The following is a 57342-nucleotide window of genomic DNA, read 5'->3' on the forward strand; positions in this document are numbered from 1 at the left end:
ACCTGACGATGGCGGCAGCGCAGGTCCATGCGTCCCAGCCGACGCTGTCGCGGTTCATCGCCCGCCTCGAGCGCGAACTCGGCGTGCCGCTGTTCGATCGTGACGGTCGACGGATCGTCCTCAATCGATTCGGGAAGGTCTACCTGGAGCGGGTCCGGCGGGCCGTCGCACAGTTGGACGCGGGCAGACGAGAGATCGATCAGCTGCGGTTGCCGGCCCGAGGGGCCGTACGCCTGGCCTTTCTGCATTCGTTCGGGATCAGCCTTGTGCCCGATCTCATCCGTCGGTTTCGTGACGACAATCCGCAAACGCGCTTCGTCCTCACGCAGGATGCAGCCGCCACGGTGGTGGCGCACGTCGTTGCCGGCGACGCCGAGCTGGCGATCGTGTCCCCTCGCCCGATGCGCACCGACATGGCCTGGGCGCCGATCGCGGCGCAGAAGTTGGCGCTGGTGGTCCCGCGCGACCACCGGTTCGCCGGGCGCAGTCGGATCGGGCTTGCCGAGGCGGCCGACGAGGAGTTCATCGTCATGGAACGCGGCTTCGGGATGCGGCGGATCTTCGATGAACTCTGCGCGGCAAGCGATGTCACCCCGACCATCACCTTCGAGTCGTCCGAGTTGGCGACGATCACGGGTCTGGTCGGGGCCGGCCTCGGCGTCGGCGTGGTCCCGGTGGAGGACGACGATCGTCGCGGCGATGTGGAGATGATCCCGCTGTCGGGGGAGACGCGAGAGATCGGCCTGACCTGGTTCCGGGGCCGACCGCTCCCCGAGGTCGCGGCTCGGTTTCGCGACTTCGTGGTGGGAGAGGCGTCGGCGTGAAACCTCTGATGACGCTCCGGTTCCTCTGGCGGTCGGTGGTGTCATTCTCTCGCCGGGAGGCTGCGTCACGCGTCGTTGCCCTGGGGTGAGAGCTCGCGAGCGTCTCGAAGGTTGTCGGTGGTGGGTTGTAGGTTGGAGTCAACACAGGATGATTTGAGCGACGATAGTGTGTGAGACAAGGCCTTTCGGGCCGGATGACGAATGTCCGCAGTGAGCTGCGGGTCCTGTGAGTTGTCCGTGACCGGTCGAAAGGTGTGTCGTGTCCTCGCTGCTGGGTTCGCCCTCATCGTGGCCTGGGTTGCCGCTCGGGTTCCTCGGTGAGGTCGATCCGGTGTACCCGGATGAGGCGGAGTTGAACGACCTGCTCGCGGGGATGGTTGAGCTCGGGCGTGGGAAGTCGTTTTTGGCGTGGGCTGAATACCAGTCGGTGGCAGTGTTGTTCGACCGCTTGGTTGCCGCGCGTGAGTCTGCGGATGGGTTGGTCGTGGATGGGTTCGCCGACTGTGCGGCCCGGATTGCGCGGACCCAGGCGATCTCCCAGCATGCTGCTGAGGCGTTGCTGAATGAGGCGATCGCGTTGCGGGATCGGTTGCCGGAGGTGTTCGCCTGTTTGCGTGACGGGATGATCTCGCCGAAGCAGGCGTTGTTGGTCGTCTCGCGGACCGATCTGCTCGACGGGTTGTCGGCGGCGGTCGATGTGGACGCCGAGATCGCGCATCTTCTTCGCACGCGGCGGGGGTCGTGGTCGCGGAAGCGGTTGCGTGACATGTGTGATCGCATCGTGTTCCGCCACGACTCGGATGCGGTGCGCGAACGCCGTCAGGTGGCGCTCGATGAGCGTGGTGTGTGGACCGACCCGCGTGATGACGGTACGGCGACGATCACCGGCCTGATGGCCGCGGAAAACGTGCGGATCGCGGCCGCCGCGGTCACCGCGCTGGCCGATGCGGTGTGTGAGCATGATGGTCGCACGAAAGCTCAGCGTGCCTCGGATGCGATGTTCGCGTTGTTGTCGGGCACACGGTTCGAGTGCTTGTGTGGCCATGATGAGTGCACTGCGCAGATCCCGGAGCCGGGTACGATCCCGCCGGTCGACAGTACGGCGGTCATTCATGTCGTGTGTGATGAATCGACTCTGGCGGGTGCGGCGGATCATCCGGCGTACATGGATGGGCACGGTGTCATCTCCGCTGAGCACGTGCGCGATATTGCAGCGCGACCGGGCAGCGTGACGAAACTGCTCATCCCGTCGGGCATTCCAGCAAGCGCCGACGACACTTACACGCTCCCGGCGCATCTGCCGTCGAACCCGTACCGACCCTCCACAGCCCTGGATACTTTCCTGCGTATTCGTGACGGTGTGTGCGTCGAACCGGGTTGTGAGACCTCGGCGTGGATCTCGGATGCCGATCACGTCACCGAGTTCGACCACGACGATCCGGCACGGGGCGGCCGCACCTCCGCGGAGGGCATGAATATCAAGTGCCGGTTCGATCATGGTCGAAAGACGTTCGGTGACTGGCTCGATGACCAATATCGCGACCTGGACGGTCGCCTGCACACCGAGTTCACCACGCCCGAAGGCCTGGTCATCGTGGGTGAGGCCGAAACCAACGAGGACCTGTTCCCGGGCTTACGGCGTATCCGGTTTCAAGCGCCCACGCATGCACCGCCGCATCGGCCTCGCATCCTCGACACCGACCAGCCCACCCGGGCACGCACCCGGGTGGCGAACAAACATGCCCGACGACGGGCCGAGAGGAGCCGCAACCGCCGACGGCATCACATCGACGGAGCGCCACCGTTCTGAACGCAGGCCGATCGAGAGGGACCGGCCGACCGGGAAGCACCGGGCGGCTCAAGAGGGGCCGGCTCATGACGAAGGATCGATCAAGGCCCAGATCCGTTCAGCTGAACTGCTTCTCGACGATGTCGAGCATCGCGAGTGTCTCGTCGTAGTCCGCGCGGTGAGTCCAGTACGGCAGGTCGTAGGCGCGTGACTCGCGGAACGCGGGCAGACGGGCGTACACCGGCGAGGAGGCGAGTTCCTCGACACTCGTCGTGTCGGCATTGAATCCCATGACGAAAACCGTTGGACTGGAGACGATGTCACCAAGGACCTCGGGAGACAGCCGGGCGGCGTCCTGCCCCGGTTGATACGGCTGGAGACCGTGTTCGGCGGCGACCGGTGCCGGCGTCAAGCCCACTGCCGAGAGAGTCTGCGGCAGAGCACTGTTCTCGAGCAGTACGAAGGGCCTGCCGTCGGCGGCGATGTTCAGATACGTCACCGGCGTGGGCGGCACGGTGATGTTCTCCTTCACTTCGGCCACCCGGTCGTCGTAGTCGTCGAGGTATCCCTGGTAGCGGTCCTCCTGGCCGAAAACGTCTGCGGCGAGAAACCGGAACTGTTCCTTCCATGTGGGGAGCTTCTTGTCGACGATGACGGTCGGCGCGATCTCGGAGAGTTGGTCATAGACCTTGGTGGCGAGCACGCCGGGAAGTCCCCAGCCGCCGCCGATGATCAGGTCTGGCTCCTGCGCCAAGATGGCCTCGATGGAGAATCCGTCCGGGCCCCACGTCATGAACTCCGTGTTGTCGGCCTCGGCCTTGTCGCGCCACGCTGCGGCCGCGGTGCTCGGTCGCGACGAATCCTCGTTGGTGACCGACGTGACCGGGATGTCGAGGTCGTAGAGATACCCGGCCAGTGCGTAGTTCAGCACGACGACACGCTTGGGTTGCACCGGTACCGACACCTGCCCCTGGGTCGTCTCCACCACCCGGGTCGCCGAGGAATCGGCGGCATCATCGGTGTCCGAAGAGCAGCTCGTCACGAGAAGGATGGACGCGGCGACGAGTGTGAGTCTCGCAGCGAGGCGGCGGTACATGGGGGACATCTGTAGCCCTTCGGAATAACCTACGTCTGAATTGCCAGAATAGTAACAATTGTGGTCGGCAATGGAAGTCTTCCGTGGCGATCGGCACACTGCTACCTTGAGTCGGTGATCACCGGGACAGCCCAAGGGCGCACACGGAGAGGTCACCCGGCCGACGGGTGAGCGCGCGGTCGCCGCCGAGGCAGGTGAGTGAGAAGGGCCAAAACACTTACCAGCCAAGAGAGTTCAATGACCGCACATTTCAATCACACCATCATCGCCGCCACCGATCCAGCGCGCTCGGCTGCCTTTCACCGAGACATCCTCGAGGCGACGGACGCACCGTCGTGGGGAGTGTTCACCAACATCGTCATCGGCGACGACGTGCTCCTACAGTTTGCGGCGCCGCCCGTCGAGATCCAGATGCAGCACTACGCCTTCCTCGTCGACGACGACCATTTCGACCGGGCGTACCGCTACCTGACCGAGCACGGGATAGATCACTTCGCCGACCCGTTCCGGCAGCGCCCGGGGGAAATCAATCATGAACACGGCGGACGTGGCGTCTACTACTTCGATCCGGCAGGCCACGGCATCGAATTGCTGACCCGGCCCTACCTGTGATGCAGACGGGTGCGACGAATCGGCCGACCTGTCAGCTCAACGGCCCAGGATTCCGCCGAGGATGCTGCCCAGACCACCGGCCGCGCCGCCTCCGCCGCCGAGCACTCCGCCCAGGATGCTGCCGAGATCACCGAGCCCCCCGGACCTGGACTGTCCAGATGCGGCATCCCCGGCGTTGGCGTCGGCACCGGCCTTGCCGCCCAGGATCTTTGATGTGACGTAACTCAGCACGATCGGTGCCAGGATCGGCAGGAGTTTCTGGATGAGTCCGGGGGTCACCGCCGCCGCCGGCACCTGTTCACTCAGTTGATTCGACAGCTGGTCGGTCTGGCTGCCGAACATCTTGGTGACGATCTTCGAACCGTCGGCGGTGTCCACGTCCGACAGGTTGATGTCGCCTGCGGCGAGGTCGTTGTCGTGTTGCGACAACGCGTTGATCAGCCCCGATGCGGTGTCGTCGTCTTTCGTCTGCTCCTGGAGGCCGCCGACGAGGGCGGGCAGCGTCTGTGACACCGCAGAGCGTGCCGTTGCCTCGTCGACGCCGAGCTGCGAGGCGATGTCTCCGATGGGCAGACGGGACAGGAGTTCGTCGATGTCGGACACGGCCACTCACTTTCACGTCGAGGTTGTCGGCGTCTTCACGCTAACGTCTCGATCTGGCCGTTTCAGGCGAATCCGTCGATTGCGGCGCCCCGTCATGGCTCGCGATGGGTGAACCATCCGGCCGGAGTGGGCGACGTGTTGTGCCAGACGTGTTTGATCTCTTGATATTCGGCCAAGCCCGTGGGCCCGAGCTCCCTGCCGTTGCCGGACGCACCGAATCCTCCCCATTCGGCCCGCGGCGTGTAATGGCCGAAATCGTTGAGCCACACGGTGCCATGGCGCAACCTGCGGACCATTCGCTCGCCGCGCGCGATGTCTGCGGTCCGCACTCCCGCAGCCAGGCCGTACGACGTGTCGTTGCCCAGCGCGAGCGCCTGCGCCTCGCTGGTGAACCGTTCCACGGTCAGGATCGGACCAAAGGTCTCCTCACGCACGATCGGCATGGTCCGGGTGCAGTGGTCGAAGATGGTCGGCGCGAACCAGAATCCGCCGGGATGGAGGTCGTCGCGGTCGGGCGGACCGCCGCCGTGACGTAGTACGGCACCGGACTCGATGCCGGACCGCACGTAGGCGGCCATCTTGTCGAGCTGGGTGCGCGACACCAGCGGCCCGGTTTCGCTGGTGGGGTCCAGGCCGTCGCCCACGCGGATGTGACGGGCGCGCTCGACGAGGTCGTCGACGAAAGCGTCTGCGATGTCGTCCTGCACGATCAATCGGGTGCCCGCAGAACAGACCTGGCCGGAATGCAAGAACACGCCGGTGAGGACGTGGTCGACCGCGGATTCCCGATCGGCATCGGCGAAGACGATGTGGGGGTTCTTGCCGCCGAGTTCGAGCGCCACCTTGGTGACGTGCCGGGCGGCGGTCTGTGCGATCGACGTGCCGGTGGTGAGCCCGCCGGTGAACGAGATGAGATCGACGTCGGGGGAATCCGTGAGGACCGGGCCGATGTTCGGCCCGGCTCCCTGGACGAGGTTGAGCACACCGGGCGGCACCCCGGCCTCTTCACAGATCCGCACGAACGCGATGGTGGACAGCGGCGTGACCTCGCTCGGCTTGGCGACCACGGTGGCCCCCGCGGCCAACGCGGGTGCGATCTTCCATGACATCTGCAACAGCGGGTAGTTCCACGGCGCGATCAACACGCAGACACCGATCGGTTCGCGGATCACCCGACTGACGACCGCCGGGTCACCGACATCGACGAGCCGATCCGCAGACGTTTCGATCAACGCCGCGTGATACCGGAACACCGACTCGACGTCGTCGACGTCGATCACGCTCTCGGCCAACGTCTTTCCGGTGTCCAGGGTCTCCAGGCGGGCCAGTGTCGCCTTGTCACGCACCAACAGGTCGGCGATCGTGCGCAGCACCGCGGCGCGCTCGGTGACCGAGGTCGACGACCACTCGCCGTCGTCGAAGGTGGCTCGCGCCGCGGAGATCGCGGCGCGGGCGTCGTCGGCGGTGGCCTCGTCGACGGTCGCGAACACCTCGCCGGTGGCCGGGTTCGTCAGTTCACGAGTGCCACCGTCGCGGGCGCCTCGCCATTCACCGCCGATGTACAGATGGGCGTCGCCGATCAACCGCGAGTCCGATGGGCCGAGATGGTGCGAGATGTCGGGTTGCGCCATGACCCGATCCTCTCATCGGTGGCGGTCACCCGCGCTCGGACGAGATCGTCCCGGCCAGGAATGAGCTCACCTCAGCCAGCGCATGCCCGGACTCGGGGGAGAACAGCGGGAACATCTGGAAAACGTGGCCCTGATCGGGCCATACCTGCAGGCGCACATCGGCACCGGCGGCGGCGAGCATGCGATGGATGGCACGGGCGTCGTCGGCCATCACCTCCAGGCCGCCGACTTGGATCAGCGTGGGCGGCAGGCACATCCGATCGTCGAGCAGGATGCGCATGCGCGGGTGGTCGGCGGCGGTGTCCCGGGTGTAGAGCTGCAGGACCCGTTGTGCGGCAACGGCGTCGATGAATGGGTCCCGCACGCCGCGAAGCTGCCCTGCGACGGCCAGTGAGAACGACGGGTCATAGAGCGGTGAGAGGAGCACCATGGCACCCGGTTGCCCGATGCCGCGGCGCGCGTTGTCGGCCAGCAGGTCGAGGGCCATGTGTCCGCCCGCGGAGTCGCCGGCCACCACGATCTGCGCCGGATCGAACCCGTGGGACAGCAGCCAGTGATAGCCGCGGATGGCGTCGTCACCGGCGGCGGGAAAGGCGTACTCGGGTCCCAGCCGGTAATCGAGACTGAACGCCGACCACCCGGTCCCGGCGGACAACCTGGCCACCACGCCGCGATGGGTTCGCGGTGAACAGATGACGTAACCGCTGCCGTGTAGGTAGTAGATGATCCGCGCCGCGGTGTCGGGACGTGCTGGTCCCCCGTGTGCGCCGACCCACTCGCCGCGCACCTGGCCGTCGGGGACCGTGGCTCGCACCTGCTGCACCCGAGTACCGGCCGGGACCGGCGACAGAGCGGCCAGAGACCGGTTGAGGCCCGGGCGCATCGTGCTGATCATCCGGGCGGAGGCCTGCCTGCGTCCCATCCCCGCGGTCATCAGCGGGCGGGAGACGCGGCTGAGGTACCCGTTGATGGCGCGAGCCCGTAGCGAGCCACGCTCTTGTGCCCCCCGGGCGGGCTCTACAGCGGGCATCTGCACAGCCCCGACGCTAGACCATCGCGGCGGGCCCTCAAAGCATGCGAAACCGGCGTGTACGCTGCGGAATCGTCACGATTGTGGTAGCCGGATTTCGATACCAGGCACCCGTCGTGAGAAAATAACGAACAATGCTTTTGAGCAGGGTGGCGCCGGGCTGCACAGTCATGCCCGGGTGCGCCGTCAGCAACGACGCTGACACGGACATCGCTACACGGCCGGGAGCCGACCAGGTCAGCCCAACGAATCGGGCGGCTCCCACGGTGGCCGGCGAGTGATGTGACCAAGGGACACGGTGCTGTGTCCCCAGGACATATACGGGTGAATGCGTGCGCAGCGTCGCGCACTGAGTGAGGCGAACATATGAAGCATGCTCCGGGCCCCATCGGGCTCTATGACCCGGTCAACGAGCACGACTCCTGTGGTGTCGCGTTCGTCGTCGACATGCACGGACGACGCAGTCGGGACATCGTGGACAAGGCCATCACCGCGCTGGTGAACCTCGAGCACCGCGGCGCTGCCGGTGCTGAACCGAACACCGGCGACGGTGCCGGGATCATGATCCAGGTACCCGACCGCTTCCTGCGGGAATCGGTGGACTTCGAGCTGCCGGAAGAGGGCTCCTACGCCACCGGCATCGCCTTCCTGCCGCAGGGCTCCGAGGACGCACGCAACGCGTGCGAGGGCGTCGAGAAGATCGTCGAGGCCGAGGGGCTGAGTCTGCTCGGCTGGCGTGAGGTGCCCACCAACGAGAACTCCCTCGGTGCGTTGGCGCGCGACGCCATGCCGACGTTCCGCCAGGTCTTCCTGGCCGGCGCGACGGGGATGGATCTCGAGCGCAAGGCATTCATCGTGCGCAAGCGCGTGCAGGCCGAACTCGGCAACAAGGGCGCCGGTCAGGACGGCCCCGGCCGCGAGACCGTCTACTTCCCCAGCCTGTCCGGGCAGACCTTCGTCTACAAGGGCATGCTGACCACCCCGCAGCTGCGCGAGTTCTACCTCGACCTGCAGGATTCCCGGGTCGAGAGTGCGCTGGGGCTGGTGCATTCGCGCTTCTCCACCAACACGTTCCCGTCGTGGCCGCTGGCCCATCCGTTCCGGCGGATCGCCCACAACGGCGAGATCAACACCGTCACCGGCAACGAGAACTGGATGCGCGCCCGCGAGGCACTCATCGACAGCTCCGTCTTCGGCGACGACGACGTGGCATCCAAGATCTTCCCGACCTGCACACCGGGCGCATCGGACACCGCACGCTTCGACGAGGTGCTCGAGCTGCTGCATCTCGGTGGGCGCAGCCTGCCGCACGCCGTGCTGATGATGATCCCGGAGGCCTGGGAGCGGCACGAGTCGATGAAGCCCGCGCACCGGGCGTTCTACCAGTACCACTCGGCGCTCATGGAGCCCTGGGACGGACCGGCCTCGGTGTGCTTCACCGACGGCACCGTCGTCGGCGCAGTGCTGGACCGTAACGGACTGCGCCCCAGCCGCATCTGGGTCACCAAGGACGGGCTCGTGGTGATGGCGTCGGAGGTCGGCGTCCTCGACATCGACCATGCCGACGTGGTGCAGAAGCTCCGCCTGCAGCCGGGCCGGATGTTCCTGGTGGACACCGCTGCCGGCCGGATCGTCGACGACGAGGAGATCAAGGACGAACTCGCGGGCGAGCATCCGTACCAGGAATGGCTCGACAAGGGGCTCGTCCACATCGACGACGTCGAGGCGCTCCCGCACGAGCACATGCCGCACGAGCGGGTGGCGTTGCGCCAGCAGGTTTTCGGCTACACCGACGAGGAACTGAACCTCCTGGTGGCGCCGATGGCCAAGACCGGCGCCGAAGCCATCGGTTCGATGGGTACCGACACCCCGATCGCGGTGTTGTCGGCGCGGCCGCGGATGCTGTTCGACTACTTCCAACAGCTGTTCGCACAGGTCACCAACCCGCCGCTGGACGCGATCCGCGAAGAGGTCGTCACCAGCCTGGGCGGCACCATCGGCGCCGAAGCCGACCTGCTGCACCCGGGGCCGGAATCGTGCAGGCAGATCCTGCTGCCCGAGCCGGTCCTCGACAACGACGCGTTGGCCAAACTCGTCCGGATCAACGAGAACGACGCGCTGCCGGACTTCCGCAGCCGTCACATCCACGGCCTGTACCCGGTCGCCGACGGTGGGGACGGCCTGCGCAAGGCCCTCGACGAGGTGCGCACGAAGGTCAGCGCCGCCATCGCGGACGGTGTCAACCTGATCGTGCTCTCGGATCGCGAGTCCGACGAGACGTTGGCCCCGATCCCGTCGCTGCTGCTGACCGCCGCCGTGCACCATCACCTGGTGCGTGAGCGCAACCGCACCCGCGTGGGGTTGGTGGTGGAGTCCGGCGACTGCCGCGAGGTCCACCACGTGGCCGCGCTCGTCGGATTCGGTGCCGCAGCGGTCAACCCGTACATGGCGTTCGAGTCGATCGAGGACATGGTCGAGCGCGGTGCGCTCGGCGACATCGACTTCGCCACCGCCAAGAAGAACTACATCAAGGCGGCGGGCAAGGGTGTGCTCAAGGTGATGTCCAAGATGGGCATCTCCACACTCGCCTCCTACACCGGTGCCCAGCTCTTCCAGGTCATCGGTATCGGGCAGGACACCGTCGACGAGTTCTTCACCGGGCTGAACAGCCAGCTCGACGGCATCGGTCTCGACGAGATCGCCACCGACGTCGCCACCCGCCACGCGTTGGCGTTCACCGACCGGCCCACCGAGCGCGCGCACCGCGAACTCCAGGTCGGCGGTGAGTACCAGTGGCGTCGTGAGGGCGAGTACCACCTGTTCAACCCGGACACGGTGTTCAAGCTGCAGCACTCCACGCGGACCGGCCAGTACAAGGTCTTCAAGGAGTACACCAAGCTCGTCGACGACCAGTCGGCGAAGATGGCGTCGCTGCGCGGTCTGTTCGGCTTCAATTTCGGTGACCGCGACCCGATTCCGATCGACAAGGTCGAGCCGGCCAGCGAGATCGTCAAGCGTTTCTCCACCGGCGCGATGAGCTTCGGCTCGATCTCGGCGGAAGCACACGAGACCCTCGCCATCGCGATGAACCGTCTCGGCGGCCGGTCGAATTCCGGTGAGGGCGGCGAGGATCCGCGCCGGTTCCACCACGACGAGAACGGCGACTGGCGGCGCAGTGCGATCAAGCAGGTCGCGTCGGGTCGCTTCGGTGTCACGTCGCACTATCTGAGCAACTGCACCGACATCCAGATCAAGATGGCGCAGGGTGCCAAGCCGGGTGAGGGCGGCCAGCTCCCGCCGCACAAGGTCTACCCGTGGGTGGCCGAGGTGCGTGGTTCGACGCCGGGCGTGGGTCTCATCTCGCCGCCGCCGCACCACGACATCTACTCGATCGAGGATCTCGCTCAGCTGATCCACGATCTGAAGAACGCCAACCCGGCGGCGCGCATCCATGTGAAGCTCGTCTCCGAGGTCGGTGTGGGAACGGTCGCGGCGGGTGTGTCCAAGGCGCACGCCGACGTGGTGCTCATCTCCGGGCACGACGGCGGCACCGGTGCCACCCCGCTCACCTCGATGAAGCACGCGGGTGCACCGTGGGAGATAGGCCTGGCCGAGACACAGCAGACGTTGCTGCTCAACGGACTCCGCGACCGCATCGTGGTGCAGGTGGACGGCCAGCTCAAGACCGGTCGTGACGTCGTGGTGGCCGCTCTGCTCGGTGCCGAGGAGTTCGGTTTCGCGACCGCTCCGCTGGTGGTCTCGGGCTGCATCATGATGCGTGTCTGCCACCTCGACACCTGCCCGGTGGGCGTGGCGACCCAGAACCCGCTGCTGCGTGAACGATTCACCGGCAAGCCCGAGTTCGTCGAGAACTTCTTCATGTTCATCGCCGAAGAGGTGCGGGAGCTGCTGGCACGACTGGGCTTCCGGACGCTGCGCGAGGCCGTCGGGCACGTCGAGGCCCTCGACACCGCGAAGGCCGTGGCGCATTGGGGATCGTCGAAGGCGGGCAAGCTCGATCTGTCGTCGGTCCTGGCCACCCCGGAATCGCCGTTCATGAACCAGGACCTGTACTGCTCCGGCACCCAGGACCACGGGCTCGACAAGGCGCTCGATCAGCAGTTGATCGCCCAGAGCCGTGAGGCCATCGATCACGGGGTGCGGGTGAACTTCGCGTCGAAGATCACCAACGTGAACCGGACCGTCGGTACCATGCTCGGCCACGAGGTCACCAAGGCCTATGGCGCGCATGGACTCCCGGATGGTGCGATCAGCATCGACTTCACCGGTTCGGCAGGCAACAGCTTCGGTGCGTTCGTGCCCAAGGGCATCACGCTGCGGCTCGAGGGCGACGCCAACGACTTCGTCGGCAAGGGTCTGTCGGGCGGCCGGATCGTGGTGCGCCCGGCACGCAATGCGCCGGAAGGCTTTGTCGCCGAGGACAACATCATCGCCGGCAACGTCATCGGCTTCGGTGCCACCGCGGGCAAGATCTTCTTGCGCGGTGTGGTCGGGGAGCGGTTCTGCGTGCGTAACTCCGGTGTGACCGCCGTCGTCGAGGGCGTGGGTGACCACGGCTGCGAATACATGACGGGCGGACGCGTGGTGGTGCTCGGCGACACCGGGCGCAACTTCGCCGCGGGTATGTCCGGTGGCATCGCGTACGTCTACGACCCCGATCGTGAGCTCGCCGCCAACCTGAACACCGAGCTCGTCGAGATCGAGGAACTCGAACTCGAGGACATCGAGTTCCTGGCCGGGATCATCGAAGAGCACCGCGCCGAGACCGAATCTCCGGTCGCGGCGGCCATCATCAACGGCTGGGACGAGGCGCAGGGCCAGTTCGCCAAGGTCATGCCGCGCGATTACAAGCGCGTGCTGAAGGCGATCGAGGCAGCCGAGAACGCCGGACGAGACGTGAACGAAGCAATCATGGAGGCCGCACGTGGCTGACCCCAGAGGTTTTCTCAAGCACACCGAACGTGAGTTGCCCGACCGTCGCCCGGTCGATCTGCGTCTGCTGGACTGGAAAGAGGTCTACACAGACTTCGAACACTCCGAGCTGCAGACGCAGGCGAGCCGGTGCATGGACTGCGGCATCCCGTTCTGCCACAACGGTTGCCCCTTGGGCAACCTGATTCCCGAGTGGAACGACCTGGTCTACAAGGATCGGTGGCGAGACGGGATCGAACGACTGCACGCGACCAACAACTTCCCGGAGTTCACCGGTCGGTTGTGCCCGGCGCCGTGTGAGTCGTCGTGCGTGCTGGGCATCAACCAGCCGGCGGTCACCATCAAGCAGGTCGAGGTCGAGCTCATCGACAACGCCTGGGAGAACGACTGGATCTCGCCGGTCATGCCTGCGGCGAAGACCGGCAAGTCGGTTGCCGTCGTCGGGTCCGGTCCGGCCGGTCTCGCCGCCGCACAGCAGCTGACCCGCGCCGGTCACGACGTGACGCTCTTCGAGCGCGCCGACCGGATCGGCGGGCTGCTGCGCTACGGCATCCCCGAGTTCAAGATGGAGAAGCGCCACATCGACCGCCGTCTCGAGCAGATGGAGGCCGAGGGCACCGTCTTCAAGACCGGTGTCAACGTGGGCGTCGACGTCACGATCGAACAACTGCGTGCCGACTACGACGCGGTCATCCTGGCCAACGGCTCGACCATCGGCCGCGATCTGCCGATCCCGGGCCGCGAACTCGACGGCATCCACCAGGCGATGGAGTTCCTGCCGCAGGCCAACCGAGTTCAGCTCGGCGACACCGTCGAGGGTCAGATCACCGCCAAGGGCAAGAAGGTCGTGATCATCGGCGGCGGCGACACCGGCGCCGACTGCCTGGGCACGTCGTTGCGCCAGGGCGCCGAGATCGTGCACCAGTTCGAGATCATGCCGCGTCCGCCGCAGGAGCGCGCGGAGTCGACCCCGTGGCCGACCTACCCGCTGATGTACCGCGTGTCGTCGGCGCACGAAGAGGGTGGCGAGCGCGTCTTCTCGGTCAACACCGAAGCGTTCCTGGGCGAGAACGGCAAGGTCACGCACCTCAAGGCACATGAGGTGGTCATGCGTGACGGCCGCTTCGAAAAGGTCGAGGGTTCCGACTTCGAGCTCGAGTGTGACCTCGTCCTGTTGGCGATGGGATTCGTCGGACCGGAGCGCCCCGATCTGCTGGACAAGCTCGGTGTCGAGTACGACCAGCGCGGCAACATCAAGCGTGACGACAACTTCGGGGCCGTCGGAGCGCCGGGCGTGTTCGTCGCAGGCGATGCCGGCCGCGGACAGTCGCTGATCGTGTGGGCGATCGCCGAGGGCCGCTCGGCAGCTGCCGCTGCGGACGCATTCCTGGCCGGACATTCCGATCTCCCCGCGCCGATCTACCCGACCCAGGTGGCGCAGCGCTGAGGTAGCCAGAGTCACCAGTTCTGCCCCCGCGGAACCTCGCCCGACGAGGACCGCGGGGGCAGAACTGTCTGTGGGTGCCGTTCCGGGGCGAGCGAGAGTTGATGTGAGTTACGCCACGAAAAGGTTCGCGTCAATGCCGGGCGGGTAACACCAACCATGGCACGATCGATGTATCAGCAGTGTGGCGAAGGCAACGTTCTTTGCGCGGGCAAACGTGTTGGGTACCGCCAGCCGACCGACTACAGTAAGCACAATATTGAGTCCGTCGTAGTGAATCAGGAAGTGATTGGTCGTGAAGTTGACTAACTCGTCCTCGACTACTCGTCGTGGTGGGGTGTGGAGCTCGCTGACCGGGGGGCGTCTGACCCGCGTGCGTTCGGCACGCATGTTCCCGGCCGAGGCCGAGCGGTTGGCCACCCCTGCCGAGCTGAAACGTCTCCACACCTAGACCGCAGCACGCCTGCCGCCGCGGCGACGCAGGGGGGTGAGTACAGTCCGCGGGCCCCGCCGCTCAGCCCCTCGCGACCCGCGCCCTCTGACCCTCGAGTTCCACCACGTCGCCGGGTACCAACTGGCGACCGCGACGGATCTCCACCTCGCCGTTGACGAGAACCAACTCGTCGGCGATCACACCTTTGGCCTCGGCGCCGGAATCGATCAGATTGGCCAGCTTCAGGAATTGACCCAGGCGGATCGAGTCGTCGCGAATCGGTATGTCTTCCACCGGCATCATCTTGCCGAACTGATGGGCGTGAGGCGAGACCCGACGAGATAGCGTTTCGTCATGACGTCGCACGCGCCTCGTCCCACACCTCCCGCCATCTCCGACGACGAGTCGGTGCTCGGAAGCGGGTCGTCGGCGGATCGGCGTTCCCGAGACCTGATCGAGCACATCCGCACACCGCGGGGATTCGGTCGGGACGCGCCTCGTATCGCCGGAACCGTCGTCGGGGTGCTCGCCGCGATCGCGTTGTTGTCGAGCCTGTTCCCGGTGTTCCGGCATCTCGTTCACACGCCGCGGAATTGGGTCGACACCTTCGTGATCACCTTGCCCGACACCAGTTTTGCCTGGGCATTCGTACTGGCATTGGTCGCGTTCGCGTTGTCGATGCGCAAACGGATCGCGTGGTGGATCTGCGTCATCTTCGTGATCCTGTACATGATCGGCAACGCGATCTTCCTCGTTCCGGCATTCGCCGACGACTTCCTCGTCACCGACACCGATCGGATCAACCTCGGCATCGGTATCGCGATCGACCTGACGGTCCTGGTCTTCCTGTTCGCCACCCGTCGGCAATTCCACACCCGGGTCCGCAAAGGGGCCGTCGCGCGGGCGGCGGGCGTGCTGATCTGCGGGCTGCTCGTCGGAACGCTCGTCGGCTGGGGGCTGGTGTGGTTGTTCCCGCACACGCTGACCCGATCCGACAGCCTGCCGTACGCGTTCAACCGCGTCGCGGCGTTCGTGTCGGTCGATCAGGAGACGGTGTTCGGCGGGCGGCACACCTACGCCCCCATCAATGGGCTGCTCGGACTGTTCGGAGCCCTGGCGCTCATCGCTGCCGCGCTCGTCCTGTTCCGTTCGGTACGGCTCAACGCCCTCATCACCGCCGCCGACGAGCGGCTGATCCGCGCCTTGATCGCCACCTATGGCAGCGACGACTCGTTGGCGTACTTCTCTACGCGGCGCGACAAGGCGGTGGTCTTCTCGTCCGACGGTCGTGCCGCCATCACCTATCGGGTGGAACTCGGTGTCGGCCTTGCCGGCGGCGACCCGATCGGCGACCCGGATGCCTGGAACGACGCGATCGAGGAGTTCCTGGCGCTGTGCACCACTTATGGCTGGCATCCGGCGGCGATGGGGTCGAGCGCGCGCGGCGCCGCAGCCTATGACGCCGCCGGTTTCGTCTCGCTCACGATCGGCGACGAAGCGATCCTGCACACCCGTGGATTCACCACGAGCGGATCGGCCATGAAAGGGGTACGGCAGGCGGTCACCCGTACTCGACGGGCCGGGATCACGGTGCGCGTGCGACGACACAGCGAACTGTCGGAGCACGAGATGGCCGCGGTCGTCGCACGGGCGGACGCATGGCGCGACACCGACGAAGAGCGCGGCTTCGCGATGGCGCTCGGTCGCCTCGGCGACTCCGCCGACGGTCAGTGTCTGCTCGTCGAGGCCGTCGAGGTCGTCGAGAACGAAGGACGAGACGACGAGAAGGTCGTCGGCATGCTCTCGTTCGTCCCGTGGGGTCGCACAGGTGTGTCGCTGGACGTGATGCGCCGCGACCGGGAATCCGTCAACGGCGTCGTCGAGACCATGATCACGACACTCGCCACCGACTCCGAGATGTATGGCATCACCGAGATGTCGTTGAACTTCGCGACGTTCCGGGCGTTCTTCGAGCAGGGCGCCGAGATCGGGGCCGGGCCGGTCATGCGGGCCACCTACTCGGTGTTGATGTTCGGTTCCCGGTTCTTCCAGATGGAATCCCTCTACAAGTCGAACGCCAAGTACCGGCCGGATTGGCAGCCCCGGTACCTGTGCTTCGAGGACCATCGGGTGCTGCCGCGGGTCGGGCTCGCCGCCATCGTCACCGAGGGCTTCGTCCGGCTTCCGCGGATCGGTCGGGAGAGGCATTACGCCGCGGGCCGGCCGGCCATCCCCACGGGCGTCGACGTGGATGCGTTGATCGCCGAGCTCGAGGAACAGTCCGCTCGACCGGTGGTGGACGTGCGCAGGCCAGAGCAGGTCAGGGTACGTCTGGACAAGATGCAACGGCTCAACGACGCCGGGTTCGACCTGTATCCGACACCGGATCCACCCACGCACACGATCGCCGAGGCGGTGGCGCAACCACCCGGCACCCAGGTGATCGTCGCCGGCCGGGTCATCCGTCTGCGCGACTTCGGCAAGGTCGTCTTCGCCGACGTCCAGGACTGGTCGGGACAGGCGCAGGTCCTGATCGAGGAATCACGGCTGATCCCCGGTACCCCGGATTTCGGGACCGACGTGGACCTCGGCGATCTCATCCAGGCGAGAGGGGCCGTCGGCAGCAGCCGATCGGGGCAACTGTCGCTGCTCGTCGACGCCTGGCGGTTCAACGGCAAATGTCTGCGGCCGCTGCCGGACAAGTGGTCGGGCCTGACTGACCCCGAGGCCAGGGTGCGGCAGCGCTACGTGGACCTGATCGTCAATCCACGTAGCCGCGAACTGCTGGCCACCCGGAGTGCCGTGGTGCGTGCCCTCCGCGACTTCCTGTCGACCCGCGGCTTCCTCGAAGTGGAGACCCCCATCCTGCAGCGGTTGCACGGTGGGGCCAACGCAACTCCGTTCCGGACCCACATCAACGCATACGACCTCGATCTCTATCTGCGCATCGCGCCCGAGTTGTACCTCAAACGCCTGTGTGTCGGCGGTGTGGAGAAGGTGTTCGAGATCGGTCGGAACTTTCGGAACGAAGGCGTCGACTTCAGCCACAATCCCGAGTTCACGAGCCTGGAAGCCTATGCGGCCCATGGTGATTACCGGACGATGCTGGATCTCACGCGCGAGATGATCCAGTACGCGGCGGTGGCCGCGCACGGAGAACCGGTGGTGGTGCGGACCGGCGCCGACGGTCACGAGCAACGAATCGACATCTCGGGAGAGTGGCCGATCCGCACCGTGCACGACGTCGTGTCGGCCGCCGCCGGACAAGAGATCACCCCGTCGGCCAGCGTCGAGGAGTTGCGCATCGTCTGCGACCGTCTGGACATCGCGTACCGTCCGGATTGGGACGCCGGACAGGTGGTGCTCGAACTGTACGAACACCTCGGCGAGGCCCGCACCACGTCGCCCACGTTCTACACCGATTTCCCGACGTCGACCTCGCCGCTCACTCGGGCCCACCGAACCATGCCCGGCGTTGCCGAACGATGGGACCTGGTGGCCTGGGGTGTGGAGCTGGGTACCGCGTACACCGAACTGACCGACCCGGTCGAACAGCGCAGGCGATTGACCGCCCAATCGATCCGCGCGGCCGGTGGCGACGCGGAGGCGATGGAACTCGACGAGGACTTCTTACAGGCGCTCGAATACGGGATGCCGCCGACGGGTGGTCTCGGTATCGGTGTCGATCGGTTGGTCATGCTGATCACGGGCCGGTCCATCCGCGAATCTCTACCGTTTCCGCTGGCCAGGCCGTCGGAGAGTTGATCGGCGAGCGTGCTGTGGCAAATAGCTGTGCCTCCCGGTCACAGCAACACCTGAGCCCTGCCTAGACTGGGCTTATGAGCGAGCTGACCTTCACACCGACTGCCGATCTCGTGGACGAGATCGGTGACACCGTGCGCAGCTGTGACACCCAGTTCACGCAGTACGGGGGCCGTCGTGAGTTCGTGGGACCCGTCACCACCGTCAAATGCTTCCAGGACAATGCGTTGCTCAAGTCCGTCCTCGGTGAGGACAACCCGGGCGGTGTCCTGGTCATCGACGGGGCGGAGTCGGTGCATACCGCACTGGTCGGCGACATCATCGCCGAGCTCGGCCGCTCGAACGGCTGGGTCGGCATCATCGTCAACGGCGCGATCCGTGACTCCGCAGCGATCGGGGGGATGGAGATCGGTGTGAAGGCGCTGGGCACCAACCCGCGCAAGTCCTCCAAGTCGGGGGTCGGCGACCGGGACGTCGCGCTGACCATCGGCGGCGAGACCTTCAACCCCGGCGACATCGTCTATTCCGACGACGACGGCATCGTGATCGTCGCCCCCGAGACCGCCGACGACGTTGCCGCGAATGGCTCCGATGCCGACGAGGCCCCGACCGCCGAGACGACTGCCGACGAGACGACCCCCGAGTCCGCCGAGAACTGAGGACCAGATCATGCCCAAGCCCACTGCCGACTACTTCCGCCGTCTGTCCGCGCTCGTGGCCGTCGACGATGCGGCAGCCCGGCCGACCAGGCCCGTCCTCGAGGCCTTCAGCGGTGTCGAGATGGCGACCATCCCGGTCGCCACCGCCGACGATCTCGAGGCGGCGGTCGCTCGCGCGCGCAGCGCCCAGGAAGGGTGGGCCGCCCGCACCGTGGCACAGCGCGCCGAGGTACTGGACCGGTTCTCCGAGCTGGTGCACCGCAACGCAGGCGCGCTGATGGACATCGCGCAGGCCGAGACCGGCAAGGCACGCAGCTACGCGCAGGAAGAAGTCCTCGACGTCGCGCTGACCGCGCGCTACTACGCGACCAACGGTCCCAAGGTGCTGGCCGAGCACAAGGTCAAGGGCATGCTGCCCGGCGCAACGAGTGTGCGGGTGCGGTACCAGCCCAAGGGCGTCGTCGGCGTGATCAGCCCATGGAACTATCCGCTGACCCTGGCTGTGTCGGACGCGGTTGCCGCACTGGTCGCGGGCAACGCGGTGGTGATCAAACCCGACAGTCAGACGCCGTACTGTGCACTCGCGTTGGCCGAACTCCTGTACGAGGCAGGCCTGCCCGCCGAGCTCTTCGCAGTGGTTCCGGGTCCGGGAAGTGTTGTCGGACAAGCGATCATGGCCACCGCCGACTATGTGATGTTCACCGGGTCGTCCGAGACGGGCGCATCGTTGGCCGAGCAGGCCGGGCGCCGGTTGATCGGTTTCTCCGCCGAGCTCGGTGGCAAGAACCCGATGATCGTGACCGCAGGCGCCGACATCGACAACGCCGTCGAGGGCGCTGCCCGCGCATGCTTCTCCAACTCCGGGCAGCTGTGCATCTCGATCGAACGGCTCTACGTCGACAAGGCGATCGCCGACGAGTTCAGCACCAAGTTCGCGGCGTTCGTGTCGTCGATGCGGCTGGCCGCGAGCTACGACTTCAACGCCGACATGGGTTCGCTCGCCTCGGCCGCACAGGTCGACACCGCCGAGGCCCATGTGCAGGACGCGGTGGCCAAGGGCGCCAAGGTGTTGGCGGGCGGACGACGCCGTGCCGATCTCGGCCCGTTCTTCTTCGAGCCGACGGTGCTCACCGACGTCACCGACGAGATGACCTGCTACGCCGACGAGACCTTCGGTCCGGTCGTCTCGATCTACCCGGTGGACTCCACCGACGAGGCCATCAAGCTGGCCAACGCCACCCGCTACGGGCTCAATGCGAGTGTGTTCGCCGGTAGCAGCGCCGAGGCCAACGCGATCGCCGATCAGTTGCGTGCGGGCACGGTCAACATCAACGAGGGCTACGCGGCCGCGTGGGCGTCGACGGCCGCGCCGATGGGCGGCATGGGGATCTCGGGTGTGGGACGCCGGCACGGTGACGAGGGCCTGATCAAGTACACCGAGCCGCAGACCATCGCCGAGCAGCGGTTCATCGGTATCGACCGCGCACCGGTGATCCCGAAGAACGTGTATCGGGCCGTGACTCCGTACGCGGTGCGCGCGCTCAAGTACCTGCCCGGTCGCTGAGCCGGCTCGGACGGTCGGAGAGGGCTGCGAGCCGACGCTCACAGCCTTCTCCCAGCCACCGTCCAGCCGGGGGTGAGTACGGGGGCCCACTGTGGATTCAGACATCCGACAGGAGGACCCACCATGACCACAGTGCTGGCACGCTCGAGCACGCACACCCCCGGCGAACTGCCGCCCCCGGACGGTGACGCCGGCGGGCGCGTGGCCGAGAAGGCGAAGCCGCGCCGCGCGGTGCGCTGGAGTCCCTTCGCGCTGGCCGGACTGCTGACGGCAACCGCGTTTCTCTATCTCTGGAATCTCGCCGCGAGCGGCTACGCCAACACGTTCTACGCCGCCGCCGCACAGGCAGGTTCGCAGAGTTGGACGGCCTGGCTGTTCGGCTCGCTGGACTCGGCCAACTTCATCACGGTGGACAAGCCACCGGCCTCCCTGTGGGTGACCGGGCTCTCCGTGCGGATCTTCGGCATGAACAGCTGGGCGGTCCTGGCGCCGCAGGCGCTCATGGGGGTGGCCTCGGTCGCGTTGATGTACTGCGCGATGCGTCGCACCTTCAGAAACCCGGTGCATGGCACCGCCGCGGGCCTCATCGCGGGCGCGGTCCTCGCCTTCACTCCCGCCGCGGCCCTGATGTTCCGGTTCAACAACCCGGATGCACTGTTGGTCCTGTTGATGGTCGCCGCCGGCTACTGCCTCATCCGCGCGATCGGCACCAACTCCGGGCGTTGGCTGGCGCTGGTCGGTGTGGCACTCGGGTTCGCGTTCCTGACCAAGATGCTGCAGGGACTGCTCGTGCTGCCCGCCTTCGGTCTGGCGTACCTGTTGTTCGCGAACACCGGATGGCTCAAGCGGATCGGGCACCTGGTGGGTGCGACGGTCGCGCTCGTCGTGTCGGCGGGTTGGTTCGTCCTGGTGACGATGTTGGTGCCGGCATCGTCGCGGCCCTACATCGGTGGCTCGACGAACAACACGTTCATGGACCTCGTCTGGGGCTACAACGGTGTCGGGCGCATCAGCGGTGGTTCCGGTCCCGGCGGGGGTGGCGGACCGGGCGGCGGTCAGGCAGGCGGATCCTTTGGTGGTGCAACCGGACTCAACCGACTGTTCGGATCGGAGATGGGTAACGAGATCTCCTGGCTGCTGCCGGTGGCGCTGCTCGCCCTGGTGTTCGCCGTCTACCTGGGACTGCGCAGTTTCCCGATCTTCCGGTTCGCCGACGGACTCGACCGGGTCGAGGGCGGCGCTGTGATGGCCTGGGGCGGTTGGCTTGTCGTGACCGGATTGATCTTCAGCTTCATGAGCGGAACCATCCATCCGTACTACACGGTGGCATTGGCCCCCGCGATCGGCGCGCTGATCGGCATGGGCGCGGTGTTCGCCTGGCGCAGGCGCGCCCGGTGGGATGGCCGGATCGCGATGGCGGGCATGATCGGGCTCGCCGGATGGTGGTCGATCGTGTTGTTGAACCGCAACGACTGGGGCCCGCTGTGGTGCCGCTGGGCGATCGGAGTGGTGGTCGCGCTCAGCGTGATCGCGCTTCTGGTCGGCAGTGTGCTGGGCTGGCGAAAGGTGGTGGCAGGAGCCGTGATCGCCGGTGCGATCGCCGGATTCGGTGGTACCGCGGCATTCTCCGTGGCAACCGCGGCGACACCTCACTCGGGCTCGATCCCGACGGCGGTGCAGACGTCGATGGACGGTGGCGGCATGGGCTTCCCCGGCGGCGGGGCCGGTGGCATGCGACCGACCCAGAACGGGCAGGGCGCCGACGGTACGGCCGGGTCGTCCCAGGGCGGCAAGACGGGAACACCGCCGAGCGGCTCGGCCCCGAGTGGTGCTGCCCCGAGTGGTGCGGCCCAGAACGGTTCGTCCCAGAGCGGTTCGGCCCAGAGCGGTTCGGCCCAGAACGGTGCCGGCCAGAACGGTGGACACCGTGGTGGCGGACCGGGCGGGATGGGCGACATCTCGTCGAACTCGGAACTGGTGAGCCTGCTGGAGAACACCGACTCCACGTGGGCGGCCGCCACCAACGGTTCGCAGTCCGCAGCGGGTATCGAGATCGCCACGGGCAAGGCCGTCATGGCCATCGGGGGATGGAGCGGCGATCCCGCTCCGACACTCGAACAGTTCATCCAGTATGTGAAGGACGGCAAGATCGCCTACTACATCGGTGGCGGGATGGGCGGCCCCGGCGGCAATTCGGAGATCTCCGAGTGGGTGGCCGAGCACTACACCGCGACCACGGTCGGTGGCACCACGGTGTACAAACTGATCTGATCATCTCGACACCGTGAACCACCGCCCGCGAGGACAGCACCTCGCGGGCGGTGGCACGTCTGAACCGAACCGGGCACCGCGACAGGTAGTGTCGAGGGCGACTGGGGGAAGGATGTCGACCATGACCGCACGCCTCACCGAGTACTCCAACGGCGTTCACACCTTCGACGTGATCGATGCCGGGCCGATCGACGGTACTCCGATCGTCTTGCTGCACGGATTCCCGCAACGCGCGACCGCGTGGGACCTGGTGGTTCCGCTGTTGCACGACAAGGGTTTCCGGACGATTGCGCCGGATATGCGCGGCTATTCACCGCGTGCGCGCCCGCCCCGCCGACGCGACTATCGACTGGGCCTGATCGTCGAGGACGTGGTCGCGCTGATCGACGCCCTCGGCGTCGAGAAGGTCGATCTCGTGGGCCACGACTGGGGTGGGATCGCGGCGTGGGCCGCCGCCGCGCTTCATCCCGATCGTGTGCGCAGTCTCACCGCGTTCTCGACGCCGCACCCGATGGCATTCCTGCGGGCCATGCCGCGGGGACAGCTGCTGCGGTCGTGGTACATGGGGTTCTTCAACCTGCCGGTGATCCCGGAGTTCGCGCTGACCAAGATCTTTCGGCCAGGCACTCGCACACTGCCGCGGGTGGGTCTGCCCGAACCGTTCATGAGCCGGTTGTACGACGACATGGTCACCTCGGGAGCCCTGCCCGGTGCGTTGAATTGGTATCGGGGCCTACCGTTTTCGTTCTCCGACTCGCGGGTTCCCGACGTGGTGGTGCCGACCACGTACGTGTGGAGCGACGGGGACGTGTACCTGGGTCGCGCCGCCGCACGGATGACCGCGCGATGCGTCGACGCCCCGTACGAGTTCCGGGTGATCACCGGAGCCGATCACTGGCTGCCGGAGCGGCACCCGGACGACGTCGCCGCAGCGATCCTCGCCCGCGTCGGGGGCGCCTGAACGCTCAGCGCCGCCGACGCAGAACAGCGACCAGGATCAGCAACAGTGCCGCGAGGCCTGCGGCGATGATCGGCAGCCGTCGATCGGGAGTCGGGAGTTCGGTCGGCGCACCGGCCCGCAGCTGAGCGAAAGTTGCTCGCTGAGCATCGGATTCGGCAACGGCGTCGACGACGGCAGGCGACGGCCGAGACGGTGGTGCGCTGGGTCCGGTGGACGCCGGACCGGACGGCCCGGTCGAACCATCCTTGCGCACGCCCGGTTTCGACGGCGCGGTCGGCGGCTTGACCCGTCCGACGTCGGTCTGTGACCCGCACCCCGCGGCCGGCGGGATGGCGTCACTCTGTGGTCGCGTCGACGTGTCGTCGGCGACGCGCGCGGGTTCTGCGGACTCTGCGGCGTCGTCGGCGGGTGCCGACTTGTCGGTGGGCGCATCGGCGGAGGGCGGTGGCGCGGCCGCCGTGTGGTCCGAGGAGGAGGCAGGCTGGTCCGAGGAGGGCTGAGTCTGGTCCGCGACGGCGTCCTTCTGAGCACCACTGACCTGGGTGCCGCCGTCGTGCGCGTGGCCGGTCTGAGCGCCGGTGTCGCGGGTCTGGGCGCCGGTGTCGCGGGTCTGGGCATCGGCGGTTGGCGCATCGGTGTTCAGGGCGTCGGTGTTCAGGCCATCGTCGAGCTGGTGGGCCGTATCGGTCTTCGGTGGCGCCTTCTTGGGCGCGGCCTTTGTGCCGGGGGCCTTCTTGGCTGCGGCCTTCTTCGCCGGCGCTTTCTTCGCAGGTGCTTTCTTGGCGGGTGCCTTCTTCGCTGCCGCCTTCTTCGCTGCTGCCTTGGTGGCGGGTGCCTTCTTGGCCGGCGCCTTCTTGGCAGGGGCTTTCTTTGCCGGGGGCTGTGGCCCGGCCGTCGGCTCTGACGGGGGAGTCCGGTCCGGATCGGGTTCGGTCATGCTCACGCTCCCTTGCGTGCTGTCTCGGGGTGGTTCATCGCCGACGGGGTCACTCTGCCGTTCGAGGAGAGGCGGCCGCTCAGGCTCGGACGCCGAGGCGGGCGAGCACGTCGGCGTCGATGGCTGCGAGTTCGCTCTCGATCGACTGATGTGCGGCCCGTCGCTGTGCCGGGGGCATGGCTTCGGCGGCATCGACGGCGACCGAGAGGTTGTCCAGGCGGCCGGTCATCGCCGTCACGAATTCCTGCGCATCCGCGGACGAATCCTTGCCTGCGACTCGTGCCACTGCTGCCCGCGTCGTGCTGAGCCGCGCAGACAGGGTCGCCCCGTGGCCCGAGAACTGTCGCAACACCTCGGGTGCGACCCCGGCGCGGCGGGCCTGCAGGTTGGTGATCTGGCCACGCGCCGCGACCGCGCCTCGGTAGGCGATCGGCACGACCACCGGCGCCACCAGACGCGCCACCGTCAGATAACGCCGCACGCTGACCGGGCTGAACGGTTTCGCATCCGAGGCGGCCTTGGCCTTCGCGGCGGTCGCCTTCGCGTCAGCCTTGGCCGCTTTGCTCTGAGCCTTGCCTGCGACCTTGGCCGTCTTGCGCTGGTCCTTGAGCTCCTTCGCCCGGAACTTGCGCTCGTCTCGACGCCGAGCCCGTTCGGACTTCCGGTGCCTCTTGGCCTCGAGTTTGGCCTCCATCCTGGCCTTCGCCTTGAGGGCCTTCGCCTCGGCTTTGCGCTGGGCGCGGGTCTTCGGATCGGACGAGAACAATGCCATCGCCGGACCGACCTCCTTCTGTGGTGACTCGGTGTACGAACGACCACTCGGACCGAAACGCCGAGCGAGCGATGCCTGCGTTGGTACAAGCATTACATAGGCTCGAAAGGCACCGGTCCCGCGCAGAGCTCCTCCGGTGCGGTCGGAGACCCGAGCGCGGGCCGGGTCGGGGAAAGGAACAGGACAGTGGACACAGTGGTGCTGCACCCGCGCGACCTCAGCGGATGTGAGCATCGACTGCACCTCGACCACGAGCATCCGGATCTCGTCCGGTCTCGACCCGACACCCCTGAGGCCCAGCGTCGCAAGGAGGCCGCACAGGAACACCGGTCGGGAGTCCGGGACATGGTGCGCGGTCTGCACAGCGATCAGCCCGAGGGCACGGTGGTCGTCGTCGACGCACCCGATCACGCATCCCGCGTGCAGGCCACGCTGGCCGCATGCGCCGACAAGGCCGATTGGATCTGGAACGCCACCCTTCCGGTCGACCGCGAACGCGGACGACGTGCCCACGCCGAGTTGCTGGTCCGCGAGGGTGACGGTTATCTGCCCGTCATCGTCGTCAATCACCGGGTCAGCTACCCGGCCAAATCGAACGGCAATGGCAACGGCAATGGCGCGTCGTCGACGACGAGCCCGGTGTGGGCCTGGGCACCCGCGCCCGACCCGACCCGCAACGCGCGTAATCACCGCCGAGACCAGCTACGCCTCGCCCAACTGACCACCATGCTGATGGACCTCGGCCTCACCGCCTCCACCGATCCGGACGACCTCCGCGGTGGCGCCATCGGCCTCGATGCCGACTGCATCGTCGTGTACGAGATGGGCCCCCTGCTCGCGGAGTACGCCGAGACCTTTCCGCGCCGGATGGCCATTGCCCGGGGAGAGGTGCCGACGGTGCCGCGCCGCGTCGGCGAATGCCGAAGCTGTCCCTGGTGGGTGCGATGCGGCCCGGAACTCGAGGAGCGACGAGATGTCAGCCTCGTGGTCGGTGGCAACCAGAGCCTGGTGCTGGCCGAGGCCGGGATCACCACCATCGATCAGTTGGCCCATTTCCGCGGCCCGGCACCCGAGGACTGGCCGGGTAATGCCCGTTTCGAGGACGCCGTGGTGAACGCCGTCGCCTGGCTCGCCGACATCCCACTGGTGCGCCGCTTGACCGAACCCGAGGTCGCGCGCGCGGACGTCGAGGTCGACGTCGATATGGAGAGCTACGGCGAGCACGGCGCCTACCTGTGGGGGACGCTGCTGACCGACAACGTCGATCCGACTCGGCCGGTCCGGTACCGCGCGTTCGCCACCTGGCGGCCGCTACCCACCCGTGACGAGGCGCGCTCGTTCGCGGAGTTCTGGGCATGGCTGAGCGCGGAACGGACCGCGGCTCGCGACGCCGGGAAAACCTTTGCCGCCTACTGCTATTCGCAGCAGGCCGAGAACCGGTGGCTGTTGGGATCGGCGAGGCGGTTCGTGGGAGAGCCGGGGATACCGCCGTTGACCGAGGTCGAGGAGTTCATCGCCTCCGAGCAATGGGTGGACATCTACGAGGCCGTGGGTCGCAACTTCATCTGTCCGAACGGCAAGGGACTCAAACGTGTGGCACCGGTGGCAGGTTTCTCCTGGCGTGATGCCGAGGCCAGCGGTGAGGCATCGATGGACTGGTACCGCGAGGCGGTCGGACTCGGCGGGACCACACCGGATCCGACCCAGGTCCGTCGTCTGCTCGAGTACAACGAAGACGACGTCCAGGCCACCAAGGTGCTCCGCGAGTGGATCACGGATGGCGCGAGATCAGCCGTCCCCCACGAGGATCAGTTGCTCGCCGGCCATCGGCCCGGCTGATCGGCGTCGATCAGGACCGATACGTCCGCAATGCCTCGAGGAACGACCCGCTGCCGAGCAGTGCGACCGCGCCGAGTAACAGCAGGCCGCCGGGTGCCAGTCCGATGACGATCCTCTTCGTCGCGGTCAGCACACTCTCGGGGTTCGATGTGGGGGCACCGCCCGGAACCGACGCTTGTTGCGGGGCCTTCGGCGCATCGCCCGCCGGGCCTGGTGCGGCGCCGGGTCGCTGGGCGCCGGCGACCGCGGAACCGCCGTCACCCTGAGCCTGTCCGGCGGTGCCGGGGCTCGAGGAGCCCTGGTCCTGTTGTCCTGCAGCCGATCCCGCGCCGGGAACGGCAGGGGGGCCGCCGTGCGAGGGTGTCCGCGGGGCAGGTGAATCGCGGCGCGGTGCCGCGGGTGCGGTGGGGGCCGAATCGGAATCCGACGATCCGCCCGGGGTGACGATGTTCGTGGACGGCTTGGTCGGCTTGGACGGGGACGTTTGCGGCTCGCTCGCCCCGGAGCCCGACGACGTGTCGCCACCCTCGGTCGGTCCGGATGATTCCGGAGCTGTCTCGCTCGGCGGATCGGGCGTCTCCGACGGACCGTCGGGATCATCGGTCTCGTCATTGCCGGGGAGGCCGTGATCGCCGCCCGGTACGCCGTAATCCCCGCCGGGTACGCCGTAATCCCCGCCGGGTACGCCGTAGTCCTTGTTCGGTACGCCGTGGTTGCCGCCGGGGACGCCGTAATCCCCGCCGGGAATGCCGTGGTTGCCGCCGGGTACGCCGTAGTCGCCTCCGGGCACCCCGTACTCTCCGTCCGAACTCTCGCCGCCGTCGCTCTCGCTCGTCGAGTCGCTGTCGGTCGACGAGGTGCTGCGGCTCCGGCCGGTGTCCCCGCCGTTCATTGATTTGCCGGAATCCTTCGAATCCTCACCGCCACCGGAGAATCCATACCCGCCCGAAGGGTCGGACTCCGAGTCCGACGTGTCGCTCGAGCCGTCCGAGCCCGAGCCCGATGAACTGCTCGAGCCCTCGGAACCCGAACCCGACGTACTGCTCGAGCTGTCAGTGTCCGAGTTCGATGCGTTGCTGGAGTCCTCGGAGCCGGAGCCCGATGAGTTGCTGGAGCCCTCGGAGCCGGACCCCGACGTATTGCTCGAGCCCTCGGAGCCGGAGCCTGATGAGCTGCTCGAGTCCTCGGAGCCCAAACCTGAGCCCGAACCCGACGAACCGCCCGGCGTGGACACCGCCACACCGGTCCCGATAGCCAGTACTGCAGCAGCGATGACCAGGGCCAATGCGGCCATCAAGCCGGCACGGCCACGTGGGCGGTGGTGTTTCGGTAGGCGGTGTTTCATCGGGTCCTTCTGCTGGTCGCCTGTGTGTCAGATCATGCTTCGATTCTTCGTCCGGAGTTCATCTTCCGGTAAGGTCGAGTTCGCGCGACTACACGAACTTTGCGATCGAGTGTGAACAATGCCACACCGAGCGATCGTTACAGTATCGGCACAGGTGATACGCATGGAACGGCACAGTCGGGTACGTTACTGATCGTATTGAGCGTTGCAATGACGATGCACGTCGGTCTTTAATGTTTGCAAGTTCAAGTTTTTGTTTGCCGGGGAGAATAATGACTTCACAACGGACGGAGAGGCCGGTGGGGGACGCCGAACGTCGTATTGACGTCGAGACGCCAGATCCAATGCAGACCGTAGACCCAGGATTGTTCGCGCGACGGTTGGAAGAACTCTTCCGTACCGTTCCGGGTCCGAACGGTCGAGCCTACAGCGCAAAGGCGATCGCAGCCCGATCGACCGAGCGTGGATTCCGATTGGGGGAGTCGTACCTGAGCCAGTTGCGTTCGGGTAAGGCGAAGTCGCCGTCGTTCCGCACCGTGGAGGGCATCGCTGCCGCCTTCGGTGTCGACGTGCACTACTTCCTGGAAGACCGAGCAGCGCAGCGAACGCGTGACGAGATCGACCTGATGCGGTTGCAGGCGGACACCAATGTCCAGCTCGCTGCTTTCCGCCTCGCGGGTCTGTCCAGCGATTCGGTGACCGTGGTCAACGAGCTGATCAAGGTACTGCGTGAGCAGCAGGGCCTGCCCAAGGATCCGCCGGACGTCATCGCCGCGGGGATCACCGACAGCTCGGTCGACGACGGACACCTGCGTGTCGTCGGCGGTCACTCCGCGAACGACTGACCGTATTCGAGAAGCGGACTGTTGTTGCGTGATGCGTGATCGACGTGCGTTGCGTGCGTTGTGCCGCGACACCCTCAAGGGCCTGGAACTCGATCTCCCGCTCGACGTGACGCAACTCTGTGACCGTCACGGCGAACGCCGCGGACGTCCGATCCGTTTGCTCCCGCATCCGCTACCTGCGGGCATGCCCAACGGCATCTGGCTCGCGGCCGAGGACGCGGACTATTTCTTCTACCAGGCCAACACGTCGAAACTCCATCAGGATCAGATCGTGATCCACGAGTTCGGTCACCTCATCGCGGGCCATCAGATGCTCGGCGCGGTCTCCGCCGCCGCATTGACCGCACCCTCCGACGACGACTCCGACGCCGCGCTGCAGCGCACCTGCTACTCCGACGAGCGCGAGTGGGAGGCGGAGATGCTGGCGTCGATGATCCTCAGCTGGGCCGGTGACGCCACCGACACGGTCGGCCAGACCCCCGATCACACCGAACTCCGGGGCATCCAGCGTCTACTCGGCGGGCACAAGGGCTGGTTGTAATGGTCACCGTCGGCATCGTCAATGTCATTGCCGCAGTGGTGTTCGCGGCAGCACTGTGCTGGCGTCTCGAACAGATCCGTCGCGAGGGCGGTGGCCTGCAGCCGCTGGCCATGACCATGGCGATCGCCACATTGACCCTTGCCTTCATCGCCTCCGGCGACGACGTCGCGGACGCGATCGACACTGTGTTGTTCACCGGCGCCGACCGGGTGATCTTCTATGCACTGCTCGCCATCGGTGTCGCCGCCCTGATCATCGTGTTCTTCTTTCCCGGCCGGTCGACGACCCGCGAGCGGCGTGCCGGACTCGAGGCCATCCCGTTGGTCGCGGCGATCGTCGGCCTGCAGGTGACGATGCTGGTCATCCCGCCCGGACTGCGGACGGCGCAACTGTCGGATTGGACGGTGCGCAACGTCGCCTATGCGGTGTTCGTGCTCATCGCCAGCGGATATCTGGCGTATGGATTCATCGCCTGTGTGCGTAGCATCCGACGGTTCTTCGAGCTGGCCGACGGTTACTTGAGACTGTCCCTCGGGTTGCTGCTGTTCGGTCTCGGTTTGTTGGCCGTCAGCTCGTTGTCGCAGATCGTCTACGTGCTCGGGACATCGATGGACCTCTTCCAGATCGGCTGGCTGCTCACCGTCAGCCAGGTGCTGTCCATCGTCGGCGTCGTGGCCTTCCTGCTCGGCGTCAGCTACCCGATGTTGCACGCCCGGTGGCACTCCTTGAAGGCCGGGCGCCGTCGTCGTCGAGATGCCGCCGATCTGCTGCCCCTGTGGGAACTCGTCACGTCGGGCGTGCCGGAGGTGGTGCTGACCTCCACGGGCCCGGTGTCGGTGACGATGCGCCTGCATCGCCGTGTCGTCGAGATCCGGGACGCACTGACACAGTTGAGTCCGTGCCTGCCCGCGGACTTCGATTCCGCACCGGATGCCGATCGGGTGGAGATGGTCCGCGACGCGGTCGCCGAATACGTGGCAGGCCGACGATCGGGCGGAGGGGTACGCGACGTGTTGCCCGGCGACGGCGCGGACCTCGACGCCGACGCCAAGCCGCTTCTCGAACTCTCGAAGGCTATGGCGGCACAGGATGTTCCGGCAGCGGCCTAGGTGATCGACGCTCAGCGTGGCGCCATGCGAATGGCGCCGTCCATGCGGATGGTCTCCCCATTGAGGTAGTTGTGCGTGGCGATGAACTCCGCGAGCTGTGCGTACTCCTCGGGTTCGCCGAGCCGCTGCGGAAACGGGATGGCCTCGGCGAGCGTCTGCTGGAACTCCGGGGTCACACCGGCGAGCATGGGTGTCTTGATCGTGCCGGGCGCGATCGTGCACACCCGGACCCCGGCACGGGCGAGATCGCGGGCCGCCGAGATGGTCATCGCGTGCACGCCGCCCTTCGACGCCGCATAGGCGATCTGACCGATCTGGCCCTCGAAGGCGGCGACCGACGCGGTGTTGATGATGACGCCGCGCTGACCGTCGGCGTCGACCGTCGGTTCCGTCGACATCTGGTGAGCGGCGAGGCGCATCACGTTGAACGTGCCCACCAGGTTGATGTTGATGATCTTCTGGAAGAGGTCGAGGTCGTGTGGCCCGTCCCGGCCGAGTATGCGTGCAGCCCAACCGACACCTGCGCAGTTGACCGTGACACGCAGCGGGGTCCCGGCATCGGAGATGGTGTCGATCGCGGCGCGCACGTCGATCTCACTGGTGACGTCGGCGGCCAGCAGCGTCACGCCGGGGGAGTGTTCGGCCTTGTCGATGCCGGTCTGTAGGTCGACGCCGTACACCTGGGCTCCGGCGTCGGCGAATCGGCGGGCGGTGGCGGCGCCGAGCCCCGACGCCGCGCCGGTCACGAGTACCGCTGAGCCGGATACGTCCATGAGTCGTCCTCGAGTTCGTCGGCGCCGGCCACCGGGGTGACGCGGCGGAAAGTGTCCTGTGTCACAGGATAGTCGGACGAATCCGGCGGGGATGCGGAGCTGTTGTGTGGATTGTGCCGCTCGGCCGGGCCGGTCAGTGCGACAGAGTGCTCGGCGAATCGTCGTCGGCGGGGTCGGTGTCGGCCGCGGGGGCGGTGCGCCGCAGATGCAGCAGGTACGCGGTGCCACCTCCGACGAGGACCACCACCGTGGTGAGCGTCGCGATGACGGTGACTGCACTCGCGCCCGAGAGCCCCTCCCACAGCAGCCACGCGGCGAAGCCGAAGAACAATGCGGCGGCGCCGCGGGCGATCGTCTTCTCGGGCAGGTGCTTGCCGAGGAGCGCGCCGACTCCGATAGCGAGCGCATCGGCCGCGACCATGCCGATCGTCGATCCGATCCAAACCCCGAACCAATCGGAGTGCGCGGCCAGGGTGATCGTCGCGAGCATCGTCTTGTCGCCGAGTTCGGCGAGGAAGAACGACGACATGACCGCGAAGAAGACGGACTTGCCGACCCGCTGTGCCTTGGCCGATTCGACGTCGTCGAGATGGTCGCCGCGGAGGGTCCACAGGCCGAACACCAGCATGGCCAACCCGGCCAGGATCGACATGAGGTCCGCCGGGATCGAGACACCCAGGAAGTGTCCGAAGAAGACCGAGACGGCATGCACCGCGGTGGTGGCCACGGTGATGGCCGTCAGCACGACCCACCAGCGGTACCGCAGGGCGTATGTCATGGCCATCAGCTGCGACTTGTCGCCGAGTTCGGCGACGAAGATCACGCCGAAGCTCAGGAACAGGGCAGCAATCATGTGAGCAACGTTAGGGTGCCCATCGGAGCTTGTGCAACAGATTGCATACCCTTATTTCCGCAGGTAGGGGGCACAAAATCAAAAGTTTGGGCACCCTAACTCGGTGGGCGTGCAGGTCACGCGGCCAGGAGCATGGCCAACACGGCGGTGTCGGGGTCGGCGTTCGGGTCGATGCCGACTTGGTTGCGCAGCGTCACCACGGTGCCGTCGGCTTCCGCCTCCGCCCACCCGGCGCGGTGCTCCAATCCGAGCTCCGGGAGTCCGGGCAGCAGCACACAGCCCGAGGCCACCTGGGAGCACTCGGGCAGCGATGGTCGGGTCTGCGACGGCGGGTGCAGCATCACCAGAGCGGGCGGGTTGCTCAGGAAACGTCCGGCCTCGACGAAGCTGTCGTCCACGACGTTGCCGACCGCGACCATCATCCCGACGGCCTCGTTGTCCTCGTCGTCGGGACGTTCCTCGACGACCCCGAAGATGGTCGTGGTGGGCAGGAATCCGGGCCGGCAGGCGATCCGCACCGAGGCGACCAATGTCTGGGTCCACTCGAGCGTCGACTCCGGCCAGCGCCCAGAGATCAGGATGCCGTTCAGATGACCTTCGTGCTGAAACGGCGTGAGGCCGATGGGAATGGCCGATGTCATCGCTGGGCTCCCCTCTGTGACCTCCGACGACCTGCCGGAGTCGCATCCACGTGTCGCGAATCCACGTGGGGCGAGTGTGAATCCCGTGAGAGAAGAATCCTCCCGTGATGAGGCGTACACAACTCGAACACGGGTGTTGTGACGCTTCTTTTACACGAAAGGACTCCTCGCGGCCTCGATGACGCCCGACAGGTCTGGGGCACCGCCGATCCACCGGGCACACTGGATGGGGTGAGAAGTTCTGTGCCGTTACGTCCGATGGAGATGGCGTCCATCGCCATCTTCGGCGGCCTGACCGTCGCGGCCATCGTCGTCGCGGCGGTCATTCCGCTGGCCACCGCGGTCGGCCTGCTGGCCCCAGTGCCGTTGGCGCTGGTCGCCGCCCGTACCCGACCCCGTGCATTGATCGCCGCCTCGGTGGCGGCGACCGGTGTGAGCTTTGCGATGGCCGGGACCGGCGCAGCCATGACGGTGCTGGGGTCGGCACTGGTGGGCGGCATCGTCGGCGACACCAAGCGCCGGGGTCGGGGCCTCGGCACCATCGTCCTGGCGGGCCTGGTCGCCGCGCCGGTCATCGGTGGTCTGTCGGTTCTTGTCCTGTGGATCCTGGTCCCGCTGCGCACGCTCGCGTTGGAAGCGCTGGGCAACACGATCGGTGGACTGGTCAAGCTCATCGACAAGGTGCCCGCGCTGGGCGGCCTCGCCGACACGGTGGAGACGTTGGGCGACAGCATGGTCGACCAGTGGTGGATCTGGATGTGGGTGTCCGGTGCACTGGGCACCGCGTTGTCGCTGGCGGTGGCGTGGTGGCTGCTCGGTGGGGTCATCAACCGACTTGCCGAGGTCCCCAGCGAGGACACTCTCGACGCAGGCGCGACCACCGGCCCCGACGAGACGATCGCACCCATCCCGTTGCAGTTGTCGGGCGTCGGCTTCCGCTATCGACCGAACGGACCTGCGGTGCTCTCCGGCATCGACCTGACGATCGGCCGTGGCGAGTTCGTCGCCGTGGTGGGCGCCAACGGGTCGGGCAAGTCGACGTTGGTCAAACTGATCGCCGGACGCACGCCCACCGAGGGCAGTGTGCAACGTCCGGGGGCGGCCGGGCTCGGACGGCGCGGTGGCACCGCGATGGTTTTGCAGCGCCCGGAGACACAGATGCTCGGCTCCCGTGCCGCCGACGACGTCGTCTGGGGCTTGCCGCCGGACGTCGAGGTGGACGTCGAAGCGTTGCTCGCCGAGGTGGGATTGGCGGGCCTCGGTGGCCGCGAGACGTCGGATCTGTCCGGCGGACAACAACAGCGTCTGGCCGTGGCCGCGGCATTGGCGCGCGACCCGGTTCTGCTGATCGCCGACGAGGTGACTTCGATGGTCGATCCCGTCGGGCGTGACGAACTGCTGGCGCTGCTGGCCGATCTGCCGCGTCGTCGTGGCATCACCGTCGTCCTGATCACCCATCGTGGGGCCGAGGCGGCTGCTGCCGATCGGGTCATCCATCTCGATCACGGGCGGGTCGTCGACCACCCGCCGCAATGGGTGCCCCAACCGGGTGCGGTCGACGAACCCGTCGTCGCGACGCGGGCGCTGCCGGTCGCGGTCGACCCGGCCTCGGTGGGGGAGCCGTTGCTCGTCCTCGATCGCATCGGCCACACCTATCTGCCGGGTTCCCCGTGGGCGGTCGATGCAGTGCACGACGTGAACCTCACCGTGAACCGCGGTGACGGACTGCTCATCGTCGGCGGCAACGGCTCCGGCAAGACCACCCTCGCGTGGATCATGGCCGGGCTGGTCAGTCCGTCGACCGGTACGGCGACGCTGGAGGGGCGGCCCGTCGACGATCAGGTGGGTCAGGTGGCCCTCGCGTTCCAGCATTCCCGCCTGCAGCTGCAGAAGCAGATCGTCGGCGACGAGATCATGGCCGCGGGTGGCACCGAGGTCGGCACCGGCGAGGTCGCCCGCGTGCTCGAACTCGTCGGGCTCCCGCGGGACATGGCGGCCCGCCAGATCGATTCGCTCAGCGGCGGTCAGATGCGCCGCGTGTTGTTGGCCGGACTGATCGCGCGCCGACCCAAGATCCTCGTGCTCGACGAACCACTGGCCGGGGTCGATCCGTACGCACGCGCCGACATCGTCGCGCTGCTCGCCCGGCTGCGGGCAGACGGGTTGACGATCGTGATCATCTCGCATGATCTCGGCGACCTCGATGCGGTGGTGAATCGTCGCGTCCAACTCACCGACGGCACGCTGCATGCGCTCGATCCGACCGCGCCGGAACCGCCGTCGGAGCCGCAGGGCTCGGAATCGGTTGCACCACAACCAGGTCACGTGGCATTCCGGGGGGTCGTCGAATGAGTATGAACACCGTTCCGCTGCGTCAGGTGCCCGGCGACTCGCTGGTGCATCGTCTCTGGGCGGGCAGCAAACTGCTTGTCGTCCTGGCGCTGAGCCTCATGACATGGGTGTTGCCGTCATGGCCTGCGCTCGCGGTGGTGGCCGTCGTGGTGGTGGTGACCGCGGTGACCGCCGGTATCCCGCTCGGCGCCATTCCCCGTCCGCCGTGGTGGTTCTGGGGACTGATCGTCGCCGGCGGTGCGCTCAACATGACCTTCGGTGCCGACGCGCTGATCATCTATCTGCGCGCGGTCACGCTGGGGCTGGTCCTGCTCGCGAGCTCGATCCTGGTGATCTGGACGACGCCGATGGCCGAGATCGCCCCGGCGATAGCGACTTTGATGCGGCCGTTGCGCGTCCTGCGGCTGCCGGTCGACGAGTGGGCGGTGGCGATCGCGTTGTGTCTGCGCGGATTGCCGCTGCTGATCGAGGAACTGCGGATGTTGCGGGCCGCGCATCGACTGCGGCCGTCGGCTCCCGCACGATCCGGACATCCCGCAGCCGAGATGGGTGTCGTCGACATGATCACGGCCGCGATGTCGAGTGCGCTGCGGCGAAGTTCGGAGATGGCCGAGGCGATCACCGCCCGCGGGGGCACAGGTCGGCTGACCGCCTACCCGTCGCGACCCGGGCGGATCGATGCCGTGGTGCTCGGCATCGTCGGCGCCGCATGCATTGTCGCGATCGTCCTGACCATCGTCCTCTGAGCTGTCGCCCGGCCCACCCGCCCGACAGCAACCGCCGCTCTCGCGACAGCAACCTCTTTTCTCGCGACAGCAACCGTTTCTGCGCCGACAGCACCCATTTCTGCGTCGACAGCAACCTCTTTTCTCGCGACGGCAACCGATTCTGCGCCGACAGCAACGTTCTCGCCGTGCGAGCGATCACCCTTGGACGACGAACGGCGGCCACCCGTGTCGGGTGGCCGCCGTCGGACGAGCGAGATCAGGCGGGGACGATGAGTCCTGCGCCCTGCTTGGTCGCGGTGGCGAAACGCTCGGCGGCGTCCGCCCAGTTGACCACGTTCCACCAGGCCTTGACGTAGTCCGGCTTGACGTTCTGGTAGTCGAGGTAGAAGGCGTGCTCCCACATGTCCAGCATCACGACGGGGATGATCGCCGCCGGGATGTTGCCGCTCTGATCCGTCAGCTGCAGGACAACCAGGTTCTTGCCGATGGTGTCGTAGCCGAGGATCGCCCAGCCGCTGCCCTGCAGGGTGGTGGCGGCTGCGGTGAAGTGCGCCTGGAACTTGTCGAAGCTGCCGAACTGGTCGTCGATCGCGGCGGCCAGGTCACCTTCGGGCTTGTCACCTCCGTTGGGGGACAGGTTCTTCCAGAAGATCGAGTGGTTGGTGTGACCGCCGAGGTGGAAGGACAGCGTCGCGGAGAGTCCGTAGACCTTGCCGGCGATGCTGCCGTCTTCGCGGGCCTCGGCCAGTTTCGCGAGGGTGTCGTTGGCACCCTTGACGTAGGTGGCGTGGTGCTTGTCGTGATGGAGCTCCATGATCCTGCCGGAGATGTGCGGCTCGAGTGCCGCGTAGTCGTACGGGAGATCCGGCAAGGTGTATTCAGCCACGATATTCCTCTCTGAGGTGCTGCTCGTTACTCACTTCACGCGACTACGAATGACATTCGCCCTCGGTCGCGCGGGTACTTCCACCCTTACGTAGAGCATGGGGGATTGCAACAAAGGGTGACGAATCTTGTTCAAGCGCGGTTGAACTATGGACGTACGTGGATCCGTCCGCTCAGATGATCGCCAAGACGACGAACACGGCCACCAGACCGACGATGCTGAGCGTGGTGGCGAAGCACTTCGATCCCACGTCGTAGGTGACACGCGGGGCGCTCGGCCGCGGGCTCACGGCCCGTCGCGGATCTGTGCTCGCCTGCGTTGCCATCGATCCCCTTCGTCGTCGCTGATGTGCGATTCCCCGCTCTGGCCGGACTGCGTTCCGGCGGGGAGTGATCACCGTCACATCCATGGCGTGTGGGCAATGATAAGCAGACCATCAGAAATCCATCAACCCGGTGATCCGCGCGGCGGGCGTAGGATTGGCCTCATGTCTTGGCTGGACCAGCTTCTTTCCGCGCAATCGCACAAGCGTCAATTGATCCCGGCCGACGAGGCTCTGCCGGGTCGCAGCGATGCGGTGCCGCTCGCGCCGGAGAACATCATCTTGCGCCACCCGATGCGGGGTGAGGCCGCCGACGCCGACGGCATCGGCGACTTCGGACCGGGACTGTCCGCGGTGGTGCTCGCAGGCGGGTGCTTCTGGGGCGTCGAGGAGATCTTCTGGCAGGTGCCCGGCGTGCACACGACCGCGGTCGGCTACGCGGGCGGCTACACGCCGAACCCCTCCTACGAGGAGGTGTGCACTGCGCGCACCGGGCACACCGAGTCGGTGCTCGTGGTGTTCGACCCCGAGGTGATCGATCTCGAGGGTGTGCTGAAGATCTTCTGGGAGACCCACGACCCGACGCAGGAGATGCAACAGGGCAACGACATCGGCACGCAGTACCGGTCGGCGATCTACACGTTGTCGCCAGACGACGCCCAGATCGCGCGGGCCACCGCAGAGAAATTCGGAAAGGTCCTCGCCGACGCCGGTCTGGGTCCGGTCGCAACCGAGATCAAGCCGTTGGCCGAGGCCGGTGACGGGCATTTCTACTATGCCGAGGACTATCACCAGCAGTACCTCGCCAAGAACCCGAACGGGTACCGCTGCCACGCCGCCACCGGCCTGCACTATCCGGCCGCGTGATCGGTGGCCGACCAGATCACCCTGGATCAGTGGAATAGGACGCTGCTGGCGCGCCAGCACCTACTCGAGCGAGTCGCCGAGGATGCGATCGAGGTCCTGGATCGGTGCGTCGGGTTGCAGGCGCAGGATCCCAAGGCGCCGTTCTACGGATTGTGGTCCCGCATCGAGGGTTTCGAGCCTGCTGAACTCGACGACCTGCTGACGAGCCGGGAGGTCGTTCGGATGGCGGTGCTCCGGTCGACGGTTTTCCTCATGGACTCCGAGGATGCGAGATGGATGCGGCCGGTGGTGCAGCCGGCGACGGACTCGGAGATGGCGCGCCACGTCCGCATGCTGTCGACGACGACCCGTGAAGCCGTCCTCGACGATGCGCGCGAGCTGTTGACCGCCGAGCCGCACTCGTCGGTCGCGCTGGGCCGCGCGCTGGCCGAGCGGCATCCCGGGGAGAATCCGGCGTCACTGACGCTCATCGCGCGCTGCGGTCTGGCCCTCGTGCAGGTGCCGCCCCGTGGCCTGTGGCGCGGCTCCGGCATGCCGACCTACCGACTGTTCGACGACTGGGCGGGTGAGGGAGAGCCTGCCGTCGTCGACGACGAGGCGAGGCGGGACCTGATCAGGCTCTACCTGCGGGGGTTCGGTCCCGCGTCGATCAAGGGCATCCAGACCTGGTGCGGGCTCACGCGACTACGGCCGTTGGTGCAGCAGATGGTCGACGATTGGGAGCTCATGGCGATGACGGGCCCCGACGGCGTCGAACTGTTCGACCTCGAGGGTCTCGACATCATCGACGGTGACATTCCTGCGCCCGTTCGGCTGCTCGCCCCGTACGACAATGTCCTTGTGGCACAAGCGGATCGTCGGCGGATCACCGGTGAGGAGCAATTCCGTCAGGTGTCCACGGTCAACGGTCAGGCGCCCGGATACGTCCTCGTCGACGGACGACTGGCCGGGTCGTGGCGTCGCGACGGCGAGCAGGTGCACGTCGAGTTGATGGGCGAGATCACTCGACGCGGGAAGCGTGAACTCGATGCGGAAGTCCAACGGTTGCAGGACTTCTGCGCCCTGCCCTGATGGGTGTCAGTGCTCCGCGGTGAAGGGCGTCAGCGGCCGGTGCGGGGATTGCGGTCGGTAATGCAGTAGCGTCGGCCGACGGGGTCGGACATCACGGTCCACCGCTCGAATCGTTCGACGACGCGCGCGCCCCAGTCCTCGTGTCTGGCGACCTCGTCCTCGACCGAGGTGCAGGCCAGATCGAGGTGGCCGCTGGTCGACGTGGCGGTATCGTCGTTACCGTTGCGCTGCAACAGGATTCCGATGGTCAGGTCCTGGTCACGGTGGAGATTGAGCAGTTCGGGTCGGCTCGACGGCTCGGTCGGCCAGCCGGTGAGGCGGGACCAGAACACCACCTCACGGTCGAACAGCCCGGCGGGGACATCGAGACAGACCTGGTCGATGATGCTGATCGTGTCGCCGGGCCAGCGCACCGGTCGTGATCGGCTGGCCTCGCCATGCCACGCGACGAGGCAGAAGGGGAACCCGCCGGGCGACTCGAGCGTGCAGTATCCGAGTTCGGGTACATCGCGAACGGTGGTGGCGCCCAGCGAGATCGCCTCGAGGGTGGCGGCGGAGAGATCGTCGACGTGGAGATCGAGATGGATGCCGCCGGGGCCGTGTTCGATGCGCTGCACACGCAGGTGCGGGTCGCCGTTGAACGGTACGAGCGAGGCGAACTCCCGATCGTTGCCGCGTGGTGGTGAGACGGTGCTACCCGCGATGGCGCGCCAGAACGTCACCTCGCCCCCGAACTGTTCGGCGGGAAAGTCGAGGAATGCGGTCAGCCACCGGATCTGCACTCCGAGAAGTCTAGGGCGCCGGGGCCGCGACGCAGACCATTACACTCGGCGTCATGAACGGTGCACCCTGGTCGAAGCTCGCCAAACGCGTGTCGAAGTCGCGAGCAGACCGAGTCGCCGTGGTCCGGCTCGACGGTGCGATCGGCGCGGTCGGGATGGGCCGTCCGGGTCTCACCACCGACTCGGTCGAGCCGATGCTCAAGCGAGCGTTCGACGTCGAACACCTCAAGGCTGTCGTCATCGTCGTCAACTCGCCCGGCGGCTCGCCTGCACAGTCGGAGTACATCGCCGAACGCATCCGCCAACTGTCCGCGGAGAAGGGCGTGCCGGTGCTCGCGTTCTGCGAGGACGTCGCAGCCTCCGGCGGCTACTGGATCGCGTGTGCGGCGGACGAGATCTATGCCGCACGTACGTCGATGGTGGGTTCGATCGGGGTGGTGTCGTCGGGGTTCGGATTCGCCGACGTGCTGACGCGGTTCGGTGTGGAACGCCGGCTCTACGCCGCGGGTGACCACAAGGCCCGCCTGGACACGTTCTCGCCTGCCCGGCCGGAGGACGTGGAGTGGTTGAAGGGCCTGCAGGGCGAGCTGCACCAGGCGTTCATCGCGTGGGTGCGTCAGCGGCGTGGGAAGAAGCTCAACGCTCCCGACGACGAGCTGTTCAGCGGTGACGTCTGGATCGGCGACCGGGCCGTCGATGTCGGGCTGGTGGACGCGGTCGGTGTCATGCGGTCGGTCATCGCCGAGCGCTACCCGGACGCGGAGATCACCCGGATCGAGGCCCCCAAACCCTTGCTCGCACGTCTCACGGGTGGGCAGTTGAGTACCGGGGCGGTCGTCGAGGATGCGGTCTCGGCGGCCGTCGGCGCGCTCGACCGCGGAATCGTCACACACCTGCGCTGATCGACGCTCTCAGCGTCCGAATCCGGGTTCCTGTGTACCCGTTCTGGGGACTTCTCCCCAAGTTATCCACAGGGAGTGGCACGATCGGAAACATCCTTTGGCTGTGACGTCGGTCTGCACTCTGGTGAAGAGTCTGTCTCGGTGCGCAACCAGATCGGTGACGGTCATCACAGATGGTGTGAGTGCGATCACAGTGAATGTGCAGTTCGCGCGGGGGTTCTCCACAGTTTCCACAGTCTCATCCACAAGTTGATGGTCCACAAAGCACACCGCACGGCGTATTCGCAAACCGGCATGTGGATAGTTATATGTAGGTCGTCATAGGCGGTGTTCGGTGCGTACGCACGTGTCAATTCGGCCGCCGTCGATCCCCGGTTGTGCACAGGACACTGCTGCCGAGAGGCCCGGCGCTGTGCCACCATGGTTTGGTGAGTATGGGTGACATCCGACAGGTGCCGGTGACGGAACTCCCGGACGATTTCACCGCCGAGACGGACAGGGTGCTGCTCGACGTCCGGGAGGACGACGAGTGGGCCGCCGGCCACGTCCGGGGTGCGGTGCACATTCCGCTCGGTGACGTCCCGGCCCGTCTCGAGGAGATCGATCTCGACGCCGAGCTCCTCGTCGTCTGCCATTCGAGTGGCCGTTCGATGCGAGTGCTGCAGTACCTCGATCAACTGGGCTTCGAAGGCAACTGTGTCCGCGGAGGAATGTTGGCCTGGATCGAGAATGGCAAGCCGGTCGAGACCGGCGGCGTCGAGACACGATGATCGACCTCTGCCCACGATGCCGGATTCAGGCCCCGCATCGTCCCGGACGCGAACGCTGCCCACGCTGTGGTGGGCCGCTGCAGGTCGTCGACTCCGGACTCATCGGTGGCCCTGCCCAGTCGAACCCTGCCCAGTCGAACCCTGCCCAGTCGAATCCCGCCGGGTCGAATCCCGCCGGGTCGAATCCCGCCGGGCCGAATCCCGCCAGCCAGAATCCGATGCCCGCCCCGGCCCGGCCTTCGGGTGCGGTGCGGCCGGTCCCGGCGCCGACCACCGGCCCGCGCAGTGCGCGCGTCTACCGCAGCAGGCACGTCCGGTGGGTGGCCCGCCGCCCACCTGAGGCGATTCCGGCACGCCGCTTCGCGCCGCCGGCCGGGCCCCGGCCGATCCCGCGCTATCACTACCTTCCGCGATGGGGGCTCTGGGACGTCCCGGTGCAGGCCGAGGCCGACAACCGTCCGCGACTGGCGGTACAGACCGATGCCCTCGGCTACGCGCTGCGATTGCTGGCGATGGTCCTCGGGGTCGCCGCGGTCATGCATCTGTTCCGCTACGTTCTCCTGGTGATCAACCGGTCGACGCCTATCCCGGGACTCCTCGACCGCGTCACCGCCTTCCTGGTCATCTTTGCCGGACTGGCCGCCTTGGTCGTATTCGTCTACGCCACCGTCGTTTTCACCCGCTGGGTGATCGAGGTCCGAGCCGACGCCTACCGGTGGCACGATCGACGCGATCCGCGGCCGAGGTGGCGGGTCGCCGTGCTCGCCGCCACTCCGCTCGTCAACGTCGTCGGGGCCGCCCTGCTGTTGCACGAGGCGGCCCGCATGCGTGACGACCTCGATCCGGCGCTCACCGGCCGTCGACTGCAGCGTCTGTGGGTTGCCTGGGTGATCGTCAACGTCCTGGCTCTCGCCGCGATCATCACCCAGATCGTCGCCACGGCATCAGGGTCGATCCAGACCGGCGCCAACGGACTGGCCGCCGTGGTGATCAGTTCCGCGGTGTCTGCGGTGTTCGCCTGGTGGCTGGCCGGCCGATTGCGCGTCAGTTTCGGCGAGGCACACGACGAGCCGGTGCCCGCCCGACGATGGGTTGCGGTGGCATGACGGCCGGCGGCCCCATCTCCCGATCCGGCAAACCCGCCGTGGTGGCCCACCGAGGCGCCTCCGAGGAACTACCCGAACACACGCTGGCGGCCTACGAGCGCGCGCTTGCCGACGGTGCCGACGGGCTCGAATGCGACGTGCGCCTGACGAGCGATCACGAACTGGTCTGCATCCACGACCGCACCGTGGATCGGACGTCCGACGGGACCGGACTGGTCAGCGAGATGTCGGTGCCACAACTGCGTGAACTCGATTTCGGCAGTTGGCATCCGCATGGTTCGTCGGCCTCGGTGCTGACGCTGCGTGAACTCCTCACCCTGACCCTGGACTGGCGACGGCCGGTGCGGCTGTTCGTGGAGACAAAGCATCCGGTGCGCTACGGCAGCCTGGTGGAACAGAAGCTGCTCGCGCTGCTGCACGAGTTCGGGGTTGCGACCCCGCCGTCGGCTGACCACAGCCGCGCCGTGGTGATCTCGTTCTCGTCGGCGGGTGTCTGGCGGGTTCGGCGGCATGCGCCGATGCTGCCGACGATCCTGCTCGGCGACACCGCGCGACTGCTCGGCGGCAGTGCGGCGACCGCCGTCGGTGCGACCGGGATCGGGCCGTCGGTGAACACCCTTCGCCAGAACCCGGATCTCGTCGACCGGGCAGCAGCCGCCGGTCGGGTCACCTACTGCTGGACGGTCGACGATCGCGTGGACGTGCAGCTCTGCGCCGATCTCGGGGTGCGCTGGGTGGCCACCAACCGTCCCGCCAAGGTGCGGGATTGGCTGGTCACCGTCGACTGAACGCCCTCGACGCCGGCGCCCCCGGCCGGCGCGCGCCGGGCGCGCCGACCATACGCATTGCCACGCTGCGTCCGTGAGAAGGTAGTGCCATGGCGAAGAAGAGCAAGCGGGGCAGCGGGCCGCGCCCGGGCAGCAACCGTGCCGAGCGGGTGGCCGCGCGCAAGGAACGACAGAGGGCCGCGATGGCACCTCCGCCGCGACCGTTCGCCGGGTTGGCCGCCGAGTGTGATCTGGTGGCGCTGCGTGCCTTTGTCGCGTCGGCGACCGCGAAACTCGACCTCGTCGAACCCGGCCCGCCGCAGCCCGAGATCACCTCGGTAGTCCCCGACGACGACGCGCCGGCACCGAAGGCCGAGCGTCCCGAAGGGGTACGCAACGAAGTTCTGATCGCGACGATCCTGCCCGGCGCCGCCCCGGCACTCGTCCGCGAGGAGCGCACCGGGCCGCATGGTCTCGTCGCACTGCAAACCGACCCCGAACCCGACGATCTGGCCGCTGCGTTGGCCGACGCCATCGACTGGGCCGCACACGCCGAACCCGATGCGGAGTATGCGCCCGAGGGCACCGAGGCGGCGTTGACCGACCTCATCACGGCCGACTCGGAACTCGAACTCATCGTCTACGACGACTTCTCCTGGTGGTTCCCCCCGGGTACCTCGGTCCCGCCGGAGATCGCGGACATGCTTCAACGCGCCAACGACACGATCATGCCGACCGCCCGGTTGACGCCCAAGAGTGGCGTCGGTGCGCCGTGGTGGGTGGATGCCGGTGAGCGGGCTCATTTGCGCTGGGTGCGGCCGGAACCCGAAGACGAGCTGATGAACGCGCTGGCCCGTCTGCATGCGGCCGGACGCCTGACTCTCGGCGACGGGTCACGATTCGCCGGGTCGTTCCGCACGCACGGGCTTCTGGTGCCGGTGTTCGATCTCGACAACGAGCGACACCACGAAGAGTGGTACGCGGGCCTGGATCAATTCGACGAATGGTTGTCGGAGGCACTGGCCGAGTCCGGTGATCTGAGCACTGCGGAGCTGCGGTCGCGTGACGGGATCCGCGGCCGTCAGGTCACCCTGCGCTGATCGCCTGCCGGACCGGGGATGTCGGGTGACCGCCGGGCGGCGCACGACCGGCCGTCAGGCCGCGGCTGCGCTGCCACCGGCGGTCGGGCGGTAGATGCCCATGTACCCCATGCCGATGTTGTCGGTGCGCATCGGTGAGATTCCCACCGGATCGCCTGCCTCGATGAGCGTGCCGTCGCCGAGCGCCATCGCGACGTGGCCATCCCAGACGACGAGGTCGCCGGCCATCGCCTGGCCCTCGGGTACCCGCTGACCGATGGCTTGCTGATCGGCGGTGCGCGGAAGCTCCACGCCCGCTTGCCGATACGAGTACTGGGTGAGCCCCGAGCAGTCGAGGCCCTTGCCCGGCGACGTGCCGCCCCACACGTAGGGGACACCCTGTTGGGTCAGCGCGGCGCGTACCGCGTTGGCGGCCTTCTCATTCGGAGCGGTCACGACCTTGCCGTTCGGCAGGGTGAGTCGCACCCCGCCACCCGGCAGATTCTCCGACGTGATGCCCTTGGCCGCGGCATCCTCTGCGCTACCGGATCCCGCAGACGCGGTGGCCATCGACTGTTGCATCTTGGCCAGCTGCTTGTCGCGGTCGGAGAACTTCTGCTGATCCGACAACTGGAGCTCGGCCAGTTTCTGCAACTTCCGCGTCTCGCCGCCGAGGTCGTGCCGGACGCGGTCGATCACCTGGACGGCTCGTTCCAGGTGCTGCTCGGCCAGCTGCGTCAGAGCGGGCCAGCCGACCGGACTGAGCAGAACGGGACCCGCCGCGGTGGTGGTCTCGACGAAGGAGTCGAGGATGGCGGCGAGATCGGTGTAGCCGCCGTTGACGATCTCGCTCGCCGTGTCGGTCACGGCAGCGATGTCGACGCCGCGATCGGACACACGGTCGGAGTCGACGTGCAGTGCCTCCATCGACTCGACCGCCTGCGAAGCCGCCGCACTCTGCCACTGGTGGTCGAGTTCCAGAGTCGCTGTGGCCGACTGCTTGCGCACTCCCTCCATGACTTCGCTGGCCTGCCGAAGCTGCGTCGACGGCCCGCCCACCGGCATGACGCCGGTGCCGAAGGAATGCAACAGCGCCTGCAGCGGCGCGATCAGCAGTGCGAGCACTATGCCGTCACCCCCGGAGGCGTCGTGGTGGGGGTGGCGGTCGTCGTCGTGGTGGTCACCGGTGCGGCCGTCGCGAGAGAGCTGTACAAGGAGCTCGCCTCGGCCATCCGCTCGTTGTACCTGTCCGGGAACGCCGATCGCTGCACGGCCTGGGCGCGGTCGCCCGGCGCCCCGGAGGTGCCCTTGAGCTGTTCGTAGTACGACGTGGCGGCCTGGTCGACGTTCATCCGGTTACGGCCTCCGGATGTCCACGGTTCGAAGTTGCGCTGCTGGAACACTCCGACACTGTCGCGGTCGCCGTAGTCCAGGTTCTGCAGATTCGACTCCACGAGCCCGGTCGCGAGCGCCGACTTGATCTCGTCGTCGGACATGCCCATCTTCTTGCCGCGGTCGATGATGATCTTGGCGACCTGCTCCTTGGTGAGCTTCTGGCTGGCCGGGTCGAGGCCGCTCGCCAGGTTCGACGCCGCGCCGGATGCCGTCGCCCCGGAGCCGTTCCCGAACTGGCCCGCGTTGTCGGCGTCGGCGGAGGTGTAGGCATTGGCGGCGGCGGCCACGGCACGTCCGATCTTGGTGTAGCGCTCCCCGATCGCGGTGACCTGGCGATTGTGGTTGTTGGTGACCAGGGAGGCGACCGCCATGAAGTCGGCGCCGATCAGTCCGAACACGGCACCCATGGCTGCGGTGTTGAACTCGCCCCGGTGTCCCTCGACCGCGACCGACGTACCGCGGCTCTCGGTGTGTACGCCGAAACTGCGCACCGACTCTGTGTCGACATTCAGTTCCGTCATCCGATTGCCCCCCCTTGTCGCCGGGCCATACAGAATGCAGCGACGTCGAAGACGTCACGCGGTACCCGCCGCAATGTAGGTTATCAATTCGAGAGTTCGCTGCGCAGTCATGCGGGTGACCGACCTGACCCGGTCTGTGATCGTCCGAACGCGCAGGGCACAGTGGATGGTCGAAACGACCGTGCACCGACGACGGTGGACATCATCGGGGGTGATCGAGGAGTGTCGATGCGCAAGGCGTTGATCGCGGCCGTCGTTGGGGTGGCGTGCCTGATCGTGGTGATCGCGGTGACGGTGAGCGGGGTGATCCCGCGGACCACCGACGGGCAGGCGGTGGCGTCGGCCCCGACCCGCGCGCAACAGCAACTCGACGATGCCACCACGGCGATGGCCGATGCCCCGGGCGTCTCCTATGAAGGTGAGCTCAGCGTCGGTGGTCAGACGATGCAGGTGCAGGATCTGGCCGTCACCGCTGCGGGTGACGTGCACGGCAAGGTCGCGGTCGACGGCCGGGGGGCCGAGGTGGTCCAGATCGCGGGCGGTACCTACGTCAAGGCGGACGCGGCGTTCTGGGATTCGTACAACGCCGGCGGTGACGCCTCGGTTCGTCACGATTCGTCTGGCGCGGCAGGCAATTGGGCCCTCGTCCCGCCCGGGTTCTTCGGCATCGATTTCGGTCAGGCGTTGCGGCCGTCGACCTATGGTCTCGGCGCCGACGACCAGGATCAGCGGATCGACCAGTCCGACAACACGATCCCCGTCTCGACGGCGGACCAGACGCCGGACCGTCGGGGATTCTCCACCGCTGATCCGCAGGGCCTGCAGGTGGGGCCGACCGAGGACGACGGCCAGACGATCGTCGCCGGCGAGAACCCGGTCCGACTGAACCCCGACGGCAGCCTCTACGGCATCGCGGGACCCCTGCGGTCTGCACCCGCGGATCGGCCCACCACAACCAAACTCAAGGTCACGCTGCTGACCAATGACGGTGTGAAGTCGTTCTATTCGACAGTGCAGGGTTACAGTGACCCGCTGTCCAAGGTGCCGGCACCCACCGTCGACGTGCCCAAACCGACCGGCAATCTCGACAACTGCACCAACACTTTCTGCATCCTCGTCTACGACTTCACCAACTCCATGCCCGGAGCCGACCGCGGCACGGTGACCGTGCGCCAGACGTCGTCGCTCACGGTCAACGGTGCGGCGGCCGGTACCTGTGCGCGGACGGTGACGATGCCGATGAACGGTAAAGAGCAGTCCACCTGCAGTTTCCGGTTCCCGGATCCGCGGACCCGGACGATCAACTACCACGCGGACAGCAACTTCGACATCGCCGCAACCGCAGAGAAAGACGTCACCGTGATCGTCCAGTCGGCGGAAAAGGGGCGCGACGTTGCGACCCGACAGCCCGGACGCTGGTATCCCGGTGGTTTCAAGGTCGCCCCGCAAGCCCGCAGCTTCAATCAGCAGATCACCGGTGTGCCTTCGGGTTTCGCCTACATGGTGAACGACGTGCCGTTCGACGGACGGGCCGCCGACGGAACGCTGCTGATGACCGCGGCACCAGGATACGGTGAGCATCTGGTCGCGGGTGGTGGTTTCGATCCCGCCTGGGCGGGCACACAGCAGCTCGTCGATCAGGCCGAGAAGGCTGCACGCGCCGCCGACGACCAGCCGGTGCGCTGGGTGTTCGCCGAGCAGAACGCGGCCGATGCGATGACGAAACTGTTGGCCGACAACCGGATCGACGGAATCGACGTCGCCACCGTCCCGGCCGCGGGCTGAGGCCCTCGGCACGGGGCGGGGAGGCCCGCTATCGCTGCAGCATCCCCAGCACGGTGTCGAGCGCGGCGTTCACGTCGGTCGCCTCGATACGCATGAGTGCCTCCTCGTCGAGGTCCTCGATGCCGACGTCGCCACTGCTGAGCCGGAACTCGCGCTCCTCCTCGGCCGCCTCGACGACGTTACGGATGAAGCGACCGTTACCGGCGAGGTCTATGCTGCGGCGGGTTTCCCCGCTCTGGTCGACCTGCATGCTCTCGTAGAGCGGGGCGAGACGCTGGACCAGGACTTCGAAGGCGTCGTCGGAGATCACCGAATCCCGTTTGCGCGCCATCAGTTTGCCGATCTCGCCGAGCTCGGACGGTGAGTACGAGTCGAAGCGGATACGACGGGCGAATCGGGACGCCAGGCCGTCGTTGGCGGCCAGGAACCGGTCGATCTCTCCGTCGTAGCCCGCGATGATCACCACCAGGCGGTCACGATCGTTCTCCATCCGGGCCAGCAGGGTGTCGACGGCCTCACGCCCGAATGCGTCGCCGCCGGACAGGCCGGTCTGGATCAACGTGTACGCCTCGTCGATGAACAGCACACCGTCGAGAGCTCGATCGATGAGCTCGCCCGTCTTGATGGCGGTCGAACCGAGATGCTGACCGACGAAGTCCCGTCGGCTGGCCTCGATGACCTCGTCGGTCTTGAGGATGCCGAGGGCGCAATAGATCTTGGCCACGACACGCGCGATGGTCGTCTTACCGGTACCGGGCGGACCGGTGAACGCCAGGTGCTGGCTCCGGGTCGCACTGGCCAGGCCACGGTCGGCGCGCACCTTGGAGAGTTGTGCCGCCGACTCGAGCTTGGCGACCTGCGCCTTCACCGAGTCCAGGCCGATCTGCTCGTTCAGCTCGTCTTGTGCCTGCTTGAGCAGATCCGGCTTCGCCTCGGCAGCTTCGGCGACCGGTTCGGGCACCGAGTCGGGATCCCAACGGTCGGTGCGGGAATCGATCGTTTCCTTGGTGGTGACCTTGATGCGGAACTTGGGGTCGTTCAGCGCCTTGGCGTTGTCCTCCATGCCGGGATCGCGCGAGTAGACCGTCTCGAAGATGCCACGGGCCTCGGCCTCGTTGCCCATCTCGCGCAGGCAGAGTCCCCGGGTGAACATCGATCCGTTCTGCACGACCGGGAGCGGACCCGCCTCGGCTGATTCGAGTCGCCGCACCGCTTCACCGAACAGCCCGAGCTGCGCGCACGAGGTGCCGACCATCAGATCGCCGACGGCCTTGAGGTACTCGTCGGACCAGTTCGGTGACTGCGCAAGCGAGGTGAGCACATCCGGCCACCGCTGGGTCTTGAAATGCAGATAGCCGCGGGCGAAGTCGACGATGGGTGGTTTGCCGGTGGTGTCCACGGCGTCGAGTGCTGCCTCGGCGCCGTCGAAGTCGCCCTCCCGGACCATGGCGCAGGCATAGAGTGCCGCCGCCTCGAACGGATCGGAAACCGGATAGTCGACGAACAGTCCCGTCGGCGCCCGTCCTGCCAGCGTGCGCGGCGTCAGGCCGAGACGTCGCTGCTCCACGAACAGCGAATCCCGGTACTTGAAGATGCTGAACAGCACCTCGGTGGAGGTGTCGCCGGTCGCCAGGCGTCCGAGCCAGGCGTCGGCCATCATCGGCGCGTACTCGGTTGCACGCTTGAATGCCAGTGACGCATAACGCTGATCGCGCTCGGCCTCCTGGCCGTCGACGGGAATCCCCCATGCGAGGACACCGGCGTCGAACACCCTGCGGGCTTGCATGAAATCTGACATCAGTTGTGCGGCCTTCTGCTGCTGAGCCGGTCTTCCGGCTCGTCCGTGAGTGCGAAGTCTTCGGCCACGGTCGCCGCCAACTCGACATACGAGCGTCGGGTTGCCTTGTCCAACATGGCCAGATCGACCTCGGCGCCTTCGGCGAGATGGTCGTCGAAGGGGATGATCTGCACAGCTCGGGTACGTGCGAGGAAGTGCTGACCGAGCTGGTCGAGGTCGATCTTGAGGTCCTTGCGCCGCGGACCGCTCAGGACCACCACCGCGCGTGACACCAAATGACCGTAGCCGTGCGCCTCGAGCCAGTCCAACGTGGCACTGGCACTGCGCGCACCGTCGATGGCAGGCGTCGACACCAGGATCAACGACTGTGCCAGATCGAGCACACCGGCCATTGCCGAGTGTGACAGTCCGGTACCGCAGTCGGTGAGGATGATGTTGTAGTAGCGCTGCAGGATGCGCATCACCGAACGGTAGTCCTGCTCGCCGAAGGTCTCGGCGGTCGCCGGATCACGTTCGGAGGCAAGCACTTCCAGGCGACTGGCGGCCTGGGACGTGTGCCGGCGGATGTCGGAGTAGCGGAAGATCGAGTCGTCGAGGAGCACGTCGCGCACGGTCGACCCGGTCTGTAGACGAACCCGCTGGGCGAGCGTGCCCAGGTCAGGGTTGGCATCGATGGCGATCACCCGATCGCCGCGCAGGTCGGCGAACGTCGAGCCGAGGCCGACGGTGGTGGTGGTCTTGCCGACGCCGCCCTTCAACGACAGCACCGCGATGCGGAAGTCGCCGCGTACGGGCGCATTCACCTGCCTCACGAGTTGATCGAAGTAGACGGTCTGTTGCGAGTCACCCGGGTTGATCGCGCCCCCGGACACCTTGTGCACGGTTCGCCGCCACCCCGATCGTGGCGCCCGTCGCGCCTTACGCAGCAGCGCATCGGAATCGAGGGTCGAGCCGCCCGATTGCTGACCGAAGCCCTGTGGGCCGAACTGTTGTGGGCCGAACGGTTGCGGGCTGAACGGTGGGTTTCCGGCCGACGGTTGACCGCCGGGCGTGGGCATGAATTGCTCTGTTCCGGAAGGGAATCGACTGTCCACCGGGCCCGAGGGAGGAGGCATCGTCGGCGATGCCGCGTCGGACGGCCGGGCGCCGACCGGCTGCTCGGCCGACGTCTGTGTGGGTGGCTGCGGCGGTCGCCCCGGCTGGTGCGGTGGCGGCGCGGGCTGGTGCGATGTCGGGCTGGGCGATCGCGGTCCGGGCGGTGGCGAGACGGGCGGTGGCGAGGCCGGGGGGGACGGTGACGGCTGCTGAGGCCCTGCGGGTCCGCTCGTCGCCGGGGGCGGTGGAGGTATCGGTGGCGGGCCGTATCCCGGGGGTGGACCCGGTGTGGTCGCGGGTGGCCCAGAGCTCGGTGGGGTAGTGGTCGGCGGAGTAGTCGTGGGCGGGGCCGTCATCCATGGTGGTCCGGGTGTCGGTGGCGCGGCCGGTGACGTCGTCGGGCCGGACGCGACCTGGCGATCCGACGCGTCGGACTCCGGTGATGTCTCGGCGTCTGTCGGGTCCTCGCGGTCTGTGGAGGCCCCGTCCTCGGCGGGTGCCGTTCGCCGGTCCGGTCGGGACCGGTCGTCCTCGGTGCGTGAGGTCGGTTCGGGCGGGGTCGTTCGTTCGACCGACCGCTTGGCCGGCGCGGCCTGGGTCGGTGGTGGCGGTACGGTCGGCCCTCCCCCCGCCAGCCATGGCGGGGTCGCGGGCATCCGATTCTGGTCGAACGTCACGGCTTTCCTCGCATTTTCCCCGGTATCAGTACACGAGGATACAGCCGACAGCGGCCCCGACAGAATCGTGATTCCCCAGTACAGCCCGCCGTCGGCACTTGGGTGTGTCGGTGCTCGGCACCTATGATGGCCTCGCGTCGGAGCGGGAGGGCAGACGTCCTCCAAATGCCCGACACGATCGCCGTCGGGAAAGGGGGCGCACACATGGCAACTGCGGCAATCAAGAGTGGCGCGCTGAAGGTGACGACCACCGAGGCCGGTCTTCCGACCGCTCTCACCATCGACGATTCTCAGCTCCGTCGGGATCCCAATGTACTTGCGAAGGACATCCTGCGGTTGTGCCGGCAGGCTGCGCAGCGAGCCGGGCTGGAACGCCGTGCCCAGATGGTCGCGGAGGGCGTTCCCGGCCACGTCATCGACCTGTTCGATCTCCCCAAGCCCGAGGACGTCGCTCGCGAGGAGATCATCACCGAGGTCGAGGACGACTACGAACAGCAGACCTGGATGAGGTCGGTATGAGCTGGGCGATGGATGAGCTCGAGGCCCGGGCTCGACGCCAACTCGACAGCCTCACCGAGGTCAACGAGCGTCTCGGGCGCATCGTCGCGAGCGAGACGTCGCCCAACGGTGAGGTGCGTGCCGAGGTCGACGGCATGGGCGCGCTCGTCGACCTCAAGCTGTCGGATCGAGTCGGCGGATTGAGCGGAAAGCAACTCGAGCAGCTGATCGTCGCGACGGCGAACGTCGCATGTCAGAAGGCCTTTGCGCAGCGAGCGAAGGTCATGGAGGAGTTCTCCGAGGAGTTCGCAGGTCTCGTGGCGGCACCGGGTGCACACGACGATTCGCGCAACGACGGTGGCGACGGATAAACTTTCTTTACCACAGCACTTCCGAAGTCGGAAAGATCGTGCGAGGATATTTCGTCTTCACATTGCTCCACACGGCGCAGTGTGGTGGCATTTGAGCAGTCAAGTGGATCGGTCGTCCCAGATCTGTCGGTCGACCGATTGACATCACGCGCTGGTGGACAAATCGTGCGATACGGTGTGGCCGAGCATGAACGATTGGGGGCGTCATGGAGAACGTTGTTGCTGATGCGGCAGGTATTTCGGCGTATGCCAGTGCCGAGGCGGCGATCGCGGCAGAGATCGCCAGTGCAGGTGCCGTCAACGTCGGCGCAATCGCAACCGCGCTGACCCCCGTGTTCGGCCTCCTGGGTACCGAACATCTCGTCGCGACCATCGTCGCGATGACCACGAACCTTTTCGAGACCGGCCAGTTGGCTGCCGTCCATGCAGGTCAGTCGGCTGCCGCAGCAGCGTCGGCGGCCGCGTACACGGCGACCGACACCGGCCAGGCAGCGTCCTTCAACAACGTCACGCTCAACCTCTGACCGCGGAGTCGACATACGTCATGACGCACGGTAAACCGCCGTTCGAGACCACCAACTCGTTGGTGCCCGCACCCATCGATCAGTCGGTGATCGACATGCTCGAGAACAGTCCGCTCGGGCCGATTCTGGAAACACCGGTCGGTGACGTGCTCGACAAGTTCGGTCTTCCGCCGCTGCCGCAGCTGCCGGCTCCTCTGCCTCCCGCCATGCCGGGGCTGCCTCCGTTCCCGCCGATCAACATCGAGAATCTGTTCAAGCCGCTGACCGACCTTGCGCAGTCGTTCGGTACCGGTGACCTCGGCATGAGCGGATTCGACCCGACCCAGCTGTTCACCGGGCTGTCGACGATCATGCAGTCGATGGTCGGGCTGTCCAGTGGGGCGCTCAAGGCCGTGGACCAGGTGTGGTCGGGAGCAGCGGCGACCAGCAATGCAACGAAATCGACGACTGCGGCGGCCGAGGGCGGTGCAGTCGGTGCCAAGGCGTCGAATATCCAGGCGAATACAGGCATCGGAGCAGGCATCGTCGGTAACGGCAATGCCGCCATGGCCGCGGTCATCGCGAAGTTCCAGGCGGAGCTGGCCATCGCCGTTCCGCTGTTGGCCACGCCTGCGGCGCCGGCCGCGGGCACAGCGATCATCGCGGCGGCGAGCAGCGCCCTGTCAGAGGCGATAGCGGTGGTCACCGGGACCAAGACCGCGCTGTCGCCCGAAACCGCGACACAGACCGCCAACGGGACACAGATCCCCATCACCGGTGCTCCCACAAGCCCGTCACCGTTCGGCATCGCGGCGACGGTCCTCGAGTCGGTGGGCTCGCCGCTGTCGAGCTTTGCCAGCACGGGTACATCGATGATGAGCTCGATGACCAAGCAACTCGCGTCTGCCAACAAGGCACAGTCCGAAAAGGGCAAGGGCGACAAGAACGCTCCGGGTGCGGCAGGTCTGCACGGTGCCGCGGGAGGCAAGGGCGGTGCCGGCGGTGCCAAGAAGGGCGGCGTCGGCGGCGGTGGTGGTGGCGGCGTCGGCGGGGTCGGTGCACCGGCGACACCGTTGCAGGCCAAGCCCGGCGTGCCCAACTTGAACGCAGCGTCGGTCGAAGGACCGACAACGGGTTCATCTCCGGCGCCGGCTGGCCGTACCGTTGGCACTGGAACAGGCATGATGCCGATGGGCGGAGCGGGCGCCGCCGGGGCGGCAGCGGGGGCGCGCGGTGCAGGCGCCGATGACGGCCACGGCGCGCCCGACTTTCTCGTCACGGCCGATCACGGCTCCGAGGTCGTGGGCGACATGCCACAGGCGGCGCCACCTGTGCTGGGTGGAGATACCGAGATCGAAGTGGAGTCGCCAGATGTCGACCTGCGGCTCTGATCGACCGAACACACAGTCCATGAACAGTCAGGGAGGAACGAGGCCATGAGCGACAACCAGCTTTCGGTCGATCCGAGCCAGTTGGAGGCTGCCGCAGCGAAGCTCGACGCGCTGGCGCATCGGCTGGAGACCACGATGAACACGCATGTGCCCGGCCTCAAGGTGCCCGCGTCGGGCAGCGACGAGGTCTCGGTCCGTGCTGCGGACACCTTCAACGCCGTCGCCGACGAGTTCGGTGGCGACGGAGAGAAGGCAGCTCACGAGCTCCGCAAGATCGCTGCCGTGCTCCGGCTGCAGGCCAACACCTTCGGTCGCGCCGAGGACACGAACATCACCACCTTCCTGGCCTGAGACGAGTCGGGCGTCGGGGTAACGGCTACACGTTGAGGATGAGGTCATGATCGTCGGATTCACCGGGGTGATCTGGGAGGCGCGGCCCGCCGAGCGGCTCGCGCACGACCTTCACCACGGCGTCGGCCCGGCACGACTGGCCGAAAGCGGCGCCGCGTGGGCGACGCTCGCCGCCGAACTCGCCGACATCGGAGTGGAGTACGGCAAGGTGCTCGCCGATCTCGGATTGCACTGGGAATCCCAGTCGTACAACCATGCTTTCGAGCAGCTGACCAAGTTCGCCCCCTGGTTCGCCGATGCGGCGAACCAGGCGGTGCACACCGCGGGCAAGGCGGAGGCACAGGCCGCCGCCACCACCGTGGCGCTCACCGCGATGCCCAATCCGCTGGAACTGCAGGCCACCAAGGCCGTCCAGGAGGCGTTGTCCAAGGTGCACATCGCGGCGGGTTCTCCCCTCGTTGCCGCAGCGGCGCATACCGAGCGGGCACAACAGGATCAGAAGCAGCGTGCGTCGCGGGTGATGGAGAGCTACGAGAAGGCGACCACCCCGGTGCACAAGCCTTGGGCTCATCCCAAGCCTCCGCGCATCGTGTCCGAGGACGCACTGCACGCCGAAGAAGCCGCGGCCCGCGAGGCTGCCGCCAAGGCTCGCGCGGCGGCGCAGGGCATGGGCATCCAGGCGGGTCTGGCAACGGCACCTGCGATCGGCATGGGCAACTACGGTTCGGACTACCAGCGCGAGAAATCGAAGTATGCCGCAACGGATCTGGCTGCCGATGGTCAGACGCCTGCGCCGCTGGTGCAGAACACCGGCGGCGCTCCCGTGGAAGCTCCGGTGCGGTCGCCGGGCGCGATGCCGATGGCTCCCGGCGCCGCGGCCGCCGGATCGAATTCCGACGATGACGAGTACCGGCCGACCAAGGTGGAACCTGCTGCGAGCAGTGCAGCTGCGGCTGACGTCAATCTGCCCGCCGGCTGGGTACAGGCAGGCCAGCACGACGGCGAGGTGTCCTGGGAGGACATCGCGAATCGCTATGAGACGCCGTCGAAGCCACCGCTGCCCGAAGGCGTGCTGAACCTCGGCGACGGTCAGGTGTCCCCCGCAGTCCTCGGTGCGCCGGACGAGAGCGGGCACCCATGATGTGGGACACGGCGTCGGGAGTGCATCAGACACTGTCGGCCGATGCGCTGTGGCGCGTCGGTGAGCACCTCGACATCCAGATCTGGCCGACGGTCTTGGACCTGTCACCTCGGCACGACACCGTCGAGGCATACCGCGAGGGTGCCGCGAACGCTGATGCCGAACTGCGCGCCGCGGGCGTGCTGGGCTCCGAGGGGATCGACGACGACTTCCACCTCGCGTTGCGGATCGTCTCGGATCCCGATGCGGAGTTGCAGGTTCGGGTGTTCGGCGAGGACGGTGTGCGGCGGATCTCGTTGACGCGTCGCGGGCACGACCACGTCCTGGTGCTGCGGTATGGCGAGTCGATCACCGTCGAGACCGTGTCGGTCGACGGAATCAGTTCTGCCGCACAGAAGATCGTCTCCTGCGTCGGGGAAGCAGACGCCGCCGACATCGCGTCGGTGAGTGTGTTGACCGACGAACTCGTCGGGAGGCTCGACGCTGCGACGACGTCGGCCGACTACGCAGAGGCGTTGTACGCCCTTGGTGTCGATCAGCAGGAAGCCATGAAACTCGGTACCGGCCTGGCAGATTGCCGTGGTTACATCGAGATCGTCGCGTACGAGTCCTGGGAGGGCCGTACCCAACAATCGTCTGGTGCTGTCGCCATCTACGAGACCGCTCGTGGTCGCGTGGTCGGCAGTCCCAGTGTGTCCCCAGACGGCCAGATGTGGACCACCCTGTCTGCCGGTTCGGGACATCGCATCAAGCAGGCCATCGGCCTGTTGGTGGAAACCTTGCCGAGTGGGCGGTGGCTGGAATGACCGTGGGCGGGGGACAGTTTCGGTGCGCCGGTGCGGTGACCGATCCGAACACAGGACTGCGGCTGCGTGCGCGGCTGGAGAAACCACATAC

49 protein-coding genes (1 of these 49 only partly in view) are annotated in these 57342 nt (G+C 67.0%); 31 read left to right on the forward strand and 18 right to left on the reverse strand.

The window, feature by feature from the left end; translation table 11 throughout:
• Both AAFP35_RS04620 and AAFP35_RS04625 read left to right on the forward strand, forming a co-directional pair.
• Nucleotides 1–824 carry the 3' portion of a LysR substrate-binding domain-containing protein gene (locus AAFP35_RS04620; RefSeq protein ID WP_419220369.1) on the forward strand. 46 nt of this gene lie to the left of the window's left edge, so the window shows 824 of its 870 coding nt (coding positions 47–870); the start codon falls outside the window, past its left edge; the stop codon is at nt 822–824.
• A 259-nt stretch (nt 825–1083) separates the two neighbouring features.
• On the forward strand, nt 1084–2634 hold the full coding sequence (locus tag AAFP35_RS04625; protein WP_419220370.1) for a DUF222 domain-containing protein: 1551 nt from the start codon (nt 1084–1086) through the stop codon (nt 2632–2634).
• Between the two features lie 97 nt (nt 2635–2731).
• On the opposite strand, the gene AAFP35_RS04630 is transcribed toward AAFP35_RS04625, so the two are convergent.
• Nucleotides 2732–3718 carry an ABC transporter substrate-binding protein gene (locus AAFP35_RS04630; RefSeq protein ID WP_419220371.1) on the reverse strand — a complete coding sequence of 329 codons (987 nt, stop codon included), beginning with the start codon at nt 3716–3718 and terminating at the stop codon, nt 2732–2734.
• A gap of 228 nt (nt 3719–3946) precedes the next feature.
• On the opposite strand from AAFP35_RS04630, the gene AAFP35_RS04635 reads away from it, so the two are divergent.
• Nucleotides 3947–4321, forward strand: coding sequence for a VOC family protein (locus AAFP35_RS04635; protein ID WP_419220372.1), 375 nt, complete (start codon nt 3947–3949; stop codon nt 4319–4321).
• A gap of 36 nt (nt 4322–4357) precedes the next feature.
• Here AAFP35_RS04635 and AAFP35_RS04640 read toward each other — a convergent pair whose 3' ends face one another.
• The 3 genes from AAFP35_RS04640 to AAFP35_RS04650 form a co-directional block, all read right to left on the reverse strand.
• The gene (locus AAFP35_RS04640) at nt 4358–4924 is read right to left on the reverse strand and encodes a DUF937 domain-containing protein (RefSeq protein WP_419220373.1); all 567 of its coding nucleotides are present in this window, start codon (nt 4922–4924) and stop codon (nt 4358–4360) included.
• A gap of 92 nt (nt 4925–5016) precedes the next feature.
• Nucleotides 5017–6555, reverse strand: coding sequence for an aldehyde dehydrogenase family protein (locus tag AAFP35_RS04645; protein WP_419220374.1), 1539 nt, complete (start codon nt 6553–6555; stop codon nt 5017–5019).
• 25 nt (nt 6556–6580) lie between these two features.
• The gene (locus tag AAFP35_RS04650) at nt 6581–7585 is read right to left on the reverse strand and encodes an alpha/beta hydrolase (protein WP_419220375.1); all 1005 of its coding nucleotides are present in this window, start codon (nt 7583–7585) and stop codon (nt 6581–6583) included.
• Between the two features lie 366 nt (nt 7586–7951).
• On the opposite strand from AAFP35_RS04650, the gene gltB reads away from it, so the two are divergent.
• Nucleotides 7952–12538: a glutamate synthase large subunit gene (gene gltB / locus AAFP35_RS04655; RefSeq protein WP_419220376.1), complete on the forward strand. Its 4587-nt coding sequence runs from the start codon at nt 7952–7954 to the stop codon at nt 12536–12538.
• Nucleotides 12531–13985 (forward strand): glutamate synthase subunit beta, encoded by a 1455-nt coding sequence (locus AAFP35_RS04660; RefSeq protein WP_419220377.1) that lies wholly within the window; start codon nt 12531–12533, stop codon nt 13983–13985. Before gltB ends, AAFP35_RS04660 begins: the two co-directional genes overlap by 8 nt.
• A gap of 511 nt (nt 13986–14496) precedes the next feature.
• On the opposite strand, the gene AAFP35_RS04665 is transcribed toward AAFP35_RS04660, so the two are convergent.
• Nucleotides 14497–14715, reverse strand: a complete 219-nt coding sequence (locus tag AAFP35_RS04665) for an RNA-binding S4 domain-containing protein (RefSeq protein WP_419220455.1) — start codon at nt 14713–14715, stop codon at nt 14497–14499.
• A 54-nt stretch (nt 14716–14769) separates the two neighbouring features.
• Here AAFP35_RS04665 and lysX point away from each other — a divergent pair, with 54 nt between their 5' ends.
• From lysX to AAFP35_RS04690, 5 genes are all read left to right on the forward strand, one after another.
• Complete coding sequence (gene lysX, locus AAFP35_RS04670; protein ID WP_419220378.1) at nt 14770–18180, forward strand: bifunctional lysylphosphatidylglycerol synthetase/lysine--tRNA ligase LysX; 3411 nt, start codon at nt 14770–14772, stop codon at nt 18178–18180.
• A 74-nt stretch (nt 18181–18254) separates the two neighbouring features.
• The gene (gene rraA / locus AAFP35_RS04675; RefSeq protein WP_419220379.1) at nt 18255–18836 is read left to right on the forward strand and encodes a ribonuclease E activity regulator RraA; all 582 of its coding nucleotides are present in this window, start codon (nt 18255–18257) and stop codon (nt 18834–18836) included.
• 10 nt (nt 18837–18846) lie between these two features.
• Nucleotides 18847–20400, forward strand: a complete 1554-nt coding sequence (locus AAFP35_RS04680) for a succinic semialdehyde dehydrogenase (protein WP_419220380.1) — start codon at nt 18847–18849, stop codon at nt 20398–20400.
• Between the two features lie 123 nt (nt 20401–20523).
• Nucleotides 20524–22671: an ArnT family glycosyltransferase gene (locus AAFP35_RS04685; protein WP_419220381.1), complete on the forward strand. Its 2148-nt coding sequence runs from the start codon at nt 20524–20526 to the stop codon at nt 22669–22671.
• A 121-nt stretch (nt 22672–22792) separates the two neighbouring features.
• Nucleotides 22793–23632: an alpha/beta fold hydrolase gene (locus AAFP35_RS04690; RefSeq protein WP_419220382.1), complete on the forward strand. Its 840-nt coding sequence runs from the start codon at nt 22793–22795 to the stop codon at nt 23630–23632.
• Between the two features lie 4 nt (nt 23633–23636).
• On the opposite strand, the gene AAFP35_RS04695 is transcribed toward AAFP35_RS04690, so the two are convergent.
• Complete coding sequence (locus AAFP35_RS04695; protein WP_419220383.1) at nt 23637–24569, reverse strand: hypothetical protein; 933 nt, start codon at nt 24567–24569, stop codon at nt 23637–23639.
• Between the two features lie 79 nt (nt 24570–24648).
• Nucleotides 24649–25341: a DUF6474 family protein gene (locus AAFP35_RS04700; protein WP_419220384.1), complete on the reverse strand. Its 693-nt coding sequence runs from the start codon at nt 25339–25341 to the stop codon at nt 24649–24651.
• Between the two features lie 186 nt (nt 25342–25527).
• Here AAFP35_RS04700 and AAFP35_RS04705 point away from each other — a divergent pair, with 186 nt between their 5' ends.
• Nucleotides 25528–27180 (forward strand): TM0106 family RecB-like putative nuclease, encoded by a 1653-nt coding sequence (locus AAFP35_RS04705; protein WP_419220385.1) that lies wholly within the window; start codon nt 25528–25530, stop codon nt 27178–27180.
• 10 nt (nt 27181–27190) lie between these two features.
• Here AAFP35_RS04705 and AAFP35_RS04710 read toward each other — a convergent pair whose 3' ends face one another.
• Nucleotides 27191–28072: a hypothetical protein gene (locus AAFP35_RS04710; protein ID WP_419220386.1), complete on the reverse strand. Its 882-nt coding sequence runs from the start codon at nt 28070–28072 to the stop codon at nt 27191–27193.
• Nucleotides 28073–28797: 725 nt separating this feature from the next.
• On the opposite strand from AAFP35_RS04710, the gene AAFP35_RS04715 reads away from it, so the two are divergent.
• The 3 genes from AAFP35_RS04715 to AAFP35_RS04725 are packed head-to-tail and all read left to right on the forward strand — an operon-like array spanning nt 28798 to nt 31020.
• Nucleotides 28798–29370 carry an XRE family transcriptional regulator gene (locus AAFP35_RS04715; protein ID WP_419220387.1) on the forward strand — a complete coding sequence of 191 codons (573 nt, stop codon included), beginning with the start codon at nt 28798–28800 and terminating at the stop codon, nt 29368–29370.
• Between the two features lie 31 nt (nt 29371–29401).
• Nucleotides 29402–29911 carry a hypothetical protein gene (locus tag AAFP35_RS04720; protein WP_419220388.1) on the forward strand — a complete coding sequence of 170 codons (510 nt, stop codon included), beginning with the start codon at nt 29402–29404 and terminating at the stop codon, nt 29909–29911.
• Entirely contained in the window at nt 29911–31020 is a 1110-nt protein-coding gene (locus AAFP35_RS04725; protein ID WP_419220389.1) for an MAB_1171c family putative transporter, read from the forward strand. Before AAFP35_RS04720 ends, AAFP35_RS04725 begins: the two co-directional genes overlap by 1 nt.
• A gap of 11 nt (nt 31021–31031) precedes the next feature.
• Here the strand turns inward: AAFP35_RS04725 and AAFP35_RS04730 are convergent, their stop codons facing one another.
• The 3 genes from AAFP35_RS04730 to AAFP35_RS04740 all read right to left on the reverse strand — a co-directional run bounded on the left by AAFP35_RS04730 (nt 31032) and on the right by AAFP35_RS04740 (nt 33287).
• Nucleotides 31032–31793 carry an SDR family NAD(P)-dependent oxidoreductase gene (locus tag AAFP35_RS04730; RefSeq protein ID WP_419220390.1) on the reverse strand — a complete coding sequence of 254 codons (762 nt, stop codon included), beginning with the start codon at nt 31791–31793 and terminating at the stop codon, nt 31032–31034.
• A 133-nt stretch (nt 31794–31926) separates the two neighbouring features.
• A complete protein-coding gene (locus AAFP35_RS04735) occupies nt 31927–32646 on the reverse strand; it encodes a TMEM165/GDT1 family protein (protein WP_419220391.1) in 720 nt (239 codons plus the stop codon).
• Between the two features lie 116 nt (nt 32647–32762).
• Nucleotides 32763–33287, reverse strand: a complete 525-nt coding sequence (locus AAFP35_RS04740) for a peptidase (RefSeq protein ID WP_419220392.1) — start codon at nt 33285–33287, stop codon at nt 32763–32765.
• Between the two features lie 258 nt (nt 33288–33545).
• Here AAFP35_RS04740 and AAFP35_RS04745 point away from each other — a divergent pair, with 258 nt between their 5' ends.
• Entirely contained in the window at nt 33546–35639 is a 2094-nt protein-coding gene (locus AAFP35_RS04745) for an ATP-binding cassette domain-containing protein (RefSeq protein WP_419220456.1), read from the forward strand.
• The gene (locus AAFP35_RS04750; protein WP_419220393.1) at nt 35636–36385 is read left to right on the forward strand and encodes an energy-coupling factor transporter transmembrane component T family protein; all 750 of its coding nucleotides are present in this window, start codon (nt 35636–35638) and stop codon (nt 36383–36385) included. Before AAFP35_RS04745 ends, AAFP35_RS04750 begins: the two co-directional genes overlap by 4 nt.
• A gap of 238 nt (nt 36386–36623) precedes the next feature.
• Here the strand turns inward: AAFP35_RS04750 and AAFP35_RS04755 are convergent, their stop codons facing one another.
• Together AAFP35_RS04755 and AAFP35_RS04760 are read right to left on the reverse strand one after the other, a co-directional pair.
• Nucleotides 36624–37253, reverse strand: coding sequence for a superoxide dismutase (locus tag AAFP35_RS04755; RefSeq protein WP_419220394.1), 630 nt, complete (start codon nt 37251–37253; stop codon nt 36624–36626).
• Between the two features lie 172 nt (nt 37254–37425).
• The gene (locus AAFP35_RS04760) at nt 37426–37578 is read right to left on the reverse strand and encodes a hypothetical protein (protein WP_419220395.1); all 153 of its coding nucleotides are present in this window, start codon (nt 37576–37578) and stop codon (nt 37426–37428) included.
• 162 nt (nt 37579–37740) lie between these two features.
• Here AAFP35_RS04760 and msrA point away from each other — a divergent pair, with 162 nt between their 5' ends.
• Nucleotides 37741–38442, forward strand: coding sequence for a peptide-methionine (S)-S-oxide reductase MsrA (gene msrA, locus AAFP35_RS04765; RefSeq protein WP_419220396.1), 702 nt, complete (start codon nt 37741–37743; stop codon nt 38440–38442).
• A gap of 3 nt (nt 38443–38445) precedes the next feature.
• Nucleotides 38446–39513: a winged helix DNA-binding domain-containing protein gene (locus AAFP35_RS04770; protein WP_419220397.1), complete on the forward strand. Its 1068-nt coding sequence runs from the start codon at nt 38446–38448 to the stop codon at nt 39511–39513.
• Nucleotides 39514–39542: 29 nt separating this feature from the next.
• Here AAFP35_RS04770 and AAFP35_RS04775 read toward each other — a convergent pair whose 3' ends face one another.
• Nucleotides 39543–40295, reverse strand: coding sequence for a VOC family protein (locus AAFP35_RS04775; RefSeq protein ID WP_419220398.1), 753 nt, complete (start codon nt 40293–40295; stop codon nt 39543–39545).
• Between the two features lie 53 nt (nt 40296–40348).
• Between AAFP35_RS04775 and AAFP35_RS04780 the strand changes: the two genes are divergently transcribed.
• From AAFP35_RS04780 to AAFP35_RS04800, 5 genes are all read left to right on the forward strand, one after another.
• Nucleotides 40349–41197 (forward strand): S49 family peptidase, encoded by an 849-nt coding sequence (locus AAFP35_RS04780; protein ID WP_419220399.1) that lies wholly within the window; start codon nt 40349–40351, stop codon nt 41195–41197.
• 434 nt (nt 41198–41631) lie between these two features.
• The gene (locus AAFP35_RS04785; protein WP_419220457.1) at nt 41632–41967 is read left to right on the forward strand and encodes a rhodanese-like domain-containing protein; all 336 of its coding nucleotides are present in this window, start codon (nt 41632–41634) and stop codon (nt 41965–41967) included.
• A complete protein-coding gene (locus AAFP35_RS04790; protein WP_419220400.1) occupies nt 41964–43073 on the forward strand; it encodes a DUF4328 domain-containing protein in 1110 nt (369 codons plus the stop codon). Before AAFP35_RS04785 ends, AAFP35_RS04790 begins: the two co-directional genes overlap by 4 nt.
• Nucleotides 43070–43861 (forward strand): glycerophosphodiester phosphodiesterase family protein, encoded by a 792-nt coding sequence (locus tag AAFP35_RS04795; protein ID WP_419220401.1) that lies wholly within the window; start codon nt 43070–43072, stop codon nt 43859–43861. The genes AAFP35_RS04790 and AAFP35_RS04795 overlap by 4 nt, the downstream gene beginning before the upstream one ends.
• A gap of 89 nt (nt 43862–43950) precedes the next feature.
• Nucleotides 43951–44940 (forward strand): DUF5926 family protein, encoded by a 990-nt coding sequence (locus AAFP35_RS04800; protein ID WP_419220402.1) that lies wholly within the window; start codon nt 43951–43953, stop codon nt 44938–44940.
• Nucleotides 44941–44994: 54 nt separating this feature from the next.
• Here the strand turns inward: AAFP35_RS04800 and AAFP35_RS04805 are convergent, their stop codons facing one another.
• Complete coding sequence (locus tag AAFP35_RS04805) at nt 44995–46044, reverse strand: C40 family peptidase (protein ID WP_419220403.1); 1050 nt, start codon at nt 46042–46044, stop codon at nt 44995–44997.
• Nucleotides 46044–46835, reverse strand: a complete 792-nt coding sequence (locus AAFP35_RS04810; RefSeq protein ID WP_419220404.1) for a type VII secretion target — start codon at nt 46833–46835, stop codon at nt 46044–46046. The genes AAFP35_RS04805 and AAFP35_RS04810 overlap by 1 nt, the downstream gene beginning before the upstream one ends.
• Before the next feature lie 228 nt (nt 46836–47063).
• On the opposite strand from AAFP35_RS04810, the gene AAFP35_RS04815 reads away from it, so the two are divergent.
• Nucleotides 47064–48620: a hypothetical protein gene (locus AAFP35_RS04815; protein ID WP_419220405.1), complete on the forward strand. Its 1557-nt coding sequence runs from the start codon at nt 47064–47066 to the stop codon at nt 48618–48620.
• 28 nt (nt 48621–48648) lie between these two features.
• Here the strand turns inward: AAFP35_RS04815 and eccA are convergent, their stop codons facing one another.
• Both eccA and AAFP35_RS04825 read right to left on the reverse strand, forming a co-directional pair.
• Nucleotides 48649–50418, reverse strand: a complete 1770-nt coding sequence (gene eccA, locus AAFP35_RS04820) for a type VII secretion AAA-ATPase EccA (protein WP_419220406.1) — start codon at nt 50416–50418, stop codon at nt 48649–48651.
• Nucleotides 50418–51869: a MinD/ParA family ATP-binding protein gene (locus AAFP35_RS04825; RefSeq protein WP_419220458.1), complete on the reverse strand. Its 1452-nt coding sequence runs from the start codon at nt 51867–51869 to the stop codon at nt 50418–50420. The genes eccA and AAFP35_RS04825 overlap by 1 nt, the downstream gene beginning before the upstream one ends.
• A 525-nt stretch (nt 51870–52394) precedes the next feature.
• Here AAFP35_RS04825 and AAFP35_RS04830 point away from each other — a divergent pair.
• The 7 genes from AAFP35_RS04830 (at nt 52395) to AAFP35_RS04860 (ending at nt 57251) form a co-directional block, all read left to right on the forward strand.
• Complete coding sequence (locus AAFP35_RS04830) at nt 52395–52709, forward strand: hypothetical protein (RefSeq protein WP_419220407.1); 315 nt, start codon at nt 52395–52397, stop codon at nt 52707–52709.
• An 8-nt stretch (nt 52710–52717) separates the two neighbouring features.
• On the forward strand, nt 52718–53059 hold the full coding sequence (locus AAFP35_RS04835) for a YbaB/EbfC family nucleoid-associated protein (protein ID WP_419220408.1): 342 nt from the start codon (nt 52718–52720) through the stop codon (nt 53057–53059).
• A gap of 206 nt (nt 53060–53265) precedes the next feature.
• Nucleotides 53266–53583: a hypothetical protein gene (locus AAFP35_RS04840; RefSeq protein ID WP_419220409.1), complete on the forward strand. Its 318-nt coding sequence runs from the start codon at nt 53266–53268 to the stop codon at nt 53581–53583.
• A 20-nt stretch (nt 53584–53603) separates the two neighbouring features.
• A complete protein-coding gene (locus AAFP35_RS04845) occupies nt 53604–54953 on the forward strand; it encodes a hypothetical protein (RefSeq protein WP_419220410.1) in 1350 nt (449 codons plus the stop codon).
• A 45-nt stretch (nt 54954–54998) separates the two neighbouring features.
• Nucleotides 54999–55304, forward strand: coding sequence for a PE family protein (locus AAFP35_RS04850; RefSeq protein WP_419220411.1), 306 nt, complete (start codon nt 54999–55001; stop codon nt 55302–55304).
• A 46-nt stretch (nt 55305–55350) separates the two neighbouring features.
• Nucleotides 55351–56445 (forward strand): PPE domain-containing protein, encoded by a 1095-nt coding sequence (locus AAFP35_RS04855; protein ID WP_419220412.1) that lies wholly within the window; start codon nt 55351–55353, stop codon nt 56443–56445.
• Entirely contained in the window at nt 56442–57251 is an 810-nt protein-coding gene (locus tag AAFP35_RS04860; protein ID WP_419220413.1) for an ESX secretion-associated protein EspG, read from the forward strand. Before AAFP35_RS04855 ends, AAFP35_RS04860 begins: the two co-directional genes overlap by 4 nt.
• Nucleotides 57252–57342: the final 91 nt, after the last annotated feature.

Source organism: Gordonia sp. CPCC 206044 (assembly GCF_048537895.1).
Classification (GTDB): Bacteria; Actinomycetota; Actinomycetes; order Mycobacteriales; family Mycobacteriaceae; genus Gordonia.

What these genes read in the sequence shown, in the direction of transcription:
- AAFP35_RS04630 (WP_419220371.1), bottom strand. Translation starts at nt 3,718, where the DNA reads ATGTCCCCCATGTACCGCCGCCTCGCTGCGAGACTCACACTCGTCGCC.
- AAFP35_RS04635 (WP_419220372.1), top strand. Translation starts at nt 3,947, where the DNA reads ATGACCGCACATTTCAATCACACCATCATCGCCGCCACCGATCCAGCG.
- AAFP35_RS04645 (WP_419220374.1), bottom strand. Translation starts at nt 6,555, where the DNA reads ATGGCGCAACCCGACATCTCGCACCATCTCGGCCCATCGGACTCGCGG.
- AAFP35_RS04650 (WP_419220375.1), bottom strand. Translation starts at nt 7,585, where the DNA reads ATGCCCGCTGTAGAGCCCGCCCGGGGGGCACAAGAGCGTGGCTCGCTA.
- gltB (WP_419220376.1), top strand. Translation starts at nt 7,952, where the DNA reads ATGAAGCATGCTCCGGGCCCCATCGGGCTCTATGACCCGGTCAACGAG.
- AAFP35_RS04665 (WP_419220455.1), bottom strand. Translation starts at nt 14,715, where the DNA reads ATGCCGGTGGAAGACATACCGATTCGCGACGACTCGATCCGCCTGGGT.
- lysX (WP_419220378.1), top strand. Translation starts at nt 14,770, where the DNA reads ATGACGTCGCACGCGCCTCGTCCCACACCTCCCGCCATCTCCGACGAC.
- rraA (WP_419220379.1), top strand. Translation starts at nt 18,255, where the DNA reads ATGAGCGAGCTGACCTTCACACCGACTGCCGATCTCGTGGACGAGATC.
- AAFP35_RS04680 (WP_419220380.1), top strand. Translation starts at nt 18,847, where the DNA reads ATGCCCAAGCCCACTGCCGACTACTTCCGCCGTCTGTCCGCGCTCGTG.
- AAFP35_RS04685 (WP_419220381.1), top strand. Translation starts at nt 20,524, where the DNA reads ATGACCACAGTGCTGGCACGCTCGAGCACGCACACCCCCGGCGAACTG.
- AAFP35_RS04690 (WP_419220382.1), top strand. Translation starts at nt 22,793, where the DNA reads ATGACCGCACGCCTCACCGAGTACTCCAACGGCGTTCACACCTTCGAC.
- AAFP35_RS04695 (WP_419220383.1), bottom strand. Translation starts at nt 24,569, where the DNA reads ATGACCGAACCCGATCCGGACCGGACTCCCCCGTCAGAGCCGACGGCC.
- AAFP35_RS04700 (WP_419220384.1), bottom strand. Translation starts at nt 25,341, where the DNA reads ATGGCATTGTTCTCGTCCGATCCGAAGACCCGCGCCCAGCGCAAAGCC.
- AAFP35_RS04710 (WP_419220386.1), bottom strand. Translation starts at nt 28,072, where the DNA reads ATGAACGGCGGGGACACCGGCCGGAGCCGCAGCACCTCGTCGACCGAC.
- AAFP35_RS04715 (WP_419220387.1), top strand. Translation starts at nt 28,798, where the DNA reads ATGACTTCACAACGGACGGAGAGGCCGGTGGGGGACGCCGAACGTCGT.
- AAFP35_RS04720 (WP_419220388.1), top strand. Translation starts at nt 29,402, where the DNA reads ATGCGTGATCGACGTGCGTTGCGTGCGTTGTGCCGCGACACCCTCAAG.
- AAFP35_RS04725 (WP_419220389.1), top strand. Translation starts at nt 29,911, where the DNA reads ATGGTCACCGTCGGCATCGTCAATGTCATTGCCGCAGTGGTGTTCGCG.
- AAFP35_RS04730 (WP_419220390.1), bottom strand. Translation starts at nt 31,793, where the DNA reads ATGGACGTATCCGGCTCAGCGGTACTCGTGACCGGCGCGGCGTCGGGG.
- AAFP35_RS04735 (WP_419220391.1), bottom strand. Translation starts at nt 32,646, where the DNA reads ATGATTGCTGCCCTGTTCCTGAGCTTCGGCGTGATCTTCGTCGCCGAA.
- AAFP35_RS04740 (WP_419220392.1), bottom strand. Translation starts at nt 33,287, where the DNA reads ATGACATCGGCCATTCCCATCGGCCTCACGCCGTTTCAGCACGAAGGT.
- AAFP35_RS04745 (WP_419220456.1), top strand. Translation starts at nt 33,546, where the DNA reads ATGGAGATGGCGTCCATCGCCATCTTCGGCGGCCTGACCGTCGCGGCC.
- AAFP35_RS04750 (WP_419220393.1), top strand. Translation starts at nt 35,636, where the DNA reads ATGAGTATGAACACCGTTCCGCTGCGTCAGGTGCCCGGCGACTCGCTG.
- AAFP35_RS04760 (WP_419220395.1), bottom strand. Translation starts at nt 37,578, where the DNA reads ATGGCAACGCAGGCGAGCACAGATCCGCGACGGGCCGTGAGCCCGCGG.
- msrA (WP_419220396.1), top strand. Translation starts at nt 37,741, where the DNA reads ATGTCTTGGCTGGACCAGCTTCTTTCCGCGCAATCGCACAAGCGTCAA.
- AAFP35_RS04780 (WP_419220399.1), top strand. Translation starts at nt 40,349, where the DNA reads ATGAACGGTGCACCCTGGTCGAAGCTCGCCAAACGCGTGTCGAAGTCG.
- AAFP35_RS04785 (WP_419220457.1), top strand. Translation starts at nt 41,632, where the DNA reads ATGGGTGACATCCGACAGGTGCCGGTGACGGAACTCCCGGACGATTTC.
- AAFP35_RS04790 (WP_419220400.1), top strand. Translation starts at nt 41,964, where the DNA reads ATGATCGACCTCTGCCCACGATGCCGGATTCAGGCCCCGCATCGTCCC.
- AAFP35_RS04795 (WP_419220401.1), top strand. Translation starts at nt 43,070, where the DNA reads ATGACGGCCGGCGGCCCCATCTCCCGATCCGGCAAACCCGCCGTGGTG.
- AAFP35_RS04800 (WP_419220402.1), top strand. Translation starts at nt 43,951, where the DNA reads ATGGCGAAGAAGAGCAAGCGGGGCAGCGGGCCGCGCCCGGGCAGCAAC.
- AAFP35_RS04810 (WP_419220404.1), bottom strand. Translation starts at nt 46,835, where the DNA reads ATGACGGAACTGAATGTCGACACAGAGTCGGTGCGCAGTTTCGGCGTA.
- AAFP35_RS04815 (WP_419220405.1), top strand. Translation starts at nt 47,064, where the DNA reads ATGCGCAAGGCGTTGATCGCGGCCGTCGTTGGGGTGGCGTGCCTGATC.
- eccA (WP_419220406.1), bottom strand. Translation starts at nt 50,418, where the DNA reads ATGTCAGATTTCATGCAAGCCCGCAGGGTGTTCGACGCCGGTGTCCTC.
- AAFP35_RS04825 (WP_419220458.1), bottom strand. Translation starts at nt 51,869, where the DNA reads ATGACGGCCCCGCCCACGACTACTCCGCCGACCACTACCCCACCGAGC.
- AAFP35_RS04830 (WP_419220407.1), top strand. Translation starts at nt 52,395, where the DNA reads ATGGCAACTGCGGCAATCAAGAGTGGCGCGCTGAAGGTGACGACCACC.
- AAFP35_RS04835 (WP_419220408.1), top strand. Translation starts at nt 52,718, where the DNA reads ATGGATGAGCTCGAGGCCCGGGCTCGACGCCAACTCGACAGCCTCACC.
- AAFP35_RS04840 (WP_419220409.1), top strand. Translation starts at nt 53,266, where the DNA reads ATGGAGAACGTTGTTGCTGATGCGGCAGGTATTTCGGCGTATGCCAGT.
- AAFP35_RS04845 (WP_419220410.1), top strand. Translation starts at nt 53,604, where the DNA reads ATGACGCACGGTAAACCGCCGTTCGAGACCACCAACTCGTTGGTGCCC.
- AAFP35_RS04850 (WP_419220411.1), top strand. Translation starts at nt 54,999, where the DNA reads ATGAGCGACAACCAGCTTTCGGTCGATCCGAGCCAGTTGGAGGCTGCC.
- AAFP35_RS04855 (WP_419220412.1), top strand. Translation starts at nt 55,351, where the DNA reads ATGATCGTCGGATTCACCGGGGTGATCTGGGAGGCGCGGCCCGCCGAG.
- AAFP35_RS04860 (WP_419220413.1), top strand. Translation starts at nt 56,442, where the DNA reads ATGATGTGGGACACGGCGTCGGGAGTGCATCAGACACTGTCGGCCGAT.